Below are 48806 nucleotides of genomic sequence, written 5' to 3'. Positions count from 1 at the left end.
TGAAAGAAAACCATCGATTTAGAAGATTCTTGCTGCGTGGCAAGCAAAGCGTTAGGACTGAATTCTTGTTCTTGGCGATGGGCTATAACTTAAATAAACTACATAACAAAATACAGCAACAACGGTGCGGAAAAATGCTACACGAAAAAAAGACCGCCTAAAAGGTTGCAGGCACAGCAATTTATGAGGGGCATAATGCTCCTCTAGCTTTGCTATGCCTACTTTACTCCACTTAATTCGCAAAAAAGAGAAAATACCCTATTCGGTTAGGGATACAAAGAAAGAGCTATCTCAAATAGGTTTTAAAAACCTATTTTGAGACAGCTCCTTTATTTTCCCCAATTCATCTATCTTAAATTTTTGCGTAATTTCAAACCAACCGAATGTGATTTTTCCAAAGGATGACCAATGCGATAGTACATTCTTTCCGGTGCACTAAAGATAAACGGATTTACCTTTTCTAACGTTGGAACTCCCGTTTCATCAAGCACATGTTCTTCTGCCTTTACATCTACAATTTCTCCGATAAACTGTGTATGCATGCCCAGTTCAATTGCTTGTAATAACTTACATTCTAATATTAAAGGGAACTCCTGCACATAAGGAGCATCCACAAGATCACTTTTAACGACTGTTAACTTGGCAATTGAAAACTTATCTGTATTTTTTCCGCTGGCTATCCCCACAAAATCCGCTTCAACCAAATGAATACTGGAAGGTATACTGATGGTAAAGGCCTGATGTTTTAAGATATTCTGATATGTAGCACGGGGTTTCTGCAAAGATACTGTCACACATGGCGGAGCTGAGCAACAAATGCCGCCCCAAGAAGCGGTCATGATATTAGGCTCACCACTTTCACCATAAGACCCCACCACCCATACCGGAGATGGCATAGCAAATGTATTGGCACCTAATGATTTCTTCATATTTTTACCTCCTTCTTTTTCGAAGAATAACAGTTATTTATTTTTCTATACCAAAAATATTTTCCATGATATAATAATAGACAATAAAATCGACTAAAACAAGTACATACTTATTTGTAATGTAGTATCCTTTTTTATACTGTTATATTCTAGGAGTGAGATAATATGATTCAATATAAAAATATTCAATACCAATGTTCTATGGAGTTAACCTTAGATCTCATTGGCGGGAAATGGAAGTCTTTGATTCTTTGGCATCTAGGTGAAAATACCTTGCGCTTTAGTGAACTGAAAAGAACTTTGCCGCAAATCACACAAAAAATGTTAACACAGCAATTACGAGACTTAGAAACGGATGGACTTGTACATCGCTATATTTATACTCAGATCCCCCCCAAAGTAGAGTATTCCCTTACAGACGCCGGAAAAAGTCTTTTACCCATATTAGCTACTTTATGCCAATGGGGACTTAACTATGCAAACGAAGTTGAAGTCGATGGCAAAGACTTGACCTGTGAGCCGTCCGCGCCTTCCTCTCTTTCGCAATAATTATTTTATATAAACGATTAAAGGTCTGGATTTCACTATGAAATCCAGACCTTTAATCGTTTATATATCTTCTTCTCCTTCTACCTGAAAAAATGTTTACCGTAACATTTTCATTTCTTATCCATTGGCTTTCAATATCCTCTATACCAAATTTAACATTTCGCCGTGATGCATAATAATCATCATCACCATTTGTTGTTACCTCATTACGATTTAATCCACTTCTTATAGCAGCAACTACTGCTATTTCAGGTTAATATTCCAACTCAGCTTCATTAATAATTTTTACTTCGGACATTTCCTTTAACTTTTCCATTAAGGAAAATAATGCTAAGTCCTTTTCCTTTGCTTCGATCATAACATCAAAGTCACGATTACAGATCTTCGCTATGTTTAAAAATTTCAAAAACTCATCTACAGCAATATGATCCGCATGTGCTCGTTTATTTGCGTTGTCTCTTGCACTGGAAAAATGAATTTTAGGTATTCCGCTTCCCCAAGTTGCAAAAATTTCTGGCAGAATCTCTTCAAGATGTATCCCTTCATTGCAGCAATAGTCATGATGTACATCTAATACCATCGGTGCTTTTATCTCCTGGCAGAGAGTAAGAACATCCTTGGCAGTATAGGATTTATCATCATTTTCGATAATAATCCGTTCCCGAATCGTCTCAGGAAGCTGCTGAAAGATCACCTTAAATCGTTCGGTTGATTGTCCTTTGTCTTTATATAATCCCCCTACATGCAGTACTAATTTAGTTTCAGGCCCCAATTCCATAGACTCAAAAAGATTCACATGATACCGCAAATCTGCAAGGGCCGCTTCTACTACATGAGGAAGTGGACTATTTAAAATCGTAAAATGATCGGGATGAGCACTAACCCGCATTCCATGTCTTTTTACAATATCACCGATAGCAAGCAATTCTGAGCGAAAGTCCTCGCAATAATCCCAATCAAAAGCAATGGGGTGAGTTGCTAGGGGAATTAGCTGCGAAGTAATCCGGAATACTTGAATATGATGAGCTGCATTATAGCGCAGCACACGAAGCTGCGTAGCTAAATTTTCTTCTGCTAGACGCCTGAGCTTACTAAGCTGATCCTTTTTATCCTTAATTTTATTTAAATTAAAGACGGTAGTGGTTTTATTAGGAGATCCCTGAGAAATTCCTAAAGCTATGGCTACATACCCCAAACGGATTCGCATATACTTACCCCTTTCACAGAAAAACTATCGAATTTAGTCTGTCCAAAAGTACCTGACTTTACAGTTCCTTTTCCAAATAATATGCCTCAATCCTAAAAATTTAAGATATCTTTGCAATAATACCTTAAATTTAGCATAATTTAACACGATTTACTACGAATAAGATTGACTATTTCCTATTTATGTTATTATAATAGTTATAACATATTTTAATACAAAATATTTCGTCGCAATGCTGCGACAGCAAAGTACACGCTTATTAAAGCTGGCTCAATTGCCAGCTTTTTTTATATATAAATACCTTTTCTAAACGTAATATGTAACTTTTAATTTTTTTAAAAGGAGGCGCTCTCATTATGACAATCAGTAGAAAAATTTTAAGTGGATTTATGGTGATCATCGCTTTAGTGTTTATTATGAGTGCAATTACTTATTTTCAAGTGGGCGAATTAAATTCAGCTTCAAAAGAAATCATGAGAGATAGTCTCTATCAGCTTGAGCTAGTCGAGGAACTTGCCATAGACGTATCAAACGAGGCTGTGGCCATGCGCCGTTTTAATTTCACAGGTGATTTGGCTGACGTAGCTGCCTTTGATAACTATCGTAAATATGGCGATGATAAAATCAACAAGCTTCAGGCTGCATTGACCTTTCAAAACTCCCAGGCGGTCTTAGAAACATTAAAGAAAGAAAAGCTGGCCTTTGACACCATTGCAGCAAAATCAATTGAAGCAAAACGTGCCAACAATCTTGAACAGGTTGGCATTTATATGCAGCAGGCAGGCAGACCGTCTGAGAATTCCATAGCAGCAACCAAAGAACTTATATTATTAGTAAAAGGATATGTGAGAGAGCAAGAAGAAAATAGTACCCAAAAAGCCAGTGAAGTGCAGCTGCTGTTAGTTTGCGTTAGCCTTTTCGTTGCGGCAATTGCCATAGGCATTAGCATTTTCATCAGCCGAGGTATCTCTAGGCCCGCCAAACTAGTTACACAGGCTGCCTCGGAAATTACCCTTGGAAACCTCGCAGTAGATGATATTAAAACACAGTCTGCCGATGAACTGGGCCAATTGGCAAGTTCCTTTAACCAAATGAAAAGTAATCTGCGTCTTGTCATTGAAAGAGTTGCCCATGCAGCCGAACAGGTTATGGCCTCTTCCCAGCAGCTCACAGCAAGTGCCTCTCATTCTACACAAGCTGCTGGTCAAATAGCAGCATCCATTTCTGATATGGCCCAGGGGGCTGAAATGCAGCTAACGACATTTACTGAAACAACAGTTGCCGTACAGCAAATGTCTGTCGGCATCCAACAAATTGCTGACAACGCTACATTTGTAGCCGGAAAATCCTCTCAAGCCTCCGAAACAGCCATCAAAGGCGGCGAATCGATAGAAAAGGCCATTAATCAAATGGCACAAATCGAAAAAACTGTAAATACCTCAGCTCAAGTCATTACGAAACTAGGAGAACAATCTAAAGAAATTGGGCAAATTGTCAGTACCATATCCGGTATTGCTGGACAGACGAACCTACTGGCGTTAAATGCTGCCATAGAGGCTGCCAGAGCCGGTGAGCAAGGCAGAGGATTTGCTGTAGTTGCAGAAGAAGTAAGAAAATTAGCAGAGCAGTCTCAAGAAGCTGCTAAGAGAATCGCTCAATTGATTGGAGAAATCCAGGGTGATACTGCTGAAGCCGTTATTGCAATGACGAAGGGCACCGCCGAAGTAAAAATAGGCGCTGATGTTGTAGATGTAGCAGGAAAGTCATTCCAGGAAATTGCCCAGCTCATTCTTGAAGTATCCACTCAAATCAAAGATATTTCATCATCCATACAGCAGATTGCTGATGGCAGCCAAGTCATTGTATTATCTGTCAAGGAAATTGATGCGCTAAGCAAAAAGACTTCTGAAGAAACACAAACGGTATCGGCAGCCACTCAGGAACAATCGGCATCCATGGAAGAAATCGCATCCTCCAGCCAGATTTTAAGCGAAATGGCGCAAAACCTACAAGAAGTTGTAAACAAATTCCGTTTTTAACAGTATTTTTAATTGACAGATTCCTGTATGATCTGTTATAATACGTTAAAATACATATTCATTATCGATGAACAGGAAGAGTACACAATACACAAAGGGTCACAGCGAGCCAATGGCAGTGGAAGTTTGGCACTACTCGGTATGTGGAATGGGCCTGGGAGATACAGTCTGATCCGTAGTACGGGGTAGGCACTGTCGGGATTCTTCCGCCGTTATCAGGAAGCAGATATCGGATTGTACTTTGTCCTGTATCTTGTAAAGCTGAGCTTTTTTAAAAGCTAATCAGGGTGGCACCGCGAGTTAACTCCTCGTCCCTATATATGCACATGCATGTATAGAGACGAGGTTTTTTTATTTTAAAAACAAAGGAGAACGATTACGATGGAATTAGAAAAAAATGAATCCGAATTAACCATCCATGATAAAAATAAAGGCGGCCGCTATCGCTGGGTTACGATTACAACCTTACTTCTGGCGATTGGTGCCATTTTGCATTTAGTCAGTCCAAATATTGGCGGCGTAACTCCTAACTGGACCATTGCCATGTATTGTATTGCTATTAATTTAACCAAACCTACTCTTAAACAATCTTTCGGCATCGGTCTAGTTGCTGCAGCTATTAATATACCAACTTCTAAGTCCGCTTTTCCTTACGGCAATCTATTGAGTGAACCCATTGGTGCTATTATATGTACATTACTCGTCTGCCACACTTTTAATATGACATTAGGCAAGCTCAACATAAAGCCTGCCGTAACAGGCTTTATCAGCACCGTAGCTAGCGGCATGACATTCATCACCATACTCAAAGTTGTACTTTCTCTACCTTTGTCTGTGTATCTATACGCTATGATACCTGTCGTATTTACAGTCGCTGCTGCCAATGCCGCCATCACGCAGATCTTGTATTTCCCCGCAAAAAAATTATTTGACTTGAAAGGTGATCAATAATGCCAGCCATAACCCTGCAAAACTTCAGCTACGCCTACAATCATCCCAAAAAGGTTCTTGACAATATAACGCTTTCCATTGAAACAGGATCCTTTTCTGTTATATTAGGTCCAAGCGGGGCAGGAAAAACAACACTTTGCCTAGCAGTAGCAGGAGCCGTTCCCCATTACTTTGGCGGAAGTTCTGCCGGAAAAGTTTACGTTACTGGAATTCATACAAAAGAATCTTCTATGCAGCAATTGTCACTCACAGTTGGTACTGTTTTACAAGATTATGAAACGCAATTAGTGACCATGACAGTGGAAGAAGAAGTTGCCTTTAGCCTTGAAAACATGGGCATTGCTCCCCAAGAAATTACGCACAGAGTCGAAGAGGTTCTCGACAAAGTTGGTTTGACAGGATATGAGAAACAAGCCGTTACGGATTTATCCGGAGGACAGAAACAACGTCTGGTCCTTGCCAGTGTTCTAGCGACCAACCCAAAAATTCTTGTTCTCGACGAACCAACTTCCGCCCTAGATCCTGAAGGAACCCACTCATTATATAAACTCCTGAGTGATTTAAATAAGGAACATGGTATCACAATACTGGTCGTTGAACATGATATTGCCACCGTCCTCCCCTATGCAGATCAATTTATTTTATTAGAAAACGGTCAATTAATTTTCAATGGTACCCCTGAAAAAGTGCTTAGCTACATGGCAGCAAAACAAATATTTACAGAAGCGATACCGCCCTTATGGCAGTTAAAACTCATGATAGAAGAGCTTACAGCAAGACAATTTGCTTCTTGGCATACAGAGGAAGAAGCAATCGCACAATTGAGCAAAGTCCTAGAGGAGGAGGCTGACAAAAATGCTTGAATTAAAGAATGTTTACTTCTCCTATAAAGCACAATCTCACGACATCCATGATGTTTCTTTAAGGATAAATCCAGGAGAATTCTTGGCCATTGTTGGGCGCAACGGCAGTGGAAAAACCACTCTGACCCGCCTGATGATGACATTAAAAAAACCAACGAAAGGTGAGCTTTTCTTTCAAGGCAATAGTTTAGCAACCGCAACTCCTGCCAGAATGGCACATCATATTGGCTATGTTTTTCAAAATCCTGACCGTCAAATCTTTCACGATACAGTAGCGGAAGAGGTAGCTTACGGCCCTAAGCAAATAGGCTGTACTTCAGAACAAATCAAGACTTTCGTTTCTCAAGCATTAGAAGTCACAGGACTGTCTCCTTTAGCTAGTGCATATCCTCTCTCTCTGTCTAAAGGACAAAAGCAACGCCTTACCATTGCTTCAGCTTTGGCTATGCAGCCTAAAATACTCATCCTAGATGAACCTACTAGCGGCCAGGATGCCAGGGAACGTGCGCAATTGCTGCAATTGTTATTAAAACTGCATCAGCAAGGTACTACGATATTGCTAGTCACTCATGATATGGAATTTTTGTCTTCCTGTGCCCAAAGGGCTATCGTCATGAAAAAAGGGCAAAAAGTATTTGATGGCACTGTAACTGAATTATTTCATGACACAAACCAACTAGCAGATTGGGGTCTAATCGAACCAGCTGCTCTAAAGATCTCCCGCCAGCTTGCTGCTTTTCAAGTATCACAAACAACGTCTATCTCAGAACTAGGCGATCAAGTTGCAAACCGTTTAAGGAGGAATGACGACCATGCAAAAAATAGCACCCATCACTAAATTAGCGTTGACAATCTTTGTAACGATATGGTCAATTGTGTTACAATCTCTTCCTGCCTTAACAGCACTTATAGTCTGCCAATTAATTCTACTTGCGATTGCAAAAGTTGGATCCAGTGTTTATAAGGGAATTGCCAGCTTATTTGCCTTTGCTGCCATCTTAGCTGGTATGCAGTACGCCATCAATAGCGATCTACTGCTTGCCGCCATTACTGCCAGCAAAATGATTGCGATGACTCTCGTCTTCTTCATCTTATTGGCAACCACAAGAATGCAGGACTTGTCAGCAGCTTTAGTTTTGCAATGCCATATTCCTTATGAATATGCATTCATGCTAACCGCAGCACTGCGGTTTATTCCTGATTTTTTAGCAGAGAGCAAAGCAATCCAAGAAGCACAAGCTTGCCGGGGTTATTCCCCTCAAGGCAATGTATTGCAGCGTTTCTTCTCCTATATGGCGGTTATCAAACCTCTTGTTCTTAAGGCGGTTACCAAATCAGAAACCATGGCACTTAGCTTAGAATTGCGCGGTTTTGGCAGCCGAAAAACGCGAAGTTTTAAGAATAATGTTACCCTTGCATTACAGGACTATGCAATGCTGCTTTCAATGATTCTACTCACCTCTTACCTTGTGATGCAAATCTACTAGAAAACAGTGTCACTCAAATATATAAAAACTGCCTCTTCTTTTCGTAACTCATATTCTTTCATCCTAAGAAAATAGCCAATATGAAACTAAGTTTACTCAGTTTCATATTGGCTATTTTTTCAATGACTTATTTCCTCTAAGATGGTCTTTAATCGAGCTCTTTGTTCTTCTCGATCCAAGGGCATGCCATACTGATAGCAGTCAAAGACATCTGCATCTTTAACGATTTCCTCAATAGGACTGCCGACTTCTTTTTTACTGCTATGATTTTTGGCAGCTGTTGCTAGTAATTCAACCTCTTCTGTGGTAAAGCAGCCGCGTTCTTTAAGAAATAGCTTGAGAGGTTCATACCCTGCCATGGCATGATCTTGCTGCTTTCCTGTAATAATACGACCATAATCGTGCAGCGAACAGGCTATGGCACTCAATTCAGGGTCGGCACCTCGCTTCAGCGCAAGAACTCTTCCCACTGCTGCGCAGCTTGCCAAATGAATTCTCTCCCAGCTTAACGTTATATCTCTTTGCATATTTGTGCTTTCAAATTCCGCAATTTTATCCAGAATTTTTTCTTGAATCTCAAATACTCGATTCATAAAAAGTCCCTCCAACTCTGCTCCACTCTTTATTTACCAAAGAAAAATCCACTAACTAGAATAAAAAAAACTACTGCTGAAATACCAACATATAACCAATCTCTTTCTTTTAGAAATACTAATGCAGATATCCCTACACGCATAATCGGCGTACAAATCAATAAAACTAAACCTGCTAAAATAACTCCAAAAGGCTTCATTTCAAAAGCTCCTGCGAAAATATCCCTAAGCCTCGTCGGATATGTACTGCCCGGATAGCCTCCTTCTCCGCTGCTTAAAAAGAGGGTTAAGCCTAGCAAAATAACCGCACCACTCAATAACACACCAAATCGCAAGGATTTACTAACAAAAATTTCAACCTCATTAATATCTTTAGAAGATCCCTGTACATCTTTATTTATTTCACTCACAATTTAACCCCCAATCCCTGTGCCATCATTTGAATGGCTACATACATGAGAACCGGAATAAACAGTTTACGAATGGTTTTACTTTTCATGCGCTGCATAATTTTTGCTCCAATCGTAGCTCCTATTAAAACACCAATTGCTACTGGTGCCGATATAATAGGACTTATATCGCCTCTATACAAATAAATCCCCGCACTGGCAGCACCTGTAACCCCCATCATAAAATTACTGGTTGCACTGGAGACCTTTAAAGGAAGCTTCATAAAAACATCCATTGCCATTACCTTAAAGCTGCCACTTCCAATACCCAGCAATCCAGATATGATGCCAGCCCCATACATTACGCCAAAGCCACTGTAAACGTTATCAACATTATAGGAAATATTTTTCTTTAATGCCTTATCGTAATATTCCCCTTGCAGCTTTAGTGTCTTTGCTACATTATGTAAAGGTACTTCTTCAGGCAATTCTTCTTTTGTTTTTTTAAGCATGGCTAAAGCTGAGTACAGCAATAACAGACCAAAAATAATATACAAAAGCTTTGGCGAAATTAAACCTGCAATTAAAGCTCCTGTAATAGCACCTACTGTTGTCGCAATTTCTAAGAACATTCCCACTCGAATGTTTGTTATTCCATCTTTAATGTATGCAACTGCTGCACCACTGGAGGTGGCAATAACAGAAATCAGACTTGCTCCAATGGCATGCTGAATATCCACTCCAAATAATAAAGTCAAAGCAGGTGTCACAACAATCCCGCCGCCAAGACCTAGTATAGAGCCAAGTACACCTGCCGAAATAGAAACAAGCAGTATCTTAATAGCTACAATCGTCACATTTCTCACCCCAATAATTAAAATACCTAGAATAATAACTACTCCAAAATTCTTCATGAATTAAAATAAAGTTTCTTTTAACCTCTAACACAAGTATAATATAATATATACATTCGATCAATATTTATATGTTATTTTTTACGTTGTAACAAAAAAAATAATATTTGAAAGGAAGATATATACTATGCAATTCAAAAATTTAGATGAAGTGGATAGAAAAATCCTTAAATTTTTATCAGAAAATGGGCGTCTTAGTAATGCGGAGCTTGGCCGCCTTTTGAATTTAACACGTGCGGCTGTTAGAGAACGTATTAATCAATTAATAGAGCATGGAATTATTGATCGCTTTACCATTGTAGTCAATCCTCTTAAAGCAGGAAAAATGGTCTCTATGTACTTTAACATCAACGTCGAATGGTCTAAGATCGATTCCATTGCGGAAAAGCTTTTCTCTGACCAAGAAATAACAAATGTATATCAGATGAGCGGCCACCCTCACTTACACGTACATGCGCTCTTTGATGATCAGGAACAAGGAAATCGCTATATGCGCAAGCTGCAGTCCATTGATGGAATTCAAAGCGTAGATTCCGAATTTTTAATCACGCGATATAAAGAAAGAGGTGCTTTACTTCTCTAAATCAGATAATCATCTGGTAGCAAGTATCCCCTTTATACGATGAAAAATACAAAAAATCACAGGTGTATAACAATTTTTTTCGCAAACACTAAATCATAATAGCCTCATTAAAGGAGGGTACTATGATGAATCATAAAAACAAACGCCATCGCACAATTTCGCGGTTTCAGAAAAAGTTTAAGAATATAGCGGCAGCAGCCGTGGCTGGAGCAGCGATATTATCTGGAGCTATGCTTCCAGGAATTGCAGCACCTGTAGCACATGCTTCAGCTGATCCATCAAATGCAGATCAGCCAGCAGTTACCCAGCAAGTCAAAGACACTCACAGCTCAAAGACAACTGAAAAAGCAAATCCATCAAATCATAATGATCAAAAATCCAAGGATAGCAAATCCAAAGACACTTCATCCTCTGCCAAAGCACCCACTAAGTATGAAGATGTCTTAGACATCACTGCCACTGCCTATGCTCCAGGAGCACATGACAATGATCAATGGGGTGATAAAACCTATTTGGGCACACAAATACGCCCTGGCGTAGTTGCAGTTGACCCAGATGTTATTCCTTTAGGATCGCGTCTCTACATTCAGTATCCTAATGGACATGGTGAATATGCCGTAGCAGAAGATACTGGTGGAGCAATTAAGGGGAATCGTATTGATATTGCCAAAACATCCGTAGACAAGGCTCAGGATTTTGGCATGAAGGATGTAAAAGTATTTGTTGTCGAGAAAGGCGATGCATAAACTGCTAACACCCCTGTCTTCCGATTTTTGAAGATAGGGGTGTTAGCTATCACTCTGCGATCATGTTTTTTAATTCAATTTCCAGATTCGCATTACATCTAAAGGCGATGCAATTTCCCGTCCCATAGCATTGGCAATGGATGAAATACGTTCTACTAATGTCCTGTTAGTCGCCAAAACATTTTTACTATAATAAATATTATCTTCAATTCCTACACGAACATGTCCCCCTAATGCCATCGCAATCATCGACAAGTTCACATGATTTGATCCAATTATGGAAACACTCCATATTGCATCAGGCGGCAGGCTCTCAACAAGGAAAAATAGATTTTTAGCTGTGGCAGGTAATGACCCCTTTACACCAAGCACTAAGTTGAAGAGCAAGGGACCTTGAATAAGACCTGACTTTTGTAATTGAACAGCATTATGAATCATTGCCACATCAAAAACTTCTATTTCCGCCTTAATCCCATTCTCAAGCATACTAGCAGCCAAATAGTTTATTAATAAAGGCTCATTGGCATTAACCGCAGTAGGGAAATTCGATGAGCCTGTTGACAAGCTTGCAGATTGAGGCTTTAGCACTAATGATGCTCCCCGCTCTTCAGCACTTTTTCCTCCTCTTGCACCGGTGGAAATCTGCTTAATAATGGGACATGCTTTTTTCTCAAGATGCTCAAATATTTCTGCAAATCGCTTTGTGTCAGAAGTCGGCATTCCTTCTTCATCCCGTACATGAACATGGGCTACTGCTGCACCAGCCTCATAACATTCCATAATATCTTGTGCAATCTCCTCTGGAGTAATAGGAACATGAGGAGTCATTTTCTTTGTTGGCACATTACCAGTTGGTGCAATCGTAATAATTAATTTTTCCACAACGTTTCACCTCACATACTCTTTCTCAAACTCAGCAAATCCCAAAATCATACCTTCTATTAGCTCATCTGCCTGATCTTTTGTAATTATCAATGGAGGTGCTAAAAGGAATTGATCACCATGTTCTCCATCTGCATTCCCATTACCAGGATATACAATCACTCCATATTTCATTAAGACAACAGCCAGCTTCTCTGCCATCCCTTTAGAAACAGAAAATGGTTCTTTCGTTATTTTATTTTCTACAATTTCTACACCTAACATAAGTCCTTTGCCTCGTACATCTCCGACAAAAGAGAAAGGAAGCAGCTTCTCTTTCATTTGTGCCAGCAAATATTCTCCTATGTTACGAGAGTTTTCCGCTAATTTTTCCTCTGTTAAGGTTTGTACCACAGCTAATGCTACAGCCGCTGACAAAGGATTACCTCCATACGTATGCCCATGAACAAATACACCTGTTCCCTTTTGAAATGCATTATAAATTTCATCTTTGACAATCACTCCGCCTAGAGGTGAATATCCTGCACTCATACCTTTTGCCACACAAATCATATCGGGAACCACGCCCCAATCTTCAATACTAAACATAGATCCAGTACGCCCAAATCCTGCCATGACCTCATCATCAATAAACAAAATATCATGATGATCACAAATCTCCCGGATAATTTTAAAATAATCTCTGTGAGGGACAATAGCACCACAAGCTGCACCGCCTACAGACTCAGCAATAAATGCAGCAACATGCTCGGCCCCCTCTAACTTTATCACCCGATCTAGATCCAAGGCACAATCAACAGCACAAGTACCTTGCGTCTTATCAAAAGGACAGCGATAGCAATACGCTGGAGCAATATGAGGAAAATTCAGCAGTAAAGGGGTATACTTTTTTCTGCGTTTATCTCCGGTCATGGACAAGGCACCAATAGTATTACCATGAAAACTCTTCCAGCGAGAAATAATTCGATACTTACTCGACTTTCCATCTCGCTCCATATAATACTGCCTTGCCATTTTCAGTGCTGATTCCGTTGCCTCAGAACCACCAGAAACTAAATATAATTTGTTTAATGTTCCCGGTGCTAAGCTAGCCACCAAGTCAGCTAATTCCTGTATCGGTTTAGAAGTCCAGCGGGATAAATGACTAAACGCCACGCTCTGGGCTTGTTTCAACATTGCATCAATAATTCGCGGATGAGCATGACCTAAATTTGATACGGCTGCTCCTGAACAGGCATCAATATATTTATTTCCTGCCTTATCATATAAATAAATTCCTTCTCCCCGATCCACCTCAGTGTAGTGTTTATTTACATTACGATAAAATACATTACTCATTTTTACTTGCTCCCTTCTCTCCTGTAAACAGGAATACCGTCTTGTGGTAAAATCAGGCTCGCACCCGTAGAAGAAACAACTTCTCCTACAGTGGTTCCCTCACCAATTTCCAGCAGATGCAGCCCATCTGACTGAACTGCAATGACTGCTAGATCGGTTACAATTAAATCAACTTCTCCTTGCGCTGTTAAAGGTATTGTACATTCCTTGACAATTTTAGGTGAACCATCTTTATTTACATGTTCCATGGCAATAATTACTTTTTTTGCACCGGTAACTAAATCCATGGCACCTCCCATGCCGGTAACCTTTTTGCCTGGCACCATCCAATTTGCTAAGTTCCCTTTCTCATCAACTTCTAGTGCACCAAGTACGGTTACATCCACATGCCCTCCACGTATAATTGAAAAAGACATGGCACTGTCAAAGCAACTCCCATTCGGTAAGATGGTAACGGATTTTCCCCCGGCATTGATCAAATCTTTATCTTCTTCTCCCCACTCTGGCTCTGTGCCAATACCTAGAAACCCGTTTTCTGAGTGAAGAATAATAGCAATTCCCTGAGGCAGATAATTGGCAACTAAAGTCGGCAGACCAATGCCCAAGTTGACGACTTCGCCATCCTTAAGTTCTTGAGCCACTCGCCGAGCGACCAAAATCCGCTTATCCATTCCTGCCATACTCAATGTCCCCTTTGACTATAAAATCCACAAAAATACCAGGTGTTATCACATGGTCAGGATCAATTGTTCCCACAGGTACAATTTCTTCAACCTCAGCAATCACAAGCTTGGCAGCTGTCGCCATAATCGGATTAAAATTTCTAGCACAGCGGCGGTAGACTAAATTTCCGCTGGTATCAGCTTGATATGCCTTAATAAAGGCTACATCAGCAGACAAAGCAAGTTCCATTAGGTAAGTCTTATCATGAATCATCACTTCCTGCTTTCCTTGAGCAGCCACTGTCCCTACACCTGTAGGAGTTAAGACTCCGCCTAAACCTGCTCCCGCTGCACGGATTTGCTCCGCCAGCGTCCCTTGCGGCACTAGAATAACTTCAACTTCTCCGGAATCCATACACTGACCATATGCCGGATGTCCTTCAACGTACGAGGTATAAACTTTGGCAATTTGTTTATGATCTTGCAGCTTTCCAATCCCTTTACCAACAAACCCTGTATCATTGGAAATGATCGTTAAATCTTTAACACCTTTTTCAACTAATGCTTGTATCAAATTCTCCGGTGTACCGACATTGAGAAAACCACCAATCATAATTGACATCCCATCTGAAATATTCCTTACCGCCTCTTTCACTGTGCAGATTTCTGCCATACTCTTCCTCACTTCATTATTTTTATGCTATGGACTTCTTATTGCCCACAGTATATCATCTAATTAGAATCATTAAAAATCATTGGTTTATATCATTTTAATCACTTTTAAATATGATAAAAAAGAGGAAATAAAATGGAATTACGACAAATACAAATTTTCTATACCGCAGCCCAGACACTTAATTTTACAAAAGCTGGTGCAAAACTGGGTTATGCACAATCCAATATCACAGGACAAATTCGCCAGCTAGAAGAAGAATTGCAAGTTAAATTATTTGAACGACTGGGGAGAGGAATTCAATTAACAAATGAGGGGCAAAGCTTTTTAAAAAATGCAGAGCAAATACTGCATCTATGCCAGGTCGCCAAAGAAGAATTTTCGTCTCACGTTTTTCGCGGAACGATCAGCATTGGCGCAGCAGAAACGCTATGCGTATATCGCTTACCTAAAATATTAACCGAGTATCGCAAACTGTATCCTTTTGTTGAAATCCGCGTACAAACGGAAAGCTGTGACAATCTTTTTTCTTTAATTAAAGCCAATGCCATTGATGTAGCTTTGGTACTCACAGACACAATAAAATCTCCAGACATGGCAATACAAACACTCCATCAAGAAACCATGACAATTGTAACCAGTCCCTTCCACAGGTTAGCACAGCAGCAAAAAAAAATGAGCCCTCATGATTTTTCAGATGAATGCCTAATTCTCACCTCTCCTGGATGCGGATATCGCCCCTTGATTCTTTCTTGCTTAAAAAAACATAACGTAAAACCAGGGTCTATTATGGAATTCTCCAGTGTTGGAGCGATAAAAGAATGTACAATTTGCGGATTAGGCGCCGCCATTTTACCTAAAATTGCTGTAAAAGATGAATTAGAACGAAAAAAACTAGTCGAATTTGCTTGGGATGGCCCCCACTTTGACGTTAAAACACAACTTATCTATCACCGCGAGAAATGGATAACGCCCGCATTGCGTGCATTCTTAGAACTTTGCAATACCATTGCGTCATAATACCAACGTAAAAAATAAGGGATTGTAATCCATTCTTGCCTTGATTACAATCCCTTATTGATCTATTGTGCTCAATTATTCAATAATCTGTCTTACTATATTCTCCGTGGTTTACTGAAATTCCTGAATTACTTTTTTCCTATACTCATCTACTTCCTGAGTTAAACGATACTTATTATTCTTAATAAGTATTAAATACTCTGCCATAACCTTAGAAAAACGGCCGCTGCCGTTCCAGGTAAATTTTTGATAAATTTCTTTCGCTGCTGGAACCATTTGCTTATTCTCATATTGAAATAGGGGCGTATTATTCGTTCCATAAAGAGCAAAAATAAGATAGTTCTTAAGTAACTTTTCTACATCAGCTGCTTTAGGAGAATCTTTATACTCCTGCAGAAACTGTTCTTGACTTATGCCGCGCTTCATAATTTCTTCCCAGCTAATCATAAGTCCAGCATCTTTGGCAGGAGTGATATTCGATTCAACTGCCATAATATCCATATAGGCAGCAATATCTGGAGTTACATTGGCGCGATATTGCTTGTATAGAGAATAATCAATAACCGGAAAATAAAAGCCCTCTGCTGTTTCCACTTTAAAGCCATTACTTCTCGTCTCCAGTAACAATTCTCTTATATCCTGATCTTGTATTTCATGCAAAGCGCTATCCCGAAGATCTCCTTTAAAATACTTTGCCATTTTCAGTTGTATGCTATCCGCCTCGTATGTGTCTTTCATTTTAACCATTACAGTTTTTTGCTTATTTTCAAGAGCATCCAGCATGATTGATGCATTTTGCGGTGTAACGGCAGCAATTTTTTTATTAATAAATTCGAAAACATCTCTTACTTTACTATCCTCTTTTTGCAGCATTGCGTTAAATTCATCCATAGTAACCCTATCTTCTTTACCATTAGTTTCTTCTGCTGCTTGGTTTTGCTTCCCCAAATTAGTACATCCGTTTATGACCATTAACATAACCAGCATCATTATACTAAAAACTATTTTTTTATATAAATGATTTTTCAATAGCAGTCACCTACATCTTTCTTTTAACGTTTGTTCACTTTAAGCAACTGACCTATTCGTTCAATGTTTCTTACCACAAAAAGATCATACGTAACGCTAGCTAAGCATGATCTTATTATCCTTCTCCAATCGGATTGATATTCATAAAAAGTCCAACTAATTCAGGATCAAACTGAATACCTGCATATCTTTGTAATTCTTCAATCGCAGCACTATGGCTCATAGCCTTTCTATATGGCCGTTCACTTGTCATCGCATCATAGCTGTCGGCAATTGCCAGAAGACGGCATTCAAACGGAATGGCCTTCTCGCGTAATTTAAGAGGATATCCTTCACCGTTCCACCATTCATGATGCTGTAATATCCAATCAGAAATCGGCAATAAATCCGCTGCCGCGCAAGCAATTAGATACCCAATTTCACAATGCCTCTGCATCTCCTCTTTTTCCAGCTCCGTTAGTGATTCTGGCTTTTTTAGAATTTCATCAGAGATGCCAATTTTCCCTATATCATGAAATTTTGCAAATAAAAGAAGATCTGCCATTGACGATTCTGTCACACCAGCTATTTTTGCAAATGCAATCATCAATTCTTGCAAACGCTCCCCGTGACTGCCTGTAATATGATCTCGAGCCACCATCATTTCCTTAACGCTTTGAATCATTGACCGATTATTACTGGTATGATGAAACAGCTTTTCCCGATACATCTTATTTTCCGCTTCTAAAATAATTCCTTCTATCGACTTATCTATCCCCTCTGCGTAAGCATATCCAATAGACATTTGCAGTTTTACCAAAGAAGGATTCGTAAGCTCATTGTTTTTCTCTATCTCATCATAAATACTTTGATAATAAGTTTCTAAACCATTTGCAGAAACATTCTGCAGCAAGACAATATATTCATCTCCTCCGGTCCGAAAAATCGGAGTATGCTCTGGAAAAGACAATTGTAATACTTTTGCTGCTCGGATAATCATAAGATCGCCTTGGGAATGACCAATGGTATCATTTACAAACTTTAGACCATCAATATCAATTACAAATGCAGCAAATCCTTCTTTTTTACAACGTTCTAGCCTCACTAACTCCATTTCAAAAAAAGTACGATTATAGAGCCCAGTTAAAACATCATGATAGCTCAGATATTCTAAATGATTGCGAACCTCTTCGCTTTCCTTTAAATATCTTTTCGCTAATTGATGTTCTTCATCGTAATATTTCAATATGACAGTAAATAATAAGGAATTCGTAAGAATAGAAGTAATAAGTGCAATCGAAACATCCATATATTTCACCGTGACAGTAGGATACCCGGTTACCAGAAAAGGATAGACATATTCTATACTCACTAGGGTTAATGCTAAAAATGTTAAAGCTGCAGTGAGAATAAACTGCTTATACCCTTTCAGCAATGCAACTCCCATCGGTGAGAAAAGCATCATGTAAAATGGAACACGTCCTGCCGCACCACCACTTGCAAACCAAACAAAAGGCAAAACAGCTGCAACTAACAAAAGTGATAAAAAGATACATAAATCATATTTCTTCTTTATTATAGACAGATAATAAACTCCCATTAAAAAAGTACCAATCGTTGTACATGCAATAACTGATATGGAGTCTAACCCAAGGAGCCAGCTAGTCATTACACTCCAAAAAGAAATAAGAGCACCAAAAATGAGAATTACATTCAAAATTCGATGCTGCATAGAAAACTGAGATTTATCACCAATTAGTTGATACAAATTCAAAAACTCATCCCTCATTTTTGCTGCTAATATCATTTTTTATTTTATTTGAAAAGAATTTTCTTGTTTTTAATTATATCGTTTTCATTGATAATTTGGCAATACCTGTGCCATTCTCCCTCTATAACTTTAATGCTTTTCTGTTTATGCTTACTCACCCCATGGAATAGATTCGTATAAGCCTCTCATTTTTCGTAAATACTTGTTTACTAGAAAGTGAAAATAGCAATAAAGCAAATAAAACCAAAGATATAACCATTGCTAAGCTTACTTTTTAGTAAGCATCCTACCAAAAAGTGCGTTCTTGCCATTTCCTTTGATTTACTATAGACTGAACCAATAAATGCTGTCGCCTAACAGTAAATCAGTAAAGGCGATACAAAAGGAGGATATAATGAAAGTCATCGCGATTAATGGAAGTCCGAACAGCAAGGGCAATACCTTTCATTCATTAGAGCAAGTAGGAGAAGCATTACAAGCTGAGGGAATTGAGTTTGAAATCATCCATATTGGCAATAAAATCATCAGAGGATGCTTAGCCTGTGGAGGCTGTTCTAGGAACCTGGATGAGCGCTGTGTAATTCCAAACGATGAAGTCAATGACACGATCCAGAAACTCAAAGAAGCTGACGGTATTCTACTGGGATCTCCTGTACATTTTTCAGGCATTGCCGGCACCATGAAATCCTTTTTAGATCGTGCTTTTTATGTATCAAGTGTAAACGGAGGCTTACTCCGCCATAAAGTTGGAGCAACACTAGTAGCGGTCCGGCGGTCCGGGGGCGTAGCAACCTTCGATGCATTAAATCATTATATCAATTATGGGGAAATGATGATGCCAGCTTCTAACTACTGGAACGTAATCCATGGTACAGCACCAGCAGAAGTAAAAGATGATCATGAAGGACAGCAGATTCTTCGAGTGTTAGGCAAAAACATGGCTTGGCTTATGAAAGCACTAGCAGCTGGAAAAACACAATTACCAGCCTTTCCTCGAGAAGAAAAGGTATTTACAAACTTTATAAGATAAAGGATATATACAATAACAAATATATAGATTGAAAGGCTCCTGCATACTATTTGCAGGAGCCTTTCCTATTGGAATTCTAACTTCCTATCTTCTTGCCAATGCAAGCTTAATCCCTAATGTAATAAGCATGATTCCTGTGATTCTCTGAAAAATCACCTGAAAAGCTGGTCTATTTAACCATGAGCGAATATGATCAAATGCATAGGCTAAGAACAAGAACCAACATGTGACAACAAATACAGCCGTAAATCCTAAGATCATTAATTGAACAAATGGATTTTGCCCTGGAGTAACAAACTGAGGTAAGAGAGTTAAATAAAATATAGAAGCTTTAGGATTTAATACATTGGTTAATACTCCCTGACCAAAATACTCTTTATTATTTTTACTTGCTGGCAGACTAGTGGTTTTCATTACATCAGCACCTGCTATTTGATTACTTTGATTTGCCTTTAAAAAAGTAGTAATACCGATATAGAAAAGATAGATTGCACCTACATATTTGATGACATCAAATAACGCGGCAGACTGAGCAATAATCGCTGATAAACCCAAGACCACTGCTGTCGTATGAAAAATTAACCCTGATCCAATTCCAAGTGCAGTAGCTTGCCCCCCAATTTTTCCTGCAGTCAATGTATTCTTAGTCACTACTGCAAAATCAGCACCAGGTAATATAGCCATTGCTAAAGCCGTCATAAAAAAATAAAAATAATTTTCCATTGTAGAAATCCCCACTTTACACATATTAAAATAAGTATATTTACTTTAATACTAATGTGTAACAATGTCAATGAAAAATCATTTTTTTAACTGTCGAATAAAGGTTTATCCAAAAAATAAACAGGAAAAACATCTGCATGTTTTCCTGCTTATTTTTATATTCAAACAGAGTAAATTACTCTGCGAATTATTTATGTAAAATTATAGTGTCTTTTCACCGGGCTGCCAATCCATTGGGCATAATCCGCCAGTTTGGAAAGCTTTTAATACTCGCAGTATTTCATCCGCACTGCGTCCTACATTTAAATCGCTAACGATTTGATAGCGAATAATACCTTCCGGATCAATGATAAATAAACCTCGTAACGATACACCTTTTTCTTCTATCAACACATCATAATCCCTGGATACTTGTTTTGTGATATCAGAAGCAAGTGGATAGTTTAATTCACCTAATCCCCCATCCTCTTTTGAAGCTTTGATCCAGGCGCGATGTGAATATACACTGTCTGTACTAACACCAAGTATCTCTGCATTAATCTTCTTGAATTCATCTAACTTAGAATTAAATCCCTTAATTTCTGTTGGGCAAACAAAAGTAAAATCTAAAGGATAAAAGAAAAGAACTAGCCATTTACCTTGATAATCTTCAAGCTTTATAACATGCTCTAATGTTTCTATATCCTCCGTAGTAGACATAGTAAAATGCGGGGCTTTTTGACCAACTTTTACTGACATGTAACCACTCCTTCAACCAACACTGATAATAATTATTGTTATTAATTAAATATTATTATTCTTTTTATTTTTTGTCAATAGTTTTATATTCCTTTTCTTTGTACATATTGACATCAAGGTATAAAAATGCAATGTAGGCCACCAGTGAAAATTTTCCACTAGCGGCCTACAAATTATTTCGCCTTATGCTTCTTTCTCAAAATGAATCATCAAATCAATGATTTCTGGACGATTACCAATCCGTATAGGTGGTCCCCATGTACCGAAACCACAAGAGACAATTACCTGAAAACGATCCTTCCTTAGATATCCCCAGTCCATTTCAAACATACGTTTAGTTATATACTGATTAGGAAAAAACTGTCCATGGTGGGTATGACCGGACAATTGCAGATCAACGCCATTCAACTGCCCTTCTGTCAACTTAAAGGGCTGATGATCAAGTAAAATAATAGGAAAATTGGTATCAATGCCCTGCATTATGTCAGATAGATCTAAGCGCTGCTGTCCTGTTACTTTAACTGAAGTAGGGTCATCTCGCCCAACAATATAAAACTGCTGATTCACCAACTGGTATTCATCACGCAGTACAATGACATCAGACTTTTGTAACTGTTCTATTGCAAATTGGCTATCACTTCCAAGATATTCATGATTTCCAAGCACCGCAAACACACCATACTGAGAATTTAATTTTTTTAAGCCTTCCGACATCTTTTTCTTGCTGAAACGCTGAACATCTTCATCAATCGTATCTCCTACCAGAAATACAATATCAGGATTCAATTCATTGATTAAATTGACCATTTTTTCAAGGCGAGCATTATCGACAATCGTACCAAGATGGACATCTGATACCATCACTGCATGCAAATTTTGCAAATTACTCACACTTTTGGGGAGTGTTATATCATAATGCCGAACACGAGGATTACGAGCATTCCATCTCCCAAAAACCAAAAGCAATCCTACTAAAATCATCACTGTTAAGCCTAAAGGTACACCTTGAATGACCGCAGTGTGAAAAAACATATCACTTAGAAAACTTCCAATGTCAATCATGATCCAGAATAGAAATAAGTAATAGGCCGCTGCAAGCCAGTAATCGCCAATAATAATAATGATATCATTCGCAAATCCGGGAAATTTCTGTCTACCGATTCTTCCCACTAATTTAGCAGCTGCTAAAAAAGTAAAAATGCTCCAATATAACACAGCATAAGGTTCCATTATGCTATGAAAAGCTTGAAAAAATCGTAAACCGATATAATAATTACCTGCAGCGTAAATCAAGAGCAATGCACTCACTAAGAGAATAAAAGAATTCATCTATGACTCCTATTCCTTTCTGTCCAACAAAATAATTTTACTAGAAGCATGCAGAAGTCCGATTCAGAAATCAATATGAGTAGAATTCTTAGGATAACATACTTTTCACTATCTTATTCAAATTTTGCAAATCGAGATTTTTTTGCTTCATTAAGTCCTAATAACTCATCTACACTGTATTTTCCTGGCCCAACAAAAAATGCTGCAAAAAAACTTCCTGCATTTTCGAAGGATTGAGACGCCTTCAGTAATCCTTTATCACTTAACATCTGAGTAGAAAAAGCAACAAGCATGTTGAAAGCTAACAATAAAGACATCGGACGGTATAAGAATCCGATAGCAAAGAATAATCCTCCAAAAAATTCTGCAAAACCGGACATAAATCCCCAAAAAGCTGGCGCAAATGCAATACCAAATACCTCCATCGATTTTCCTAGAGCAGCCCACTTTTCAACTCCGCCAGTAATCTTAGGATATCCATGCCACATAAACATGCCCCCTAATATCAAACGAAATACTAACAAACCAATATCAATATACGAAAAGCTCCTTTGATTTAGCCATATTAAAAATTTTTTCATATTTACTAGCTCCTTTTTTCCATGTAATATCTCTGCTATGTAAGTCCCTTATTTCTTTATTTTACATGATAATGCAAAATCCTGCTACCAATCTTCTTCTAAGAGCATTTATCAAGATAAGAAAAACGTCTTTTCATAGATACTCTTCCATAGTGTCTATGGAAATTGTAAACAAATATCAATTACGTCTTGACTACATTCTAGATAAACAGTTATAATATCTATAGTTCCACTAGATAAGTGTAAGAGGTGTTTAGAATATGAACAACATTCCAGAATTATTTTGGCAAGCAACGCTAGACGAAATCAAACAAGGGTATCTATATAATGAAACGAGTGATGAATTTTTATGCCTGATCTGCGGCGAAATTATCCAAAATGGTGTCATTTATCCTGAAAATAATATCTTATATGAAGCAAAAAAATATATTGGAGTTCATATTGCAAAATGCCACCACTCGTCCTTTCATTTTTTACTTAACCTAGATAAAAAATTAACCGGGCTAACTGACCATCAAAAATTAGTCCTGGAACTTTTTTATGAAGGAAAAAGTGATAATGATGTAGCAAAATCACTAGGTACAGGAAGCACATCAACCATTCGTAATCATCGATTTTCCTTACGAGAAAAGCAAAAGCAAGCCAAAGTCTTTTTAGCTATTATGGAGCTACTAGGTGAACAGATACCAAAGAAGCAAAATTTTATTGATATTCCACGTAATGCAAAACAAGTAGATGAGCGCTTTGCTATTACCGAACAGGAAAACGCCAAAATATTGAGCACTTATTTTAAGAAAGGGCTAAACGGTCCTCTAGACTCCTTCCCTCTTAAAGAAAAGAAACGCGTAGCTATCTTACAGCATATTCTTAAAAATTTTGCTGCTAATCAAAACTATAGTGAAAAAGAAGTAAACGCCATACTAAAACCATTGTATGAGGATTACGTACTTTTGCGTCGTCTTCTTATCGATTATGGCTTTATGGAGCGAACTTCAGACGGCAGTTCCTATTGGCTTACATTGTAATTAAAACTATATTATGAAATCAAAAGGAGTTGATTCTCTTGGATAGAAAAAAAGAATTAAAACTGGCATACAAGCAAACGCCCCTTCCTATGGGAGTATACCAAATCAAAAACACTTTAAATGGCAAGATCTTTGTAGGCAGCAGTATGAATTTACCCGGAATCTTTAACAGGCATCGATTTCAATTAAATGCTGCTTCTCATCCTAATAAGGACTTGCAAGAAGACTGGAAGCAGCACGGTTCTGCTGCTTTTACTTGCGAGGTCCTTGAGATCCTAAAGTCAGAGGATATTTTAGAGGAAAATTGGTCCAAAACAATTCTAGCTCTGGAAGATAAATGGCTAAGCAACTTACAGCCCTATGATGAAAAAGGATATAACCAATTAAAAACAAAAAAGGTTTAATGAAGTAAATTCAATATTTTAGGATGCCCCTTTTTTCAAGACAATATAGTACCTTCCTAAAGATTTTTTTCTTTCAAAATGATGAGGATGCGAAATTGATTAGAAGAATGCAATGTAATATTTCTATATTTTTGCATCCTCACATTATCATTTTAAAGTAAATCATATCTACCCACATAAAGAATATTCGATACAGATGTTTCTGTTGAACTAGTACATACTATATAATAATAAAGACATGCATTAAATCAATCCATGAGGAGTGGTAACATGGCTTATTGGCTTGCGAAAACAGAACCAGAAAGTTTCAGTTATAGCGATCTTGAAAAATTAGGACAGGATCGCTGGAATGGCGTAAGAAATTTTGCAGCATTGAAACATATGAAGCAAATGAAATTGGGTGACCTCGTGTTTATCTATCATACTGGAAAAGAAAAAGCAATTGTCGGAGTGGCTGAGGTCATCTCAACTTTTTATCCTGACCCAGATGAGACTGACGAGCGATTCATCATAGTGGACGTTAAATCACGTTATCCCTTAGATAGACCTGTAACATTAAAAGAAATCAAAAGTAATGTTTTGTTTCAAGAATGGGAGCTCGTACGTCAATCACGTCTTTCCGTTATGCCTGTAAGTGAAGAACACTGGAAATCCATACTAGAACTAAGCAAACTGCATTAAACAAGATACAACAAGCCACAGAGGCCCCTCCTCTGTGGTTTAAAATTTTATAAATAATGCACAAAGCAAAAGCTAACGGAAATCCGTTAGCCTTAAAAAGAGCCCGTAATGATCTACGCTACAGCCAATACCGATCATTACATACCTATACGCAATCTTTCGACTACCCACAAGCATTACACAACCGATACTGACCTTTGCTCGACTGCCACAGATACCTACCGAACCGACCGCAATCTCTCGACAACGACCGACCCATATGATTTCAGAACCCATGGCAGTCTTAGCTCGACCGCTATACATCTCTTTCGACCACACGACAACAGTTGGGCTGCCGTACAGCCTTACAAGACATATAACGATCTGCCCGCCGACTACTGCCGAACCTTTCGACCCGACAATACTCTTTGGCCGACCAATACCGAACCGATTAAGATCCGATACCAGTCTTGGCTCAACCATTACGAACCCTTTACACCACATAGTATTGTTTTTTTTGCAAATCTAATACATGGAATTTTCTGGTTATCTCAAGGTGTCAATCATTATCCTTTACCGGTAAATCCTCGTAATTAATAGCTTCCTAATCGCAACAAAAATAAGCAGTATTACAAAATACAAATTTGGAAAAACTATGGCATAATGATCGTTAAAAGAGGTGTAAACATGAGTCAACAAACGATTCCTTATAAAGCAAGCTTCCCACCACAGCATCAAGATCAGCAGCCCGGAATTGAATCACAAATGAACCCCCGCCCAATTACCATTACTGACAGCTACTTATCCAGTGGCAAGCTAGATGGCAAAGTAGCTTTAATCAGCGGTGGAGACAGTGGCATCGGACGCGCTGTAGCATTAGCATTTGCTAAAGAAGGCGCAAATATAGCGATCTCCTATCTTAATGAACATACTGACGCAGACGAAACAAAAAAACTTGTGGAGAATATAGGCAAATGCTGCCTACTCATTGCTGGCGACATTGGCAATGAAACGTTCTGTCAGCAGGTAGTTGATGAAACACTAAAAAAGTTTGGTCAGCTTGATATACTTGTCAACAATGCTGCAGAACAGCATGTCCAGACAAGCCTGCAAAATATTTCTGCGTTACAACTGGAAAGAACCTTTCGTACCAATATCTTTTCTTATTTTTACCTTAGTAAAGCAGCTCTCCCCCATTTAAAAAATGGCAGTGCCATTATTAATACAGCCTCTATCACTGCCTATGAAGGAAATGACCAATTAATTGACTACTCTGCAACCAAAGGTGCAATCGTTTCTTTTACACGTTCCTTATCTCAAGCTTTAATCGGTCAAGGCATTCGTGTCAACGGTGTAGCCCCCGGTCCCATTTGGACACCTCTTATTCCTGCTTCTTTTAACGACCAGCATGTAGTCCAGTTCGGGCAAAATACCCCAATGAAACGTGCAGGCCAGCCAGCAGAAGTAGCTCCATCTTATGTATTTCTTGCCTCAGAAGACTCAAGCTATATGTCAGGGCAAATCCTACATGTCAATGGCGGTACCATTGTAAATGGGTAATCCACTGATCATACCCACAACTTGAGAAAAACGCTGCGCATTCTTTGTCATTGCGAACATCGTAAAGCAATCTCCTCTCGTTTAGAGATTGCTTCGCGATGTTCACAATGACATTTTTTTAAACGCACTTATAAGAACTGTACTTACATCCAATTGACATCTAAGGGGTTACGATCTACCAGTCTTTGATACTTATATTGCGGATAACCAACCATGACAGTGCCGGTTATTTCTTTTCCAGCCGGAATCTTTAGCAATTCCAGCAGGGGTTTATAACCTGAAAATGCACACATTTCAAACAGTCCAGCCCAGCAGGATCCCAGCCCCAAAGTTGTTGCATACAATTCCAGGTATGCTAGGGAAAAAACGGTATTCTCGCGCCCGCGTGGAAAACCTTTATCAGCAGTTGCCAAAATAATGTGGGGAGCTCCTCGAAAGATTGTATCTTTCTTATCCTCTCTATATGCTTTCACATGAAGAAGAAAACTCCAATGCACAGAAATTTGGCTCTCCATCCATTCAATTACTACTTCTATCAACTTCTCAATACATTCTTTATTCTCTATAATTATATACGATACACCCTGGCTATTACTGGCGGTCGGTGCAAAACGCACGATTTCAATTAGCTGCAGTAATTGCTCATGGGGCACAGACCTTTCTTTGTATTTACGAATCGATCGTCGGGACCGAAGAAATACTTGAGCTTCCTGTGCAGATAACACTGGAAATTCGGTTAACGCCATCTGCTTGGCAAGAGGTGCTTTCTCATGATCTAGCGCTTTCTGCGGACATACTGCTACACAATGTCCGCAGGCAATACAGACCTCGGAGCCAATGGCTTCCGGACCATTGCTACTCATAACTAACACCCGCGTAGGACACACATCAGCGCAAATTCCACATTGGGTGCAGTGCTCTTGGTTAACTTCAATGAATCCCATCGGGTCTGCCTCCTGCAAAACGGACCCCCATATCAAATGCCTTGCTGCAATCTATGGGAAAGACCTCTTCCCTTCGTTTTGCTTTTTCCACTGGATTAAATGAGGTTACTACATACTTGGAATAATCGCTAAATTGATAGGTATCCGTAACTAACAATGATTCTGAGCTCCCAAAGGTTCTGGCTAATGCCATTTCTGTATTCCGAAAATTATATTCATATCCTATATCTTTCAGTCGCTTTTCATCGACATTCATTGTGTAAATGAAACCTGTCGGTATTTTCTTTGGGAAGAGACTGGAATAATTCTGATCATATACTAGAAAAGGAAAAACGAATCGCTCTAGGAAAGATCTCATCTCACCAGTAGCTGCTCCTAGATAAACAGGCGAGCCAAGAATAATTGCATCAGCTTCTTCGACTTTTTCTAAAATTGGTGTTAACTCATCTTGATAAGCACATTTTCCATAACTCTTACCACCTTTTAACTTACAGGCGAAACAGCTTATACAGCCTTTAAAGTTTAGGTCATATAAGTGAATAAGCTCTGTATCTGCCCCCTGAGATGCTGCCCCCTCCAGGGCCTGCTTTAATAAAATTTCGGTATTCCATCCTTTTCTGGGGCTGCCATTCACTGCTAATACCTTCATAAATTTACCTCCATGTTATATTTCTTTACCTATACTTCTCTATTCCATTGTATAGTATTTCTCCAAGAAAGATAGTATGCACTTTTTAGTCAGCTACTACCCAAAAGGATACTTGGAATAAAATTGCAGTAACGAAAAAACATAAAGAAGTGCTACACCATTACAAGCCTGCTTTTTGTATTGCCTGCTGCAAATCATTAATAATATCATCAGCGTCTTCCAGACCAACACTAAAACGAAGATGTCCATTCTTAAATTCTTCAGGATAATAATGATTTCTTTCATCTGTCGGCCCGGTATAAACAATAAGACTTTCATCATGGCCAATGGATACAGCAGGAACAATCAAGTCTAGAGAGTTTACAAATTTATTATGAATATCTACATCGCCTTTTAGACCAAATGATATCACTCCCGAAAACATTGTCATTTGTTTTTTTGCTATTTCATGCTGCGGATGGCTTGCAAGGCCAGGATAGGCAACAAATGCGATAGCGGGATGCTCTTCAAGAAAATGCGCAATTTTTAAGGCACTTTCACTATGCTGTTTCATACGTAAAGGCAATGTTACAACACCACGCATAATGAGCCATGCATTAAAAGGGCTGATGGCTCCTCCCAAATTTACCATAGCTTGGCGTTTTATTTTATCAATCAGCTCCTTTCCTCCAATGACAGCTCCTCCCATAGCATCGCCGTGACCATTGATATACTTGGTTAAACTATGTATAACAAGATCAGCTCCCAAATGAAGAGGACGCTGCAAGAAAGGAGAGGCAAAAGTACTATCTACCGTAAGTAAAGCACCGGCAGATTTAGCGATTTTTGCGATTTCGGCAATATCACTGACTCTTGTCGTAGGATTGCCAGGAGTTTCAATATGAATCATCTTTGTATTTGGGCGTACTGCTTTCTTAATTTCATCCAAATTTGCAGTATCTAATAGCGTCACTTCCACTCCATACTTATCTGGAAAATACTCATGCAATAGTCGATATACAGCTACATAAGAAACATTCGAACAAATAATATGTGCATTTTGATCTAAAAATGTAAAAAAGACTCCTGCTAGTGCTGCAACACCCGTTCCTAGTACTACGCAGTCTTCTCCGCCTTCCAAAGCAGCTAACTTTTCCTGCAAATAAATTTGATTTGCAGAAGTATTTCGCGTATAAACAAGCTGATTGGGATCACTCCAATTCAAAGTAGATGCATCCTCTGGAAGCCTATAACTGTTTGCCATCGTAATAGGGCGTCTGATACTTCCCGTTTCTTTATCAATACCATTTCCTGTATGAACACATTTTGTCTGAAAAGCAATTTTTTCCTGATCCATTTTTTAGCACCTTCCCTTTTTTATTTTGTTTATAGTAACATCACTTGCATCCTCTATAATGCAAAAAGACCCCGCCAATTCTTTTTCAAAAAGTGACGAAGCCTTTGGTTTTCCAATCAGCTTACTTATTATTTCTGTTATCGTACATCAATTCATTTTTTGTGTCAACCGCAACTTCATAAGATAAAATGAAATCTTTTACATTTATATTGGGAGCATGATACCTACGGAAATATCGCGTATGACTAAGCTTGCTAAGGAACATGCTGAAAAAACGCCAGCCAAGTGCAGTATGCAGCAACCGATATGCTAGAAAGACAGAAATTAAAATATAGATATATTGTATAATTCCACTCCAACTGATCGGCAGCCAAGAAAGAGGAAGGGGAACAAAATGACTCAGTATGTAAGTTGAAATCGGTATTGTGCCTATAAAATAAAACAGAATTCCGATAATTGGACTTACCTCTACTGCTCCATAAGGGCAGTAATTCATACATGCCATACAACTGTCACAGGAGTAAGTCCAGTAAGGACGTTTTCTGTTTGATCCGGCCATTATAATAGCCTGTTTCGGACAGAGCTTTGCACATTTTCGGCAGCTTATACACTTGTCTGAGGCAAAGAACAATTTACTAAGCATGAGCTGTCCCAAAAGCAAATACATGACAGAAATAGGAGCCAACCATAAGCCAATCAGGAAAGGGACAATACCATCAAAATATACTTGTCTATTTAAAATCACGTTTGCAAAATGCTTCACTTTTGGCTCTGCGGCTGCAATAATAAACTCTGTATTTTCTTTACTTAATCCCCAATGGACTGCAGTCCAGTTGCTAGGCATATCAATACCTAAAACACCTTTTACCCTATAGCCTTTCCAAAGTAGTAAACAAGCTGCTAAATAACCAGCCGTTCCCTCCATTCCCGGAAATGAGATTCCTTTGATCCTAGTTCCAGCCCGTAAAGGAAGAATCGCAGCAGCCGTCCCCTTGCCTCTAGGGAGACATAAAATCTGTTTTAACAATAACCAAGGAGCTGTAAATCCATGAGTAGGAAATGCAAATACACACAGCGTACTACGTTTAGGTTCAAGAGAAAGATTCGCCCTTTTGATTTGCTGCATTTGTACTTCTACGCCGAGTGCAGCTGCTTTCTCTGCAAACCATGCAGCTACCTGATATGAATTTCCTGTACCAGTCATAAAAAATAAAACGATTGTTTCAAACACGCACTTCACCTCGTGTACTGCTTTTATCTCATTCTATTTACCATTAAAATACAATAATCCTGCAAATTAATATATTTTGCAGGATTATTATTCTTATTACCAGATAAGGTTATCTGAGAAGCCCTAAATACCCTGTAAGCTTATTGACTGTTTTCTTCGGACCATATATACAGATTCCTAAATAGTCAATGGCTGCACTTTTAAGATTTGCTACTAATGCAACATATGTCTCATAATCAAGCGATCTCTGCGCTGCTTCACTAAAATCAATGACAGTCGTTCCTATGTGATCTTCCCCATATAAGCTATCTCGTATCGATTTAATTTGTGCTTTGGTACCTGATAAAATGGGGATTGTTTTGGTAGTAATACCAGCATGCACATTTCCATCTGAATCAGAGTGATCCAGTCCCACAATTTCACCACATAATTTTCCCGCAGTAATTCCTAAAACGGCTGCAGTATTGGCAATTAAACCGATTGGCAATTCTTTATCAATAATCATTACAATTTTCACAGCTCGAATTCTCCTTTGCTTTTACTGAATCTATATTTACTGCAATTATCGCTAAAATAGTCAGCATCCCGCCCATCATTTGAATAGGAAAGACACTTTCTTTTAGGAAGTAATGGCCGCTTACCACTCCAATAACAGGTACTGCGCTCAAATAGATTGTGGTAATAGCAACATCCAGATGTTTCAAAACATACATATAGAATACATAACAAATAACCGAGCAGCCAATCGCTAAAAATAAGACATGCCAGAATGCCAACAAAGAAAATACTCTCCAATCGCTATATTCTAAAATGGATACAGGCACTAGACAAAGTGTTCCAATAATGGTTTGATAGGTTGTCATACATATACCTGAATACCTGCCTTGCAAAGACTTATTGATTAAAGTATAGAGTGCCCAAGATATCATGGCACAAATCATAAGTATATTGCCGAGGAAATGATTTGAATTAAATTCAATCTTTCCATTGGCTGTTATTGACAAATACGTTCCTAAGACTGCAATACCAACTGCCGCTAACTTCAATGGTGTTATCTTACTTTTAAAGAATAAGACATCCAAACCAATGGCAATAATCGGGACAATGCTTACAATAAGAGATGCATTCGCAGCTGTCGATAATTGAACACCCATATTCTCAAAATAAAAATAACATGTAATGCCTAAGACCCCGCCAGCTGCCATTTTAGGAAGATCATTCCTGGAAATCTTTGCATTAGGTTCTACTTTTTTTAATAGAATGCGAAGAAATACGGAAGCAATGATAAAACGCAGCAGTGCCATCGTTGTCGGAGGAATTTCCGATACGGCTATTTTGATGCTGATAAAGGAAATCCCCCATAATACGACAACTACAATCATCACTAGGTTAGCCAGTAACTGTTTTTGCTTATTAAAGTGAATACTATTTTTATACCATAAAAGATATTTCTGCATAGTTCCCTCCTGTTTTTCACATTCTAACAAACCAAACAGCAGGCGTCTTGTAAAAAATTGATAGGACCCAATTGGATCCTATCAATTCAACTTATATTTTTTCGTACTTTTCTGGAGTAATCCCTGTATGGCTTTTAAACACTTTATGGAAATGACTTTGATCATAAAATCCTGCTTCTAAAGCTACCTCGGTAATTTGCCGCTGCTTGCGAAGCTGCCTTTTGGCATAATTGATTCGTAATAAGGTTTGATACATATGAGGAGGTATGCCAAAAGCATCCTTAAAAAGGCGAATCAAATGAAACTTATTGATTCCTGAAACTTGCTCTAAATCATCTAATGTGATTTTTTCACAAAAATTACTGTGTAAATACTCTTTAACCACTCTTAATTTCGAAAGCCCTTGTTTGCTATTTATATTTTGTACCTGATCTGCATGGACGGCCATCTTATCAAAAAGAGCAATGATGTTGTCTTCTTTTTCTAAAGGACTTGCATGTTCCATTAAATTTTCCATCATGCTGCTGGTCATTTTAAAGATTTCTGGATCAGAAATCGCCTCAACAATTGGATTCCGAAAAAGAACTTTTTCTTTACTATCCATAAAACGATGTATCCATGCGGTATTGATAAACAGCATTTTATATTTCCATTGATCCTCCTGCTGCGGATTACAAGAATGCACTAAATTGGGAGGGATAAACACAATTGTTTTCGGATTTACCTGTTCCCACTTACCTTCATACCAAAATGAACTCGTACCTTTATCTACAATACCTAATGAATATTCTTCATGAGCATGCTTTCTATAGGAAAGCTGGCTGGTATCACATAGCTTTAATTCAAAATACGGCAACTCTTCATCACGGTAAAATTGTACTCCATTCATCATCCTGTCTTTTCCTTCCCTTCAAATCCATCTACATTTCTCCTGATCACTGCAACAGCGACGGTAGTGATGGCTATGCAGACAGCAATACTATAATAAGAATAATGTACACCTATAATATCATTCCCTATCCCCATCAGCATATTGACAACCATTGCGATTAACGTACCGCACATTAACATCAAACCAGTAACATAAGATGCAGCTTCCTTAAACACTCCATGGGCAGTCGTGATGATCGTGGGGTAAATAATAGAATAAAATAAACCTGCTATCGAAAAGATAAGTAATCCTGCCTCTCCCAACCAAATCCCAACTGCAGATAACAAAGATGCCGCACAGCCAAACAGCAGCATGCTTTTAAAAGATCCTAACCGATCTACGATAAATCCTCCAAATAACCTGCCCACTGTTTCAAGACCAAAGAACAATGCAGCATAGAATGCCCTTTTATCTGCATCTAGGTTAAATTCTTCTCCCATGTAATTTACAAACCAGTTGCCAATGCCATACTCTGATGCCAAGTAAAAACCTAAAGCAGCAATGTACAAATACATAACTTTATTTTTAAACAGATCTTTTTTATTATACTTCACTTTTTCACTGGCAGGTACATAGGGTATTTTAATGAGCAGTAAATAGACCAGCAAAGCCCCGCAGCACAGCAGCATGAAAATGTAAAATTGAGTCCATGGTATTCCTTTGTTTAGCAGAGTTCCTACTATTTTTTGTATTGCTGTATTGCTGGCCCCATAAGAAAAATTTACAAAATTCATGAGAACGGCAGTGGAAGCAACCGTCAATACCGGTCCTAATGTGTTGACCCCCACATTAAACATAGCCATGCCAACATTTAATCCAAATAATCCAACGATTAATATGATATAGGTTTTGCAAGTAATTAAAAGAGCCAAAGAGGCCATCCCTATCATGAAGCCAGTGGCTATGACTTTCTTATAACCTATCTTCTCGATAAAAATACCACCGACATACTGAAATACGGCATAGGCTAAAAAACCTGCTGTCAGGACATAACCAACCTGCGTATTATTAATACCAAAATCATCTTTAAAAAAAGGTACAAAAATGCCTTTGAAATTATCACTCATAGCCACGATTACATACATAAGAACTAATAAGATAACAATAGGAGTATTACTAAATTGTCCAGTCTGAAGGTCTTGCGTATTTTTCATAAATAGCTCCTTTACAATTTCAACTTCCTATTTTTTCAAGGCTTCCTATATTCTTCTATTTACTATAAAAATACAAACTCCTGCAAGATGTCACCTTGTAGAAGTTTGTATTTGCATTTATTATTTCTATTTCTCGTTGTCCAGCTAAAATTCAGCGATAACTCTGCAGGATAAACCTGTGGAATCCAAAAGATTTAAAGGAAAACAATAGACCGTAAAGCTATTGTTCTTTACCTTTTCATAAAGAGTATCAATATTGCACAAATTCTCAATCACGAAAATATTATGATCTGCACAATGCTGATCTACTTCCCCATGTTTGGAAGCTTTCTGCAATCCTGGAGCATCCACCCCAATCAAGCTTACTTTTTTTTCAATTAAAAAATCAATAACTGAATCGGATAATTCTGCACTTTTTATTTGATATTCTTTTGCTCCATATCCATTTATCTTCAGATGATCTGTTTTAAATATTACAAAATCATTTTTTTCAATTTCAATATTGATATCCGTAATATTGACTTCTCTGTCTTTTATATTGCTAATATCAATAATTTTACCGGCTCGTTTAATATTTTCTAACAGAAATTCCTTATTCATAACATCACAATGCGTACCAAAATGCCCTAATTTTCTTGATGGATCATCTGTGATAAAATCAGATTTACTCATCTTAAGTGTCAAGTCAATCAACATTACTTTTTACCTCCTGATTTTGCAGCGACAAATGAAAAACATTCAATTTGTCATAAACTCCTCCATCCAAAATAAGGATGAAGAGACATTTGAATTATTGTGTATATTCCACACAAACACTAACATTTCCTTGTCGGCATGCAGTAAAGAAGCTTTTTCTTCAGAGATTTTTGTATTTTAATAAAAGCAAACTATATTTAGTTGAATTTTATACGTATTTTTGATAAGATTTGGTTTGAGTCAAATCGTGGCTAAATCAAGAAATCAGCCTAGTTGGTTAAATATTGATATGAAAAAAGGGTGACAATATGCTACATCAGTTCTCTAGAACCGAATTATTAATCGGAGTAGAAGCCTTAGAAAAATTGAAACAAAGTAAAGTAGCTGTTTTCGGTATTGGTGGTGTAGGCTCCTATACCGTGGAAGGTCTGGTTCGCGCTGGTGTAGGCAAGCTGGTATTGATTGATGATGACTGTGTATGTCTTACAAATATTAATCGTCAACTACTTGCTACTAGAAAAACTGTAGGTAAAGCAAAAGTCGAAGTCATGAAAGAGCGTATTTTAGAAATTAATCCAGATGCAGAGGTTACGATCTTTCAAACATTTTACATGCCAGACACTGCTGATGAATTAATCTTTGACGACTACGATTATATTGTAGATGCCATTGACACCGTAACAGGGAAAATTGATTTGATCGAAAAAGCCAAAGCTAAAAACATTCCTATTATTAGCTGCATGGGAGCAGGCAACAAGCTTGATCCTACAAAATTCGAAGTAGCAGATATTTATAAGACATCCGTATGTCCTTTAGCAAAAGTCATGCGCAAAGAACTAAAAAAACGCGGCGTAAGCTCCTTGAAGGTAGTGTACTCCAAAGAGTTGCCCGTAACCCCAATCGAAACAGAAGGTTCTAATTGTGCAACAGGGTGCATCTGCCCCTCCGGCACTACTCGAAAATGCACCATTCGCCGCCAAATTCCCGGCAGCATCTCTTTTGTGCCATCTGTCGCCGGATTAATCATTGCCGGCGAAGTCGTAAAGGACATTGCGTTTAGTAAAAAATAATATAAAAACTAAAAATAGTAAGAACCACCCGTTTAGAACGGGTGGTTTTTTGGCAGGATTTACCTCTCGATCCTCGAATAAAAAGCTATAGAATGTACAGCAAAAATTTGATTACAAATTGTAGGATGTGGTTCTGATGACTGCGATTCGCTGGATGTTAAAAACAGGCGACCGTATTGGAATGATTCAAGAAGTAGCCCAAGTTTTTTCTCAAGAGGGAGTAAGCATAAAGTCTATGGAGGTATCTGCCGGACAAATTTTTATTAAGTTTCATTTAGATGGTGCCCATTTAAATAGTAAAATTGCTGAAGCACTAAAAAAAGAATTGCTGAATCATAATGATATCCATGATATCACGAATATTGCTTTACAGCCCTATGAACAGCGAGAGAAAGAATTGCAGGCGGTATTAGAATTTGCAAATGACGGGATTATCGGTTTGGATTCAGAAGGGACAATTCGTTATATCAACTCCACTGCTGCACAACTTCTGCGAATCGACAAATGGTCATCTGTAGGAAAAAATATTACCCAAATCATCGGAACAAATACACATTTTAGCGGACTTCTTTCAGGAAAATCTTTTGATCATCAGCAAATGCTAATTGATACTTCTCGAGGTACTCTCCATTATTTATGCTCCGGTCGTCCTATACAAGATGAAAATAATCAAAATATCGGATCGGTAGCTACGCTAAAAAGTATGAACTCCGCCAAACAACTTGTTAATTCCATTATGAAAAACCAAAAATTTAAGTTTGACGATATCATTTATGTCAGCTCATCGATGGGACAGCTAATTACTACTGCACAACGGCTGGCAATAAACAACTGCAGTATTCTAATCAGGGGTGAAAGCGGGACAGGTAAGGAAATGTTTGCCCAAGCCATTCACCATGCCAGCAGTCGGTGTCTTAAGTCCTTTGTGCCAATCAATTGCGCTGCTCTTCCCGAAACCTTATTAGAAAGTGAATTATTTGGTTATGAAGATGGCTCCTTTAGCGGTGCCAGAAAAGGCGGTAAGAGCGGACTCTTTGAAATCGCTCATGGCGGAACCATCTTTTTTGATGAAATCAGTGAGCTGCCACTTGTCTTACAAGGCAAATTATTAAGAGTTCTCCAAGAAGGAGTGATCCGCCGTGTAGGGAGCACGCAAGAGATCCCCATTGATGTACGAATTCTAGCAGCTACTAATAGAAATTTAGAAGAAATGATCGTAAGCAAACAATTTCGCCAAGACTTATATTACCGCATTAATGTGATTCCCCTTCAAATTCCTCCTCTAAGACAGCGGCCTGAGGATATTCCCATACTTTTACGGCACTTTCACGTTAAACATTGTTCAGAACTAAACAGGCAGCTTGAATTTTCACCTGCTGCAATTGAATATTTAATGCATTATGAATGGCCTGGCAATGTACGAGAATTACAAAATATAGTTCTTCGGTCCATACACCTAACTTTAGGTAAAGAAATTGACATTTCTGATCTTCTAATACAGAATGACTCACAGGTTATTGAAATTCAAACAAATGTAAATAATAAAAATTTGAAGCAAGTGATAAATCATACTGAAAGAATGATCTTAGAAAAAGCGTTAAAAAAATGTGGAAGCGCAAGAGGCGCAGCCCGTGCAATTGGCCTTTCCCATACAACGGTTTTAACTAGAATTCGTCGTTATGGACTGGAGCACTTACTTGGCAGCCATTCACCAGACACATCAAAATAACAGCAACATACCAATTATGCAGCTGCCTTGAAGTCCTGATCCCATTATAAGGTCAGCCTTCATTGGGATCTGAAGTATGCATACTCCCTTTTTTTATCGCTTGATCTAGGTCAGCAATGATATCATTAGGATCCTCCAGCCCTACAGATAAGCGGATCAATCCATCACTAATCCCTGCCTTTAGGCGCTCTTCACGAGGTATCGGTGAATGGGTCATCGAGGCTGGATGTTGAATTAACGTTTCCGTATCACCAAGGCTAACTGCCAGCAAGCAAAGTTTAACACTATTCATGACCTTACGTCCGGTTTCAATGCCCCCTTTGATTTCAAAGCTTAACATACCGCCAAAACCCGACATCTGCGTTTTGGCTAGCTGATGCCCTGTGTGTCCCGGCAAACCAGGATAATATACCTTCTCCACATTTGGGTGTTTCTCAAGAAACATCGCAACCTGCAAAGCATTTTTGCAATGTCTTTCCATACGAACACCAAGAGTTTTTAAACCGCGCAGCGTCAGCCAAGCATTAAAAGGGCTGATACATCCACCGGTAACATCTTTTACGCCAACAAATCGTACCTCATTGATGAATTCTTTTTTCCCTAAGACAATACCCGCAATCACATCACCATGTCCATTAATATATTTCGTAGCACTATGCACTACAACATCTGCACCTAATTCTAACGGACGCTGGCAATAAGGGGACATAAATGTATTATCTACCATAAGCTTGGCATTGTACTCATGAGCTAAATCCGCAGTTGCCGCAATGTCAAGAATCGTAAGCGTTGGATTCGCAGGAGTCTCAATATATACTACTTTCGTATTTGGTCGTATCGCTTTACGAATAGTTTCTAAATTAGAAGCATCAACAAAAGTGACATCAATACCAAATTTAGGCATGCTGTGAGATAAAAGAGCGTGCGTACACCCGTATAACGTATCCGATGCTACAATATGATCACCATTGCCGCAAAGTGTCCAAAAGGCGGCCGCGATTGCCGTCATTCCAGAAGCAACTGCCAAAGCTGCCTCTGCATTTTCAAGGGCCGCCATTTTTTCTTCAAGCGCATGCTGCGTAGGATTTCCCAGACGCGTGTATATATAACCTTCTTCTTCTAAGGCAAATCGTGCTGCTCCTTGTTCAGCATTCTCAAATACAAATGTAGATGTTTGATGAATTGGAGTGGCAAGTGCACCGGTAGCGGGATCTGGAGCTTGGCCCGCATGAATGATTGTTGTATCATACCCTAGATTGTAATGTCCTTTCATAAGATAACCTCCCATCATTCTTTTGTCTCATTACTGCAAACTTAAATTGCAATTTTTATGCCACAAGAAATCGCAACCCGTATCTACACAAATACCACTCTTACCTGTGCACTCTCTCTTCAGCAGCTATAACAATGTGGCAAATTTACTTCCAATCCGGAAAGAAAGTTGCCACATCTGGAAATTATCTTTACAAAAAAAGCACTAGCTGCGATTTTCGCTGCTAGTGCTTTTATACATTATAAATACTTTCTTGGATCAACGATCTTGCCTTCTAAAGCCGCTGCAGCAACGGTTGCTGGAGAGGCGAGAAAAATTTCCGACTTCGGACTGCCCATTCGTCCTAAGAAATTACGATTATTCGTGGCGATTACCCGCTCACCATCCGATACGATCCCACCGCTCCTGCCGCAGCATAAGCCACAAGCTGGCGGATTCATAATCGCTCCGGCTTCCACTAAAATTCCAATAATACCTGCCTTTGCAGCTTCTGCATAAATACTCCGGCTTGCAGGTGTAACAATTAATTTCGTAAAAGGAGCTATCTTTCGCCCCTTTAGGATCTTGGCAGCTACTTCTAAATCTTCAAACCTGCCATTGGTACAGGAACCGATGAATCCTTGATCAATTTTTGTTCCTAACAGTGCTTCTACATCACTGATGTTATCCACATTAGATGGACATGCAACCACAGGCTTAAAATTGGAAGCATCATAATGAAATACTTTTTCATAATTGGCATCTGGATCACTCTTAAGATCTTGGAATTGGCTGCCCTCTACACCGCTAAAAGCAAAAGTCTTCTCATCAGGCTCAATCAGCCCAACCTTGGCTCCCGCTTCTACTGCCATATTGGAAAGAGTCATTCTGGAAGATATACTCAATCCTTTGATGGTAGAACCGCCAAATTCCAGCGCTTTATACGTACCGCCATCAGCACCAATATCACCAAGTATCCTAAGAATGATATCTTTAGAATAAACACCATTCGGCAGCTCGCCATCAATAGTAAACTTAAGAGTCGGCGGAACCTTAATCCACAATTGTCCCGTACCAAAAATCGCTGCCATCTCCGTATATCCAATCCCAGTTGAGAAAGAACCAATGGCACCATAGGTTGTAGTATGGGAATCTGTCCCAAAGACTACTTGACCGGGAACTACATAACGTAACTCAGGCATTAATTGATGGCAGACCCCATCTGCACGATGAACCGCCTTGATATGCTGCTCCGCAGCAAAGGCATCTGCTATTTTATGATGGCGAAAATCTTCAATAAAACTAGTGGGAACCAAATGATCATAGACAAATACGATTTTATCCGGATTCCAAACTTTTTCAAAACCCATCTCTCTAAATTTTTCAACAACAAAGGGAGCAAAGATATCATGAACCATGACCTTATCCACATTCACATTGAGCAATTCCCCGGCTGTAACGGAACTTCTTTTTGTATTTCTCATGATTATTTTTTCAGCTAGCGTATAACCCATATTGCACTTCCTTTCCAGCAAATTTATTTGCCATTGCGCTTTCTCATAAAAGGAACTAATCCTCCCGCCTCTACCATCTGCAATAAATCCGTTGGAATGGATGCCACCTCAAAAGATTTTTCTCCTAGCAAGACTTGGCTGTTTTCTAACTGAACAGAGACCTCATCCCCTTCCCTGCAGCAATCATACAGCTCATTATTTTCAAGCAGCAATAAACCATTATTAAATGCATTGCGGTAGAAAATTCTAGCATAGGACTTGGCAATAATGCAGCTTATCTTCAAAGCTGCCAAGATCTCAGGAGCCTGCTCCCGAGACGAGCCGCAGCCAAAATTTTTACCTGCCACAATGATATCTCCTGGCTGAATTTGCGCTGCAAGCTCCGGTCTTAGCGGGTTAAATGCATATTTTTTCATATCTTCTACAGTCTTTAAGGCAAGAAACTGTGTTGGAATAATAATATCTGTATCTATATCATCCCCCAGTTTCCACACTCGCCCTTTAAAAGCTTCTTTCATACCACAAACCCCCTAGGGTCGGTTATTTTTCCTGTAAGAGCAGAAGCTGCCACTGTTGCCGCAGAAGCAAGATAAACACTCGAATTGGGATGGCCTGCTCTGCCCTTGAAGTTTCTAGTTCCAGTAGAAATCAGGGTTTCGCCCTCACCAATTACCCCCTGGCAGCTTCCCCAGCAAACACTGCAATTAGGATTCAGCACCATAGCGCCGCTTTCTACAAAGATATCAATCAATCCTTCTGCTAATGCCTCTAAATATACTGCTTTGGACGCAGGTGAAATCAATAGTTTCACATAAGGATCAATCTTCTTTCCCTGCAGAATTTGCGCTGCAGCACGCAGCTCCTCGATCCTGCCATTATTGCAGGAACCAATAAAGCCCTGATCGATTTTCACTTCCCCAATCTGGGTTACGCCTACTACATCATCGACACAATGCGGAATGGCAATCATCGGCTCCAATTCATCAAGGCTATATTGATATGTGTTTTCATACACTGCATCTTCATCGCTTGTATATAGGTTCATGTCATGACGTCCTCTAGTCTTAACATAGTCGATCGCAATTTGATCCGCCTCAACAAGACCTGTTTTTGCCCCTGCTTCTACAGCCATATTACACAGCACAACTCGATCATCAACCGTAAAATTCTTCACTGCTGGACCGCCAAATTCCATAATTCTATAATTTGCTCCATTCGCTCCAATATCACCAATGATCTTTAAAATCAGATCCCTGGCATATACTCCTGCCTTGAAGCTGCCCTCAATTTCAAACTTTAACGTTTCCGGAACCATTAACCAAATTTCTCCCGTATTCATGACGGAAGTAAAATCTGTACAGCCGACCCCTGTACCAAAGGCACCCAAACCACCATAAGAACAGGTATGAGAATCAGCAGCAATAACCAGCTGTCCTGGTACAACGAAATCCTCTATCATAATCTGATGACAGACTCCTGTACCTTCATAAAAGGGAATCTCATGTTTTTGCGCAAATATTCGCATTTTTTTGTGTACCTGAGCCGTTTTTGCACTCTCTGAAGGAACGTTATGATCTACAATAAAAATCACTTTTTTAGGATCAAACACCTTTTCTGCTTTCAGCTGCTTTTCAAATATATCAATATTCAAATGGGTTGTACCATCGTTACTCATGCATAAGTCAACTTTTGCTGTAATGATCTCTCCTGGCTTCACAAACTCCTTACCGCTGGCTCTGGCCAAGATTTTTTCTCCCATTGTCATTCCCATTATGAGTACCTCCCTTACTTTTTATTTAAAAAACCGATTAAACCGCCTGCTTCTAAAATATTCATTACATGCGCAGGAAGTTTTGTCGAGGTAAAATTCTGATCCTTTGTAACATTTTTAATCGTACCTTTTAAAACATCAATTTCCAATGTATCTTTTTGTTCGACTGCATCATATACCTCTTTGCAGATCACAACCGGCAAGCCAATATTAATAGCATTTCTAAAAAAGATCCTGGCAAAGGACTTCGCTACTACAGCACTTACTCCCAGAGCTTTTAACACTAATGGAGCCTGCTCCCGTGAGGACCCTGATCCAAAGTTTTCGCCCCCTACGATAATATCACCTGGACATACAGTCGAAGCAAAATTTTCATCCAAAGGCTCAAATGTATACTGCTTCATTTCCTCAACATTAGGCAGCAGCAAATACTGAGATGGAATAATCTGATCCGTATCTACATCATTCCCAAACTTCCATACCTTCCCTGTAATCACGTTTATCATCTCTCTTCCTAAACATTCTTTTAGAGTCTAGCCGTATTGTGACTGCATTTGAAACACGTTCTATCATTATATTATAAAATTTAATGTGATATAATAATAATACATATTAATTATATTTAATATAACGAGGAGTTATATCATGCAGGAAGATTTAGCACTTTATAAAATTTTTCATACAGTGGCCTTTTACAAAAATATTTCTCATGCAGCAGAATCCTTATATATAAGCCAGCCAGCCGTTAGTAAATCTATCAAAAAGCTAGAAACTCTCCTAGACGTTAAATTATTTTCTCGTGGTTCCAAAGGAGTTACTCTTACTGCGGAAGGCAAAATTTTCTATGAATATATTCAAAAAGCGTTTCATATTATTGCGGATGGTGAAAATATATTAACCGAACTTAAGAGTAAAAAACAAGGCATGATTACCATAGGTGTCAGTACCGTGCTATGCAAGCATTTTCTTTTATCACACCTTAAGCCCTTTATGAAACAATATCCTGAAATAAAAATCAAGATCATGAATAACACAACCTTTGATACCCTCAGAAACATTGATCAGGGAATGATTGATTTCGGCATCGTTAGCCGCCCCTTTAACATTACTCCTTATACCTTTGTTAAATTAGCCGATATCCAAGACATTTTTGTTGCCGAAAAGGAGTATTTGAACTCATTGCAAATTCTAGCACCGAATGATATCTTTTCAAAAGGTATCTTTATGCTCTTGGAATCAGATAATATTACAAGACAATATGTAGATCAATTTTTATTAGAAAATAATATTTTTATCAAACCAGAAGTAGAAATCAATACGATGGATTTTCTTATTGAGTTTGCTAAAATCGGACTGGGTATTACCGTTGCGATTCGAAACTTTATTGAGAAAGATCTTTCCGAAGGAAGTCTCATTGAAATTCCTATATCACCACCTATGCCCACCAGAACGGTCGGCATTATCTACAATAAGAAAAAAACGTTATCCATTGCTACTCAGACTTTTCTGTCGTACCTTCAGTCCCGTGTACTTAACTAAAAAATGCCTATTTCCTCAGAGATGGAAATAGGCATTTTTACAAACCCTATTACTTTACTAGCCGTGAGATCGTCCTAAATGCATCGGAACCTGCCTGGTAGCAAAGTTCAAATAAAATGGATTCTACGGTAGTAAGAATAGCACCTTCATATTTCATTCGCTCCAATGCGATTTCATAATCACTTCTGGCACGAGACCCCACAGCATCTGCACACACAATTGGCTGAAATCCAAGAGATTTTAAGTCAACTACTGTCTGCAGTACACAAATATGAGCTTCAATTCCTGCGATGATAACATTTTTGCTGTTCCGCTCATGAAGTTCCTTGACTAAGGCTTCATTGCCGCAGCAGCTAAATGTGGTTTTATCATGATAATTTGAAAAATAGGGACGCAATTGTTCAATTGTGTTTCCCAATCCTTTCGGATATTGCTGAGCTGCCATGATCGGAACCTCTAAAGCTTTTAGCCCTTCTATAAGAGTTATTATTTTCTTAACGATAAGCTCACCGCCAACAATATACGGAAACAGTTTTTCTTGCACATCCACCATTAAAAATTGAGATTTTTCCTTTTCCAAACGCATATTTCTTCCCCCTCTTCTTTATTAAAAATGATTGATCTAAATTCTATAACTAAAAATAAATATGATACCACAGCAATATAATCAATATACCTATAAACCATTATCTATGATGCTTCTAAATAAAATCATACTCTCATATTAGCTATTATTTGAAATAACTCCTTCATTAATACTTCAACTTTTCAAAAGTCGTAAACTTTTTCAGTACTATTTTCTACACTTTTCTATATCTTGTATTAAAATCTTAACCTTTTGTATAGAAAGATACAGAAATCTAAAAGGAGCTGACAAACATGAAAGTAGTCATTATCGGAGGTGTTGCTGGCGGTGCCAGCGCAGCAACACGTCTAAGACGTTTAAATGAAAAAATGGATATTATCCTATTTGAAAAAGGCGAATATATTTCATTTGCCAATTGCGGTTTACCTTATTATGTCGGAGAAATCATTCAAGAAAAAGAACAGCTTGTTATACAAACGCCTGAAGCAATGAAACTGCGATTCAATATCGATGTACGTATTTTTAGCGAAGTTATCGAAATTGATGCTGCAAAAAAAGAGCTCAAGATTCACGATCTTAAGAACCAAACGCATTATATAGAGACCTATGATACCTTAGTTCTTTCTCCGGGTGCTACTCCTATTAAACCTGCTATCCCTGGCTTACATGGTAATATGGTGTTTACACTGCGAAATATTCCTGACACCTACGCAATAAAAGATTTTATTGATCGTCACAACCCCAAAAGAGCCATTGTTGTCGGAGGGGGATTCATCGGAATTGAGCTGGCAGAGAACCTGATCGAAAGAGGTATCAAAGTAACCTTGGTAGAGCTGGGAAACCAAGTAATGGGTCCCCTTGACTTTGAGATGGCAGCCTTACTACACCAGTATTTAAAAGAAAAAGGTATGGAAATTTATTTAGAAGATGGCGTAACATCAGTAAGGCATGAAAAACACTATTCAATCATTTCATTAAATGAGAAAACAGAATTAAAAGCAGATATGATTCTACTTGGTCTTGGTGTAACCCCTGATACCACATTGGCAAAAACAGCTAACCTGATCATCGGAAAAAGGGGCGGCATTCAAGTCGATAAACATTTAAGAACTTCAGATCCTAATATTTACGCTGTGGGAGATGCGATTGAAGTTATTGATTTTGTGAATGGCAGTCCGACACTCATTCCTCTGGCAGGCCCTGCAAATAAGCAAGGACGAATTGCAGCTAATTCGATTTGTGGAATTAAGGATGAATATCGGGGTACCCAGGGAACCTCTGTCCTAAAAGTATTTGATCTCACGGTATCGTCTACTGGAAATAACGAAAAAACGTTGAAAATTTTAGCTATCCCCTATGAAAAATCTTATACTCACTCTTTATCTCATGCAGGCTACTATCGGGGAGCCACTCCAATCTCCCTAAAAGTTCTTTTCTCACCAACCGATGGAAGAATTTTCGGTGCACAAGCAATCGGCTATACGGGAGTAGAAAAAAGAATTGATGTAATTGCTACTGCCATTCGTTCCGGCATGACAGTTTACGACTTAGAAAGCCTGGAATTATCCTACGCTCCTCCTTACTCATCAGCCAAAGACCCGGTTAACATGGCAGGTTATGTTGCCTCGAATATCTTAAAACGCCAACATGAAATTATCCATTGGCATGAAATCAGCATGTTAAATAAAACAAACGTCCTACTAATCGATGTACGCACTCCCCAGGAATATTGCCTGGGTACGATCGAAGGAGCCATAAATATTCCTTTGGATGAACTACGAAGCAGAATGCAGGAAATCCCTAAGGATAAAGAAATCATTCTCTTTTGCCAAGTAGGGCAAAGAGGATATCTGGCCTACCGCATACTCATACAAAATGAATATACCAATGTAAAAAATGTAAGCGGCGGTTACAAAACCTATTTAGCTGCCGTACAAGAACAATCGAATCGAGATGTTTTCCGCTATGAGGAACTGCATAACGACAACTCTTGATTTTGCAGTAATGATGATCGAAACAGCTAGGTCTTTTGAATAAAAAAAAGTTCCGTTTTCACGGAACTTAGCTGCCCTTCCCAAGACAACTCACAACATAGCAAAGGATAATGAAAGTTTGGATCATATGTTAGCTATTCCGTACCCAGATACGAAACAGTGACATAACAAGTAAAAAATCTCCTGACCACTGCTGGTCAGGAGAAACAATTAAGAGCATCATAGCTATACTTATAAAAAATCCTAGCGAAAAATTGCGCTAGGATATAAGTACATACAAAAATTGCGGTGCACTTAATCCCCTCCCCATCTCTCGTGGGTAAAAAACGGTGATTGTCAAATAGGCAGTTCTCCTGGCTCTGGCTCATCGTTTACCCAAACCTTCCCAAGACAATTGTCTCAGTGGTATACCTTGGGTTCACTCCTCATTACAGTGGCGGGACCGCGCCGGCATTAAACCGGACTTCCCTATTAAGCCCCTTGGGGCACCTATCTCAACATATGGAATTTTATAACATTCATATTGGTAACTGCTTCTATAATAACACTTTATTTTACTATGCACAAGTCTCTAAATTTTATTTATTACATTTTCGAATTGATAAGATGCAAAATTACCATACTGAAAATTCTATTTTAATTCTTTTTATAGCGAATCCAAGTAAATAGCAGCAACGGTTTCCCGATTTCCTTCAACGGGCGCCATACTTAAAAGCAATTCTAAGCTAGGAGTTTCAAAAGCAAGATCTGTTAGCCGTTCTACATCGCTATCTACAAATCCTTCTTCCCGCAGGCTTTGCTTCATTCCATGCTTCTTAAGCCACTGCTTTAAGCCTGCATATGCCGTTTCTGCTTCCGCTGCTTCTCCTTTTAGACCAGCTACAATCGGTGACAGAATATCCGCTAAAATGGCTGCTTTCGCAGGGTATATATGTTTTACTACTGCAGGCAATAAGACCCCCAAACCCGAACCATGGGGCAAATCAGGCTTCACACCACTTAAAGGATGCTCCATAGCGTGAGTAAAGTGCAGCAATCCATTATCAAAAGAAGCCCCTGCAATCATTGAAGCGTATGTTAAATAATAACGGGCTTCCAAATTCTTCGGATCTTCTTGGGCCAATGGCAAGTAATGAGTAACCAGTGAAATGACTTCGCGAGCTAACGTTACAGCATATACATTGCCTAGCTTCGTAGTAGCTGCTTCAATGGCATGATTAACAGCATCAACGGATACATAGGCAGTCTGCTCTGGCGGCAGCGTAGTCATAAGAGCCGGATCGTCAATGGAATACATCGGATATAAGCACTCATAAGCAAGTACTGGCTTATATTCTTTCTCGGGTATGCTAACAACCGCAAAGCGATTGGCCTCTGTTCCTGTTCCATGAGTCAAATTAATAGCAATAATCGGTACTGCCTTTTCTGGTAAAAAAGTATATTCATACAGCTCTCGTGCCGTTTTACCCGGATTTGCTATTAAAGCTGCCACGCTTTTTCCTGCATCAATAGGGCTCCCGCCACCAATAGCAATAACGGCTTGTGCTCCAAATTCCAATGCTGCGCTTGCCGCTTCATCTACTTGATCAACAGTTGGATTGGATGTAACTTTACTATATAACACAGGAAGGATATTGAAGGCATCCAATGCTTTTTTCACATGCTCCCAAGCACCTGATTTGATATGAGAGCCTCTGCCGGTAACTACGACCACCTTATTAATTCCTTGTTCAGATAAAGTCTTTGCAATGTCGGTCATTTTAGTAATGGCACCAATACCAAAATATACAGTTGTTTTAGTCCGAATTTCTACAATTTGAGCTAAATCAATTTCTTTCCCCCACATGTACATCCCCGCCTTTTCTGATTTTTCAGTTTATGTATATTGCTAGTATATCGTACCCCTAATGCAAAAACAATCCTTTTTGTGAAAAAAATAACGATTTTAATGTAAATAGAACTCTTCACCCAATGCTGTGCACCCCGTCAAGAGGACAATGAAAAAATAGAAGAATTTGATTGCTGTCTACCGAAATGGTGGGCAGCATTTCTTTATGCAGCCTTTGCGTACTGTTGGTGGAACTCCATCGGTGTCATGACAGACAAACGACGCTGTAAACGCTGGTAATTGTAATAGTAGATGTAGTCAGAAATAGTTTGCGCAAGCTGTTCCCGGCTGGTGAATTTGTACCCATAATACATTTCACGTTTTAGAATGCCCCAAAAACCTTCCATCGGACCGTTATCAATACAGTGCGCCACTCTAGACATGCTTTGCTTCATTCTTGCGGCTTGCAGC

Annotated in this window: 52 protein-coding genes, 1 riboswitch and 1 other annotated feature; of the genes, 19 read left to right on the top strand and 33 right to left on the bottom strand. The window is 38.8% G+C overall.

What is annotated here, in order from left to right; genetic code table 11:
• On the top strand, positions 1-161 hold a 161-nt coding region (locus BMZ99_RS27615; RefSeq protein WP_175490603.1), incomplete at its 5' end, for a transposase.
• A 186-nt stretch (positions 162-347) separates the two neighbouring features.
• Here the strand turns inward: BMZ99_RS27615 and BMZ99_RS18290 are convergent.
• Positions 348-929: a flavin reductase family protein gene (locus tag BMZ99_RS18290; RefSeq protein WP_090940733.1), complete on the bottom strand. Its 582-nt coding sequence runs from the start codon at positions 927-929 to the stop codon at positions 348-350.
• 165 nt (positions 930-1094) lie between these two features.
• Between BMZ99_RS18290 and BMZ99_RS18285 the strand changes: the two genes are divergently transcribed.
• Positions 1095-1478 carry a winged helix-turn-helix transcriptional regulator gene (locus tag BMZ99_RS18285; RefSeq protein WP_090940730.1) on the top strand — a complete coding sequence of 128 codons (384 nt, stop codon included), beginning with the start codon at positions 1095-1097 and terminating at the stop codon, positions 1476-1478.
• 253 nt (positions 1479-1731) lie between these two features.
• Here the strand turns inward: BMZ99_RS18285 and uvsE are convergent, their stop codons facing one another.
• The gene (gene uvsE / locus BMZ99_RS18280; RefSeq protein WP_090940727.1) at positions 1732-2685 is read right to left on the bottom strand and encodes a UV DNA damage repair endonuclease UvsE; all 954 of its coding nucleotides are present in this window, start codon (positions 2683-2685) and stop codon (positions 1732-1734) included.
• 356 nt (positions 2686-3041) lie between these two features.
• Between uvsE and BMZ99_RS18275 the strand changes: the two genes are divergently transcribed.
• The 5 genes from BMZ99_RS18275 (at position 3042) to BMZ99_RS18255 (ending at position 8025) form a co-directional block, all read left to right on the top strand.
• Complete coding sequence (locus BMZ99_RS18275; RefSeq protein WP_090940724.1) at positions 3042-4724, top strand: methyl-accepting chemotaxis protein; 1683 nt, start codon at positions 3042-3044, stop codon at positions 4722-4724.
• A gap of 58 nt (positions 4725-4782) precedes the next feature.
• Positions 4783-5043: a binding site (T-box leader), on the top strand.
• 62 nt (positions 5044-5105) lie between these two features.
• Complete coding sequence (locus tag BMZ99_RS18270) at positions 5106-5675, top strand: tryptophan transporter (RefSeq protein ID WP_090940721.1); 570 nt, start codon at positions 5106-5108, stop codon at positions 5673-5675.
• Complete coding sequence (locus BMZ99_RS18265) at positions 5675-6538, top strand: energy-coupling factor ABC transporter ATP-binding protein (protein ID WP_090940718.1); 864 nt, start codon at positions 5675-5677, stop codon at positions 6536-6538. Before BMZ99_RS18270 ends, BMZ99_RS18265 begins: the two co-directional genes overlap by 1 nt.
• Positions 6531-7376, top strand: a complete 846-nt coding sequence (locus tag BMZ99_RS18260) for an energy-coupling factor ABC transporter ATP-binding protein (protein ID WP_090940716.1) — start codon at positions 6531-6533, stop codon at positions 7374-7376. Before BMZ99_RS18265 ends, BMZ99_RS18260 begins: the two co-directional genes overlap by 8 nt.
• Positions 7351-8025 (top strand): energy-coupling factor transporter transmembrane component T family protein, encoded by a 675-nt coding sequence (locus BMZ99_RS18255; protein WP_090940714.1) that lies wholly within the window; start codon positions 7351-7353, stop codon positions 8023-8025. Before BMZ99_RS18260 ends, BMZ99_RS18255 begins: the two co-directional genes overlap by 26 nt.
• A 119-nt stretch (positions 8026-8144) precedes the next feature.
• On the opposite strand, the gene BMZ99_RS18250 is transcribed toward BMZ99_RS18255, so the two are convergent.
• From BMZ99_RS18250 to BMZ99_RS18240, 3 genes are read right to left on the bottom strand one after another with little or no spacing between them, the layout of a single operon-like run.
• Positions 8145-8618, bottom strand: coding sequence for an HD domain-containing protein (locus tag BMZ99_RS18250; RefSeq protein ID WP_090940707.1), 474 nt, complete (start codon positions 8616-8618; stop codon positions 8145-8147).
• Between the two features lie 29 nt (positions 8619-8647).
• Positions 8648-9028 carry a DUF1634 domain-containing protein gene (locus tag BMZ99_RS18245; protein WP_090940704.1) on the bottom strand — a complete coding sequence of 127 codons (381 nt, stop codon included), beginning with the start codon at positions 9026-9028 and terminating at the stop codon, positions 8648-8650.
• Positions 9025-9921, bottom strand: a complete 897-nt coding sequence (locus tag BMZ99_RS18240; RefSeq protein WP_090940700.1) for a sulfite exporter TauE/SafE family protein — start codon at positions 9919-9921, stop codon at positions 9025-9027. The genes BMZ99_RS18245 and BMZ99_RS18240 overlap by 4 nt, the downstream gene beginning before the upstream one ends.
• A 127-nt stretch (positions 9922-10048) precedes the next feature.
• Here BMZ99_RS18240 and BMZ99_RS18235 point away from each other — a divergent pair, with 127 nt between their 5' ends.
• Positions 10049-10504 (top strand): Lrp/AsnC family transcriptional regulator, encoded by a 456-nt coding sequence (locus BMZ99_RS18235; protein WP_090940697.1) that lies wholly within the window; start codon positions 10049-10051, stop codon positions 10502-10504.
• A 122-nt stretch (positions 10505-10626) separates the two neighbouring features.
• Complete coding sequence (locus BMZ99_RS18230) at positions 10627-11250, top strand: 3D domain-containing protein (RefSeq protein ID WP_245755044.1); 624 nt, start codon at positions 10627-10629, stop codon at positions 11248-11250.
• Between the two features lie 69 nt (positions 11251-11319).
• Here BMZ99_RS18230 and BMZ99_RS18225 read toward each other — a convergent pair whose 3' ends face one another.
• From BMZ99_RS18225 to BMZ99_RS18210, 4 genes are read right to left on the bottom strand one after another with little or no spacing between them, the layout of a single operon-like run.
• Positions 11320-12132 (bottom strand): BKACE family enzyme, encoded by an 813-nt coding sequence (locus BMZ99_RS18225; RefSeq protein ID WP_090940691.1) that lies wholly within the window; start codon positions 12130-12132, stop codon positions 11320-11322.
• A 6-nt stretch (positions 12133-12138) separates the two neighbouring features.
• Positions 12139-13470: an aspartate aminotransferase family protein gene (locus BMZ99_RS18220; protein WP_090940688.1), complete on the bottom strand. Its 1332-nt coding sequence runs from the start codon at positions 13468-13470 to the stop codon at positions 12139-12141.
• Positions 13471-13472: 2 nt separating this feature from the next.
• Positions 13473-14150, bottom strand: coding sequence for a 3-oxoacid CoA-transferase subunit B (locus BMZ99_RS18215; RefSeq protein ID WP_090940685.1), 678 nt, complete (start codon positions 14148-14150; stop codon positions 13473-13475).
• Positions 14134-14805 (bottom strand): CoA transferase subunit A, encoded by a 672-nt coding sequence (locus BMZ99_RS18210; RefSeq protein WP_090940681.1) that lies wholly within the window; start codon positions 14803-14805, stop codon positions 14134-14136. Before BMZ99_RS18210 ends, BMZ99_RS18215 begins: the two co-directional genes overlap by 17 nt.
• A 135-nt stretch (positions 14806-14940) precedes the next feature.
• Here BMZ99_RS18210 and BMZ99_RS18205 point away from each other — a divergent pair, with 135 nt between their 5' ends.
• Positions 14941-15825 (top strand): LysR family transcriptional regulator, encoded by an 885-nt coding sequence (locus BMZ99_RS18205; RefSeq protein WP_090940678.1) that lies wholly within the window; start codon positions 14941-14943, stop codon positions 15823-15825.
• Positions 15826-15936: 111 nt separating this feature from the next.
• Here BMZ99_RS18205 and BMZ99_RS18200 read toward each other — a convergent pair whose 3' ends face one another.
• The gene (locus tag BMZ99_RS18200; protein WP_090940675.1) at positions 15937-16854 is read right to left on the bottom strand and encodes a hypothetical protein; all 918 of its coding nucleotides are present in this window, start codon (positions 16852-16854) and stop codon (positions 15937-15939) included.
• A 115-nt stretch (positions 16855-16969) separates the two neighbouring features.
• The gene (locus tag BMZ99_RS18195; RefSeq protein WP_090940672.1) at positions 16970-18640 is read right to left on the bottom strand and encodes a bifunctional diguanylate cyclase/phosphohydrolase; all 1671 of its coding nucleotides are present in this window, start codon (positions 18638-18640) and stop codon (positions 16970-16972) included.
• A gap of 358 nt (positions 18641-18998) precedes the next feature.
• On the opposite strand from BMZ99_RS18195, the gene BMZ99_RS18190 reads away from it, so the two are divergent.
• The gene (locus BMZ99_RS18190; RefSeq protein ID WP_090940668.1) at positions 18999-19634 is read left to right on the top strand and encodes a flavodoxin family protein; all 636 of its coding nucleotides are present in this window, start codon (positions 18999-19001) and stop codon (positions 19632-19634) included.
• A gap of 84 nt (positions 19635-19718) precedes the next feature.
• Here the strand turns inward: BMZ99_RS18190 and BMZ99_RS18185 are convergent, their stop codons facing one another.
• From BMZ99_RS18185 to BMZ99_RS18170, 4 genes are all read right to left on the bottom strand, one after another.
• Positions 19719-20357 (bottom strand): LysE family translocator, encoded by a 639-nt coding sequence (locus tag BMZ99_RS18185; RefSeq protein ID WP_175490607.1) that lies wholly within the window; start codon positions 20355-20357, stop codon positions 19719-19721.
• A gap of 201 nt (positions 20358-20558) precedes the next feature.
• A complete protein-coding gene (locus tag BMZ99_RS18180; protein WP_090940663.1) occupies positions 20559-21095 on the bottom strand; it encodes a peroxiredoxin in 537 nt (178 codons plus the stop codon).
• Positions 21096-21278: 183 nt separating this feature from the next.
• Entirely contained in the window at positions 21279-22424 is a 1146-nt protein-coding gene (locus tag BMZ99_RS18175; RefSeq protein ID WP_090940660.1) for a metallophosphoesterase, read from the bottom strand.
• A 113-nt stretch (positions 22425-22537) separates the two neighbouring features.
• A complete protein-coding gene (locus BMZ99_RS18170) occupies positions 22538-23005 on the bottom strand; it encodes a DoxX family protein (protein ID WP_090940657.1) in 468 nt (155 codons plus the stop codon).
• Between the two features lie 260 nt (positions 23006-23265).
• Here BMZ99_RS18170 and BMZ99_RS18165 point away from each other — a divergent pair, with 260 nt between their 5' ends.
• The 3 genes from BMZ99_RS18165 (at position 23266) to BMZ99_RS18155 (ending at position 25115) form a co-directional block, all read left to right on the top strand.
• Positions 23266-24030 (top strand): DUF2087 domain-containing protein, encoded by a 765-nt coding sequence (locus BMZ99_RS18165; RefSeq protein WP_090940654.1) that lies wholly within the window; start codon positions 23266-23268, stop codon positions 24028-24030.
• Positions 24031-24068: 38 nt separating this feature from the next.
• Positions 24069-24434, top strand: a complete 366-nt coding sequence (locus BMZ99_RS18160) for a GIY-YIG nuclease family protein (RefSeq protein ID WP_090940651.1) — start codon at positions 24069-24071, stop codon at positions 24432-24434.
• 270 nt (positions 24435-24704) lie between these two features.
• Complete coding sequence (locus BMZ99_RS18155; RefSeq protein ID WP_090940648.1) at positions 24705-25115, top strand: EVE domain-containing protein; 411 nt, start codon at positions 24705-24707, stop codon at positions 25113-25115.
• 72 nt (positions 25116-25187) lie between these two features.
• On the opposite strand, the gene BMZ99_RS18150 is transcribed toward BMZ99_RS18155, so the two are convergent.
• Complete coding sequence (locus BMZ99_RS18150) at positions 25188-25577, bottom strand: hypothetical protein (RefSeq protein ID WP_090940645.1); 390 nt, start codon at positions 25575-25577, stop codon at positions 25188-25190.
• A gap of 204 nt (positions 25578-25781) precedes the next feature.
• On the opposite strand from BMZ99_RS18150, the gene BMZ99_RS18145 reads away from it, so the two are divergent.
• Positions 25782-26654, top strand: a complete 873-nt coding sequence (locus BMZ99_RS18145) for an SDR family oxidoreductase (RefSeq protein ID WP_090940642.1) — start codon at positions 25782-25784, stop codon at positions 26652-26654.
• Between the two features lie 143 nt (positions 26655-26797).
• Here the strand turns inward: BMZ99_RS18145 and BMZ99_RS18140 are convergent, their stop codons facing one another.
• The 9 genes from BMZ99_RS18140 to BMZ99_RS18100 all read right to left on the bottom strand — a co-directional run bounded on the left by BMZ99_RS18140 (position 26798) and on the right by BMZ99_RS18100 (position 35052).
• On the bottom strand, positions 26798-27598 hold the full coding sequence (locus tag BMZ99_RS18140; RefSeq protein ID WP_090940639.1) for a nitroreductase family protein: 801 nt from the start codon (positions 27596-27598) through the stop codon (positions 26798-26800).
• Complete coding sequence (locus tag BMZ99_RS18135) at positions 27585-28247, bottom strand: flavodoxin family protein (protein ID WP_090940636.1); 663 nt, start codon at positions 28245-28247, stop codon at positions 27585-27587. Before BMZ99_RS18135 ends, BMZ99_RS18140 begins: the two co-directional genes overlap by 14 nt.
• Before the next feature lie 160 nt (positions 28248-28407).
• The gene (locus BMZ99_RS18130) at positions 28408-29583 is read right to left on the bottom strand and encodes a trans-sulfuration enzyme family protein (RefSeq protein WP_090940632.1); all 1176 of its coding nucleotides are present in this window, start codon (positions 29581-29583) and stop codon (positions 28408-28410) included.
• Between the two features lie 121 nt (positions 29584-29704).
• Positions 29705-30814 carry an EFR1 family ferrodoxin gene (locus BMZ99_RS18125; protein ID WP_245755043.1) on the bottom strand — a complete coding sequence of 370 codons (1110 nt, stop codon included), beginning with the start codon at positions 30812-30814 and terminating at the stop codon, positions 29705-29707.
• A gap of 109 nt (positions 30815-30923) precedes the next feature.
• Positions 30924-31331, bottom strand: coding sequence for a DUF2000 domain-containing protein (locus BMZ99_RS18120; protein WP_090940629.1), 408 nt, complete (start codon positions 31329-31331; stop codon positions 30924-30926).
• Positions 31309-32271 (bottom strand): DMT family transporter, encoded by a 963-nt coding sequence (locus BMZ99_RS18115; protein ID WP_090940626.1) that lies wholly within the window; start codon positions 32269-32271, stop codon positions 31309-31311. The genes BMZ99_RS18120 and BMZ99_RS18115 overlap by 23 nt, the downstream gene beginning before the upstream one ends.
• Before the next feature lie 91 nt (positions 32272-32362).
• Complete coding sequence (locus BMZ99_RS18110) at positions 32363-33163, bottom strand: AraC family transcriptional regulator (RefSeq protein WP_090940623.1); 801 nt, start codon at positions 33161-33163, stop codon at positions 32363-32365.
• Positions 33160-34356, bottom strand: coding sequence for an MFS transporter (locus tag BMZ99_RS18105; protein ID WP_090940620.1), 1197 nt, complete (start codon positions 34354-34356; stop codon positions 33160-33162). The genes BMZ99_RS18110 and BMZ99_RS18105 overlap by 4 nt, the downstream gene beginning before the upstream one ends.
• Positions 34357-34500: 144 nt before the next feature.
• On the bottom strand, positions 34501-35052 hold the full coding sequence (locus BMZ99_RS18100) for a cyclase family protein (protein WP_090940617.1): 552 nt from the start codon (positions 35050-35052) through the stop codon (positions 34501-34503).
• 308 nt (positions 35053-35360) lie between these two features.
• On the opposite strand from BMZ99_RS18100, the gene BMZ99_RS18095 reads away from it, so the two are divergent.
• Entirely contained in the window at positions 35361-36122 is a 762-nt protein-coding gene (locus BMZ99_RS18095; protein ID WP_090940614.1) for a tRNA threonylcarbamoyladenosine dehydratase, read from the top strand.
• A 136-nt stretch (positions 36123-36258) separates the two neighbouring features.
• Positions 36259-37851 (top strand): sigma 54-interacting transcriptional regulator, encoded by a 1593-nt coding sequence (locus BMZ99_RS18090; protein ID WP_090940612.1) that lies wholly within the window; start codon positions 36259-36261, stop codon positions 37849-37851.
• Positions 37852-37903: 52 nt separating this feature from the next.
• On the opposite strand, the gene megL is transcribed toward BMZ99_RS18090, so the two are convergent.
• From megL to BMZ99_RS18065, 5 genes are all read right to left on the bottom strand, one after another.
• On the bottom strand, positions 37904-39124 hold the full coding sequence (gene megL / locus BMZ99_RS18085; RefSeq protein ID WP_090940609.1) for a methionine gamma-lyase: 1221 nt from the start codon (positions 39122-39124) through the stop codon (positions 37904-37906).
• Positions 39125-39363: 239 nt separating this feature from the next.
• Complete coding sequence (locus BMZ99_RS18080; protein ID WP_090940606.1) at positions 39364-40617, bottom strand: 3-isopropylmalate dehydratase large subunit; 1254 nt, start codon at positions 40615-40617, stop codon at positions 39364-39366.
• A gap of 23 nt (positions 40618-40640) precedes the next feature.
• Positions 40641-41135 (bottom strand): LeuD/DmdB family oxidoreductase small subunit, encoded by a 495-nt coding sequence (locus tag BMZ99_RS18075; RefSeq protein WP_090940603.1) that lies wholly within the window; start codon positions 41133-41135, stop codon positions 40641-40643.
• Positions 41132-42388, bottom strand: a complete 1257-nt coding sequence (locus tag BMZ99_RS18070) for a 3-isopropylmalate dehydratase large subunit (RefSeq protein WP_090940599.1) — start codon at positions 42386-42388, stop codon at positions 41132-41134. The genes BMZ99_RS18075 and BMZ99_RS18070 overlap by 4 nt, the downstream gene beginning before the upstream one ends.
• A gap of 14 nt (positions 42389-42402) precedes the next feature.
• Entirely contained in the window at positions 42403-42894 is a 492-nt protein-coding gene (locus BMZ99_RS18065; RefSeq protein ID WP_090940597.1) for a 3-isopropylmalate dehydratase small subunit, read from the bottom strand.
• Between the two features lie 139 nt (positions 42895-43033).
• On the opposite strand from BMZ99_RS18065, the gene BMZ99_RS18060 reads away from it, so the two are divergent.
• The gene (locus BMZ99_RS18060) at positions 43034-43927 is read left to right on the top strand and encodes a LysR family transcriptional regulator (protein ID WP_090940594.1); all 894 of its coding nucleotides are present in this window, start codon (positions 43034-43036) and stop codon (positions 43925-43927) included.
• A 49-nt stretch (positions 43928-43976) separates the two neighbouring features.
• Here BMZ99_RS18060 and BMZ99_RS18055 read toward each other — a convergent pair whose 3' ends face one another.
• Complete coding sequence (locus tag BMZ99_RS18055; RefSeq protein WP_090940591.1) at positions 43977-44513, bottom strand: hydrolase; 537 nt, start codon at positions 44511-44513, stop codon at positions 43977-43979.
• A 293-nt stretch (positions 44514-44806) separates the two neighbouring features.
• Here BMZ99_RS18055 and BMZ99_RS18050 point away from each other — a divergent pair, with 293 nt between their 5' ends.
• On the top strand, positions 44807-46507 hold the full coding sequence (locus BMZ99_RS18050) for an FAD-dependent oxidoreductase (RefSeq protein WP_090940588.1): 1701 nt from the start codon (positions 44807-44809) through the stop codon (positions 46505-46507).
• A gap of 326 nt (positions 46508-46833) precedes the next feature.
• Positions 46834-47015, bottom strand: a riboswitch (cobalamin riboswitch).
• Positions 47016-47153: 138 nt separating this feature from the next.
• Here BMZ99_RS18050 and BMZ99_RS18045 read toward each other — a convergent pair.
• The gene (locus BMZ99_RS18045; protein ID WP_090940585.1) at positions 47154-48353 is read right to left on the bottom strand and encodes an iron-containing alcohol dehydrogenase; all 1200 of its coding nucleotides are present in this window, start codon (positions 48351-48353) and stop codon (positions 47154-47156) included.
• Between the two features lie 206 nt (positions 48354-48559).
• Positions 48560-48806: IS3 family transposase (locus tag BMZ99_RS18040; RefSeq protein WP_139214794.1), on the bottom strand; the 247-nt coding region annotated here is incomplete at its 5' end.

Origin of the sequence: Pelosinus propionicus DSM 13327 (assembly GCF_900114615.1) — a bacterium.
Taxonomy (GTDB): Bacteria; Bacillota; Negativicutes; order DSM-13327; family DSM-13327; genus Pelosinus; species Pelosinus propionicus.
The sequence above is the reverse complement of the archived record's forward strand: the minus strand, read 5'-3'. Positions and strand labels throughout refer to the sequence as shown.

Excerpts from the sequence above, each read along its gene's own strand:
- BMZ99_RS18290 (WP_090940733.1), bottom strand. The coding sequence starts at position 929 with ATGAAGAAATCATTAGGTGCCAATACATTTGCTATGCCATCTCCGGTA.
- BMZ99_RS18285 (WP_090940730.1), top strand. The coding sequence starts at position 1,095 with ATGATTCAATATAAAAATATTCAATACCAATGTTCTATGGAGTTAACC.
- uvsE (WP_090940727.1), bottom strand. The coding sequence starts at position 2,685 with ATGCGAATCCGTTTGGGGTATGTAGCCATAGCTTTAGGAATTTCTCAG.
- BMZ99_RS18275 (WP_090940724.1), top strand. The coding sequence starts at position 3,042 with ATGACAATCAGTAGAAAAATTTTAAGTGGATTTATGGTGATCATCGCT.
- BMZ99_RS18270 (WP_090940721.1), top strand. The coding sequence starts at position 5,106 with ATGGAATTAGAAAAAAATGAATCCGAATTAACCATCCATGATAAAAAT.
- BMZ99_RS18265 (WP_090940718.1), top strand. The coding sequence starts at position 5,675 with ATGCCAGCCATAACCCTGCAAAACTTCAGCTACGCCTACAATCATCCC.
- BMZ99_RS18260 (WP_090940716.1), top strand. The coding sequence starts at position 6,531 with ATGCTTGAATTAAAGAATGTTTACTTCTCCTATAAAGCACAATCTCAC.
- BMZ99_RS18255 (WP_090940714.1), top strand. The coding sequence starts at position 7,351 with ATGCAAAAAATAGCACCCATCACTAAATTAGCGTTGACAATCTTTGTA.
- BMZ99_RS18250 (WP_090940707.1), bottom strand. The coding sequence starts at position 8,618 with ATGAATCGAGTATTTGAGATTCAAGAAAAAATTCTGGATAAAATTGCG.
- BMZ99_RS18240 (WP_090940700.1), bottom strand. The coding sequence starts at position 9,921 with ATGAAGAATTTTGGAGTAGTTATTATTCTAGGTATTTTAATTATTGGG.
- BMZ99_RS18235 (WP_090940697.1), top strand. The coding sequence starts at position 10,049 with ATGCAATTCAAAAATTTAGATGAAGTGGATAGAAAAATCCTTAAATTT.
- BMZ99_RS18230 (WP_245755044.1), top strand. The coding sequence starts at position 10,627 with ATGATGAATCATAAAAACAAACGCCATCGCACAATTTCGCGGTTTCAG.
- BMZ99_RS18220 (WP_090940688.1), bottom strand. The coding sequence starts at position 13,470 with ATGAGTAATGTATTTTATCGTAATGTAAATAAACACTACACTGAGGTG.
- BMZ99_RS18215 (WP_090940685.1), bottom strand. The coding sequence starts at position 14,150 with ATGGCAGGAATGGATAAGCGGATTTTGGTCGCTCGGCGAGTGGCTCAA.
- BMZ99_RS18210 (WP_090940681.1), bottom strand. The coding sequence starts at position 14,805 with ATGGCAGAAATCTGCACAGTGAAAGAGGCGGTAAGGAATATTTCAGAT.
- BMZ99_RS18205 (WP_090940678.1), top strand. The coding sequence starts at position 14,941 with ATGGAATTACGACAAATACAAATTTTCTATACCGCAGCCCAGACACTT.
- BMZ99_RS18195 (WP_090940672.1), bottom strand. The coding sequence starts at position 18,640 with ATGATATTAGCAGCAAAAATGAGGGATGAGTTTTTGAATTTGTATCAA.
- BMZ99_RS18190 (WP_090940668.1), top strand. The coding sequence starts at position 18,999 with ATGAAAGTCATCGCGATTAATGGAAGTCCGAACAGCAAGGGCAATACC.
- BMZ99_RS18185 (WP_175490607.1), bottom strand. The coding sequence starts at position 20,357 with ATGGAAAATTATTTTTATTTTTTTATGACGGCTTTAGCAATGGCTATA.
- BMZ99_RS18180 (WP_090940663.1), bottom strand. The coding sequence starts at position 21,095 with ATGTCAGTAAAAGTTGGTCAAAAAGCCCCGCATTTTACTATGTCTACT.
- BMZ99_RS18175 (WP_090940660.1), bottom strand. The coding sequence starts at position 22,424 with ATGAATTCTTTTATTCTCTTAGTGAGTGCATTGCTCTTGATTTACGCT.
- BMZ99_RS18170 (WP_090940657.1), bottom strand. The coding sequence starts at position 23,005 with ATGAAAAAATTTTTAATATGGCTAAATCAAAGGAGCTTTTCGTATATT.
- BMZ99_RS18165 (WP_090940654.1), top strand. The coding sequence starts at position 23,266 with ATGAACAACATTCCAGAATTATTTTGGCAAGCAACGCTAGACGAAATC.
- BMZ99_RS18155 (WP_090940648.1), top strand. The coding sequence starts at position 24,705 with ATGGCTTATTGGCTTGCGAAAACAGAACCAGAAAGTTTCAGTTATAGC.
- BMZ99_RS18150 (WP_090940645.1), bottom strand. The coding sequence starts at position 25,577 with ATGGTTGAGCCAAGACTGGTATCGGATCTTAATCGGTTCGGTATTGGT.
- BMZ99_RS18145 (WP_090940642.1), top strand. The coding sequence starts at position 25,782 with ATGAGTCAACAAACGATTCCTTATAAAGCAAGCTTCCCACCACAGCAT.
- BMZ99_RS18140 (WP_090940639.1), bottom strand. The coding sequence starts at position 27,598 with ATGGGATTCATTGAAGTTAACCAAGAGCACTGCACCCAATGTGGAATT.
- BMZ99_RS18135 (WP_090940636.1), bottom strand. The coding sequence starts at position 28,247 with ATGAAGGTATTAGCAGTGAATGGCAGCCCCAGAAAAGGATGGAATACC.
- BMZ99_RS18130 (WP_090940632.1), bottom strand. The coding sequence starts at position 29,583 with ATGGATCAGGAAAAAATTGCTTTTCAGACAAAATGTGTTCATACAGGA.
- BMZ99_RS18115 (WP_090940626.1), bottom strand. The coding sequence starts at position 32,271 with ATGCAGAAATATCTTTTATGGTATAAAAATAGTATTCACTTTAATAAG.
- BMZ99_RS18110 (WP_090940623.1), bottom strand. The coding sequence starts at position 33,163 with ATGATGAATGGAGTACAATTTTACCGTGATGAAGAGTTGCCGTATTTT.
- BMZ99_RS18105 (WP_090940620.1), bottom strand. The coding sequence starts at position 34,356 with ATGAAAAATACGCAAGACCTTCAGACTGGACAATTTAGTAATACTCCT.
- BMZ99_RS18100 (WP_090940617.1), bottom strand. The coding sequence starts at position 35,052 with ATGTTGATTGACTTGACACTTAAGATGAGTAAATCTGATTTTATCACA.
- BMZ99_RS18095 (WP_090940614.1), top strand. The coding sequence starts at position 35,361 with ATGCTACATCAGTTCTCTAGAACCGAATTATTAATCGGAGTAGAAGCC.
- BMZ99_RS18090 (WP_090940612.1), top strand. The coding sequence starts at position 36,259 with ATGACTGCGATTCGCTGGATGTTAAAAACAGGCGACCGTATTGGAATG.
- megL (WP_090940609.1), bottom strand. The coding sequence starts at position 39,124 with ATGAAAGGACATTACAATCTAGGGTATGATACAACAATCATTCATGCG.
- BMZ99_RS18080 (WP_090940606.1), bottom strand. The coding sequence starts at position 40,617 with ATGGGTTATACGCTAGCTGAAAAAATAATCATGAGAAATACAAAAAGA.
- BMZ99_RS18075 (WP_090940603.1), bottom strand. The coding sequence starts at position 41,135 with ATGAAAGAAGCTTTTAAAGGGCGAGTGTGGAAACTGGGGGATGATATA.
- BMZ99_RS18070 (WP_090940599.1), bottom strand. The coding sequence starts at position 42,388 with ATGGGAATGACAATGGGAGAAAAAATCTTGGCCAGAGCCAGCGGTAAG.
- BMZ99_RS18065 (WP_090940597.1), bottom strand. The coding sequence starts at position 42,894 with ATGATAAACGTGATTACAGGGAAGGTATGGAAGTTTGGGAATGATGTA.
- BMZ99_RS18060 (WP_090940594.1), top strand. The coding sequence starts at position 43,034 with ATGCAGGAAGATTTAGCACTTTATAAAATTTTTCATACAGTGGCCTTT.
- BMZ99_RS18055 (WP_090940591.1), bottom strand. The coding sequence starts at position 44,513 with ATGCGTTTGGAAAAGGAAAAATCTCAATTTTTAATGGTGGATGTGCAA.
- BMZ99_RS18050 (WP_090940588.1), top strand. The coding sequence starts at position 44,807 with ATGAAAGTAGTCATTATCGGAGGTGTTGCTGGCGGTGCCAGCGCAGCA.
- BMZ99_RS18045 (WP_090940585.1), bottom strand. The coding sequence starts at position 48,353 with ATGTGGGGGAAAGAAATTGATTTAGCTCAAATTGTAGAAATTCGGACT.